Annotated in this window: 49 protein-coding genes; 24 read left to right on the forward strand and 25 right to left on the reverse strand. The window is 73.6% G+C overall.

Features of this window, described 5'->3' with window-relative positions; genetic code table 11:
• From ACIQPQ_RS30300 to ACIQPQ_RS30335, 8 genes are all read right to left on the reverse strand, one after another.
• On the reverse strand, positions 1-852 hold an 852-nt coding region (locus tag ACIQPQ_RS30300), incomplete at its 3' end, for an LUD domain-containing protein (protein ID WP_401310027.1).
• A 31-nt stretch (positions 853-883) separates the two neighbouring features.
• The gene (locus tag ACIQPQ_RS30305; RefSeq protein ID WP_401310030.1) at positions 884-1639 is read right to left on the reverse strand and encodes a (Fe-S)-binding protein; all 756 of its coding nucleotides are present in this window, start codon (positions 1637-1639) and stop codon (positions 884-886) included.
• A 5-nt stretch (positions 1640-1644) separates the two neighbouring features.
• On the reverse strand, positions 1645-2562 hold the full coding sequence (locus ACIQPQ_RS30310) for a carbohydrate ABC transporter permease (RefSeq protein ID WP_401310840.1): 918 nt from the start codon (positions 2560-2562) through the stop codon (positions 1645-1647).
• Between the two features lie 23 nt (positions 2563-2585).
• Entirely contained in the window at positions 2586-3518 is a 933-nt protein-coding gene (locus ACIQPQ_RS30315; protein ID WP_401310033.1) for a carbohydrate ABC transporter permease, read from the reverse strand.
• Positions 3515-4903 (reverse strand): ABC transporter substrate-binding protein, encoded by a 1389-nt coding sequence (locus ACIQPQ_RS30320; protein ID WP_401310036.1) that lies wholly within the window; start codon positions 4901-4903, stop codon positions 3515-3517. Before ACIQPQ_RS30320 ends, ACIQPQ_RS30315 begins: the two co-directional genes overlap by 4 nt.
• An 80-nt stretch (positions 4904-4983) precedes the next feature.
• Positions 4984-6081 carry an enolase C-terminal domain-like protein gene (locus ACIQPQ_RS30325; RefSeq protein ID WP_401310039.1) on the reverse strand — a complete coding sequence of 366 codons (1098 nt, stop codon included), beginning with the start codon at positions 6079-6081 and terminating at the stop codon, positions 4984-4986.
• Between the two features lie 86 nt (positions 6082-6167).
• A complete protein-coding gene (locus ACIQPQ_RS30330) occupies positions 6168-9404 on the reverse strand; it encodes a discoidin domain-containing protein (RefSeq protein ID WP_401310042.1) in 3237 nt (1078 codons plus the stop codon).
• Between the two features lie 563 nt (positions 9405-9967).
• A complete protein-coding gene (locus ACIQPQ_RS30335; protein ID WP_401310044.1) occupies positions 9968-10819 on the reverse strand; it encodes a FadR/GntR family transcriptional regulator in 852 nt (283 codons plus the stop codon).
• 285 nt (positions 10820-11104) lie between these two features.
• Between ACIQPQ_RS30335 and ACIQPQ_RS30340 the strand changes: the two genes are divergently transcribed.
• The 5 genes from ACIQPQ_RS30340 to ACIQPQ_RS30360 all read left to right on the forward strand — a co-directional run bounded on the left by ACIQPQ_RS30340 (position 11105) and on the right by ACIQPQ_RS30360 (position 15117).
• On the forward strand, positions 11105-11950 hold the full coding sequence (locus ACIQPQ_RS30340) for a fumarylacetoacetate hydrolase family protein (protein WP_401310047.1): 846 nt from the start codon (positions 11105-11107) through the stop codon (positions 11948-11950).
• Position 11951: 1 nt separating this feature from the next.
• Positions 11952-12713 (forward strand): SDR family NAD(P)-dependent oxidoreductase, encoded by a 762-nt coding sequence (locus ACIQPQ_RS30345; RefSeq protein WP_401310050.1) that lies wholly within the window; start codon positions 11952-11954, stop codon positions 12711-12713.
• A complete protein-coding gene (locus ACIQPQ_RS30350) occupies positions 12710-13195 on the forward strand; it encodes an L-rhamnose mutarotase (protein WP_401310053.1) in 486 nt (161 codons plus the stop codon). Before ACIQPQ_RS30345 ends, ACIQPQ_RS30350 begins: the two co-directional genes overlap by 4 nt.
• A gap of 99 nt (positions 13196-13294) precedes the next feature.
• Positions 13295-14143 carry an amidohydrolase family protein gene (locus tag ACIQPQ_RS30355; protein WP_401310055.1) on the forward strand — a complete coding sequence of 283 codons (849 nt, stop codon included), beginning with the start codon at positions 13295-13297 and terminating at the stop codon, positions 14141-14143.
• Positions 14140-15117: an aldo/keto reductase gene (locus tag ACIQPQ_RS30360; protein ID WP_401310058.1), complete on the forward strand. Its 978-nt coding sequence runs from the start codon at positions 14140-14142 to the stop codon at positions 15115-15117. Before ACIQPQ_RS30355 ends, ACIQPQ_RS30360 begins: the two co-directional genes overlap by 4 nt.
• Positions 15118-15208: 91 nt before the next feature.
• Here the strand turns inward: ACIQPQ_RS30360 and ACIQPQ_RS30365 are convergent, their stop codons facing one another.
• Complete coding sequence (locus tag ACIQPQ_RS30365; RefSeq protein WP_383771226.1) at positions 15209-16201, reverse strand: LacI family DNA-binding transcriptional regulator; 993 nt, start codon at positions 16199-16201, stop codon at positions 15209-15211.
• Between the two features lie 408 nt (positions 16202-16609).
• Here ACIQPQ_RS30365 and ACIQPQ_RS30370 point away from each other — a divergent pair, with 408 nt between their 5' ends.
• A complete protein-coding gene (locus ACIQPQ_RS30370; protein ID WP_401310061.1) occupies positions 16610-18337 on the forward strand; it encodes a discoidin domain-containing protein in 1728 nt (575 codons plus the stop codon).
• Positions 18338-18460: 123 nt separating this feature from the next.
• Complete coding sequence (locus tag ACIQPQ_RS30375) at positions 18461-19831, forward strand: DUF1996 domain-containing protein (RefSeq protein ID WP_383771221.1); 1371 nt, start codon at positions 18461-18463, stop codon at positions 19829-19831.
• A gap of 93 nt (positions 19832-19924) precedes the next feature.
• Here ACIQPQ_RS30375 and ACIQPQ_RS30380 read toward each other — a convergent pair whose 3' ends face one another.
• Positions 19925-20821, reverse strand: coding sequence for an SDR family oxidoreductase (locus tag ACIQPQ_RS30380; RefSeq protein ID WP_401310064.1), 897 nt, complete (start codon positions 20819-20821; stop codon positions 19925-19927).
• Between the two features lie 137 nt (positions 20822-20958).
• On the opposite strand from ACIQPQ_RS30380, the gene ACIQPQ_RS30385 reads away from it, so the two are divergent.
• Positions 20959-21555, forward strand: coding sequence for a TetR/AcrR family transcriptional regulator (locus ACIQPQ_RS30385; protein ID WP_401310067.1), 597 nt, complete (start codon positions 20959-20961; stop codon positions 21553-21555).
• A gap of 43 nt (positions 21556-21598) precedes the next feature.
• On the opposite strand, the gene ACIQPQ_RS30390 is transcribed toward ACIQPQ_RS30385, so the two are convergent.
• On the reverse strand, positions 21599-22450 hold the full coding sequence (locus ACIQPQ_RS30390; RefSeq protein WP_401310843.1) for a pirin family protein: 852 nt from the start codon (positions 22448-22450) through the stop codon (positions 21599-21601).
• 118 nt (positions 22451-22568) lie between these two features.
• On the opposite strand from ACIQPQ_RS30390, the gene ACIQPQ_RS30395 reads away from it, so the two are divergent.
• Positions 22569-23021: a carboxymuconolactone decarboxylase family protein gene (locus tag ACIQPQ_RS30395; RefSeq protein WP_383771213.1), complete on the forward strand. Its 453-nt coding sequence runs from the start codon at positions 22569-22571 to the stop codon at positions 23019-23021.
• Between the two features lie 212 nt (positions 23022-23233).
• A complete protein-coding gene (locus ACIQPQ_RS30400; RefSeq protein WP_401310070.1) occupies positions 23234-24463 on the forward strand; it encodes a phosphodiester glycosidase family protein in 1230 nt (409 codons plus the stop codon).
• Between the two features lie 36 nt (positions 24464-24499).
• Here ACIQPQ_RS30400 and ACIQPQ_RS30405 read toward each other — a convergent pair whose 3' ends face one another.
• From ACIQPQ_RS30405 to ACIQPQ_RS30425, 5 genes are all read right to left on the reverse strand, one after another.
• Complete coding sequence (locus tag ACIQPQ_RS30405; protein WP_401310073.1) at positions 24500-24694, reverse strand: hypothetical protein; 195 nt, start codon at positions 24692-24694, stop codon at positions 24500-24502.
• Between the two features lie 52 nt (positions 24695-24746).
• Positions 24747-25997, reverse strand: coding sequence for an MFS transporter (locus ACIQPQ_RS30410; RefSeq protein ID WP_401310076.1), 1251 nt, complete (start codon positions 25995-25997; stop codon positions 24747-24749).
• Positions 25994-26536, reverse strand: coding sequence for a VOC family protein (locus ACIQPQ_RS30415; RefSeq protein WP_401310079.1), 543 nt, complete (start codon positions 26534-26536; stop codon positions 25994-25996). The genes ACIQPQ_RS30410 and ACIQPQ_RS30415 overlap by 4 nt, the downstream gene beginning before the upstream one ends.
• A 119-nt stretch (positions 26537-26655) precedes the next feature.
• A complete protein-coding gene (locus tag ACIQPQ_RS30420; protein WP_401310082.1) occupies positions 26656-28215 on the reverse strand; it encodes a GMC oxidoreductase in 1560 nt (519 codons plus the stop codon).
• A 102-nt stretch (positions 28216-28317) separates the two neighbouring features.
• The gene (locus tag ACIQPQ_RS30425; protein WP_401310085.1) at positions 28318-29958 is read right to left on the reverse strand and encodes a PucR family transcriptional regulator; all 1641 of its coding nucleotides are present in this window, start codon (positions 29956-29958) and stop codon (positions 28318-28320) included.
• Positions 29959-30373: 415 nt separating this feature from the next.
• Between ACIQPQ_RS30425 and ACIQPQ_RS30430 the strand changes: the two genes are divergently transcribed.
• Positions 30374-31849, forward strand: coding sequence for an APC family permease (locus tag ACIQPQ_RS30430; protein ID WP_401310088.1), 1476 nt, complete (start codon positions 30374-30376; stop codon positions 31847-31849).
• Positions 31850-32035: 186 nt separating this feature from the next.
• On the opposite strand, the gene ACIQPQ_RS30435 is transcribed toward ACIQPQ_RS30430, so the two are convergent.
• The gene (locus ACIQPQ_RS30435; RefSeq protein WP_401310091.1) at positions 32036-32704 is read right to left on the reverse strand and encodes a helix-turn-helix domain-containing protein; all 669 of its coding nucleotides are present in this window, start codon (positions 32702-32704) and stop codon (positions 32036-32038) included.
• Positions 32705-32818: 114 nt separating this feature from the next.
• Between ACIQPQ_RS30435 and ACIQPQ_RS30440 the strand changes: the two genes are divergently transcribed.
• Complete coding sequence (locus ACIQPQ_RS30440; protein ID WP_401310094.1) at positions 32819-34222, forward strand: MFS transporter; 1404 nt, start codon at positions 32819-32821, stop codon at positions 34220-34222.
• Positions 34223-34432: 210 nt separating this feature from the next.
• Here the strand turns inward: ACIQPQ_RS30440 and hisD are convergent, their stop codons facing one another.
• Positions 34433-35749 carry a histidinol dehydrogenase gene (hisD, locus tag ACIQPQ_RS30445; RefSeq protein ID WP_401310097.1) on the reverse strand — a complete coding sequence of 439 codons (1317 nt, stop codon included), beginning with the start codon at positions 35747-35749 and terminating at the stop codon, positions 34433-34435.
• 300 nt (positions 35750-36049) lie between these two features.
• Between hisD and ACIQPQ_RS30450 the strand changes: the two genes are divergently transcribed.
• Both ACIQPQ_RS30450 and ACIQPQ_RS30455 read left to right on the forward strand, forming a co-directional pair.
• A complete protein-coding gene (locus tag ACIQPQ_RS30450) occupies positions 36050-36775 on the forward strand; it encodes a ThuA domain-containing protein (protein WP_401310100.1) in 726 nt (241 codons plus the stop codon).
• Entirely contained in the window at positions 36772-38559 is a 1788-nt protein-coding gene (locus ACIQPQ_RS30455) for a thiamine pyrophosphate-binding protein (protein ID WP_401310103.1), read from the forward strand. The genes ACIQPQ_RS30450 and ACIQPQ_RS30455 overlap by 4 nt, the downstream gene beginning before the upstream one ends.
• Positions 38560-38643: 84 nt before the next feature.
• Here the strand turns inward: ACIQPQ_RS30455 and ACIQPQ_RS30460 are convergent, their stop codons facing one another.
• The 5 genes from ACIQPQ_RS30460 to ACIQPQ_RS30480 form a co-directional block, all read right to left on the reverse strand.
• The gene (locus ACIQPQ_RS30460; protein WP_401310106.1) at positions 38644-39498 is read right to left on the reverse strand and encodes a phosphatidylinositol-specific phospholipase C/glycerophosphodiester phosphodiesterase family protein; all 855 of its coding nucleotides are present in this window, start codon (positions 39496-39498) and stop codon (positions 38644-38646) included.
• Positions 39499-39762: 264 nt separating this feature from the next.
• Entirely contained in the window at positions 39763-40851 is a 1089-nt protein-coding gene (locus ACIQPQ_RS30465; RefSeq protein WP_401310109.1) for an acyl-CoA dehydrogenase family protein, read from the reverse strand.
• Positions 40848-42029 carry an acyl-CoA dehydrogenase family protein gene (locus tag ACIQPQ_RS30470; protein WP_401310112.1) on the reverse strand — a complete coding sequence of 394 codons (1182 nt, stop codon included), beginning with the start codon at positions 42027-42029 and terminating at the stop codon, positions 40848-40850. Before ACIQPQ_RS30470 ends, ACIQPQ_RS30465 begins: the two co-directional genes overlap by 4 nt.
• Positions 42026-42997 carry an NADPH:quinone oxidoreductase family protein gene (locus tag ACIQPQ_RS30475; protein ID WP_401310115.1) on the reverse strand — a complete coding sequence of 324 codons (972 nt, stop codon included), beginning with the start codon at positions 42995-42997 and terminating at the stop codon, positions 42026-42028. Before ACIQPQ_RS30475 ends, ACIQPQ_RS30470 begins: the two co-directional genes overlap by 4 nt.
• A 155-nt stretch (positions 42998-43152) precedes the next feature.
• Positions 43153-43797: a helix-turn-helix domain-containing protein gene (locus tag ACIQPQ_RS30480; RefSeq protein WP_401310118.1), complete on the reverse strand. Its 645-nt coding sequence runs from the start codon at positions 43795-43797 to the stop codon at positions 43153-43155.
• A 77-nt stretch (positions 43798-43874) separates the two neighbouring features.
• On the opposite strand from ACIQPQ_RS30480, the gene ACIQPQ_RS30485 reads away from it, so the two are divergent.
• The 5 genes from ACIQPQ_RS30485 (at position 43875) to ACIQPQ_RS30505 (ending at position 48772) form a co-directional block, all read left to right on the forward strand.
• Entirely contained in the window at positions 43875-44954 is a 1080-nt protein-coding gene (locus ACIQPQ_RS30485) for an NAD(P)/FAD-dependent oxidoreductase (RefSeq protein WP_401310121.1), read from the forward strand.
• Between the two features lie 49 nt (positions 44955-45003).
• Positions 45004-46542 carry an ATP-dependent DNA ligase gene (locus ACIQPQ_RS30490; RefSeq protein WP_401310124.1) on the forward strand — a complete coding sequence of 513 codons (1539 nt, stop codon included), beginning with the start codon at positions 45004-45006 and terminating at the stop codon, positions 46540-46542.
• The gene (locus tag ACIQPQ_RS30495; RefSeq protein ID WP_401310127.1) at positions 46539-47048 is read left to right on the forward strand and encodes an NUDIX domain-containing protein; all 510 of its coding nucleotides are present in this window, start codon (positions 46539-46541) and stop codon (positions 47046-47048) included. Before ACIQPQ_RS30490 ends, ACIQPQ_RS30495 begins: the two co-directional genes overlap by 4 nt.
• Before the next feature lie 76 nt (positions 47049-47124).
• Positions 47125-48510, forward strand: a complete 1386-nt coding sequence (locus tag ACIQPQ_RS30500) for an NADP-dependent succinic semialdehyde dehydrogenase (RefSeq protein ID WP_401310130.1) — start codon at positions 47125-47127, stop codon at positions 48508-48510.
• A gap of 25 nt (positions 48511-48535) precedes the next feature.
• Positions 48536-48772 carry a DUF6213 family protein gene (locus ACIQPQ_RS30505; protein ID WP_383771181.1) on the forward strand — a complete coding sequence of 79 codons (237 nt, stop codon included), beginning with the start codon at positions 48536-48538 and terminating at the stop codon, positions 48770-48772.
• A 142-nt stretch (positions 48773-48914) separates the two neighbouring features.
• Here the strand turns inward: ACIQPQ_RS30505 and ACIQPQ_RS30510 are convergent, their stop codons facing one another.
• Positions 48915-50144 carry an acyl-CoA dehydrogenase family protein gene (locus ACIQPQ_RS30510; RefSeq protein ID WP_401310134.1) on the reverse strand — a complete coding sequence of 410 codons (1230 nt, stop codon included), beginning with the start codon at positions 50142-50144 and terminating at the stop codon, positions 48915-48917.
• A gap of 165 nt (positions 50145-50309) precedes the next feature.
• Between ACIQPQ_RS30510 and ACIQPQ_RS30515 the strand changes: the two genes are divergently transcribed.
• Entirely contained in the window at positions 50310-50951 is a 642-nt protein-coding gene (locus ACIQPQ_RS30515) for a TetR family transcriptional regulator (RefSeq protein ID WP_383771178.1), read from the forward strand.
• A 75-nt stretch (positions 50952-51026) separates the two neighbouring features.
• Here the strand turns inward: ACIQPQ_RS30515 and def are convergent, their stop codons facing one another.
• Entirely contained in the window at positions 51027-51566 is a 540-nt protein-coding gene (gene def, locus ACIQPQ_RS30520) for a peptide deformylase (protein WP_401310138.1), read from the reverse strand.
• 158 nt (positions 51567-51724) lie between these two features.
• Between def and ACIQPQ_RS30525 the strand changes: the two genes are divergently transcribed.
• The 4 genes from ACIQPQ_RS30525 (at position 51725) to ACIQPQ_RS30540 (ending at position 56052) form a co-directional block, all read left to right on the forward strand.
• A complete protein-coding gene (locus ACIQPQ_RS30525; protein WP_383771173.1) occupies positions 51725-52972 on the forward strand; it encodes a MurT ligase domain-containing protein in 1248 nt (415 codons plus the stop codon).
• A 20-nt stretch (positions 52973-52992) separates the two neighbouring features.
• Positions 52993-53721, forward strand: a complete 729-nt coding sequence (locus tag ACIQPQ_RS30530; protein ID WP_383771170.1) for a type 1 glutamine amidotransferase — start codon at positions 52993-52995, stop codon at positions 53719-53721.
• A gap of 234 nt (positions 53722-53955) precedes the next feature.
• Complete coding sequence (locus ACIQPQ_RS30535) at positions 53956-54981, forward strand: 6-phosphofructokinase (RefSeq protein WP_383771167.1); 1026 nt, start codon at positions 53956-53958, stop codon at positions 54979-54981.
• 120 nt (positions 54982-55101) lie between these two features.
• The gene (locus tag ACIQPQ_RS30540; RefSeq protein WP_383771164.1) at positions 55102-56052 is read left to right on the forward strand and encodes a cytochrome c oxidase assembly protein; all 951 of its coding nucleotides are present in this window, start codon (positions 55102-55104) and stop codon (positions 56050-56052) included.
• Positions 56053-56093: the final 41 nt, after the last annotated feature.

Below are 56093 nucleotides of genomic sequence, written 5' to 3' on the forward strand. Positions count from 1 at the left end.
GGTCCACATGCTGGTGTAGGGGTTCATGCGTTCGGCGGTGGAGGAGCGGGGCAGGGTCTGGAGGAAGACTTCGAGGTCGCGCCAGGTGGGGACGACTTTCTCGATGCCCACCAGCGAGATGAGGGTGTCGGGGAGGGTGAGGCACATGCGTCCGTTGCCCTCGGACTCGACGACGACCATGGTGCCGGTCTCGGCGACCATGAAGTTGGCGCCGGAGATGCCGACTTCGGCGCGCAGGAATTTTTCGCGGAGGTGGAGGCGGGCGGCTTCGGCGAGGTCGGCGGGGTCGTCGGTGAGTCCGGTGGGGGCGGGGCGGCCCCAGGCGGCCATCTCGTGGGTGAAGAGGTCGCGGATCTCGGCGCGGTTGCGGTGGATGGCGGGGACGAGGATGTGGGAGGGGCGGTCGTGGCCGAGCTGGACGATGAGTTCGGCGAGGTCGGTCTCGTAGGCGCGGATGCCGGCGGCTTCGAGGGCTTCGTTGAGGCCGGTCTCCTGGGTGGCCATCGATTTGACCTTCACGACCTCCGACTCCCCTGTGGCCTGCACGAGTTCGGTGACGATCCGGTTGGCTTCCGCGGCGTCCGCCGCCCAGTGCACGGTCCCGCCCGCCGCCGTCACCGCCTCCTCCAACTCGACCAGGTAATGGTCCAGATGACGCAGCGTGCGGTCCTTGATCGCGGCTCCGGCGGCGCGCAACCGGGGCCAGTCGTCGTCGAGTTCGGCGATCGCCTGGGCACGGCGGGCCCGGATGGTGCCGGTCGCGCGGGTCAGGTTGGCCCGCAGGCGGGTGTCACGGGTGGCGTCGGCCGCCGCGCGGGGGAAGGCGGGCATCCCCAGGTAGGTGCTGTTCATCGCAGGGTGTTCCGTCCGGAGGTGCGGGAGGTCAGCGCAGGGGGTTCGCCCGGGTGGAGGCGAGGATCTCCGCGAGGTGGAGCGGGCGCAGGGCGCTGCCCCGGCGGCGCAGCATGCCGTCGAGGTGCAGCAGACAGGAGTTGTCGGCGCCGCACAGCACGCGGGCGCCGGTGGACTCGGCGTTGCGGATCTTGTCGGCGCCCATCGCGGTGGAGACGTCGGGGTTCTTCACCGCGAAGGTCCCGCCGAAGCCGCAGCACTCCTCGGCGCCGGGGAGGTCCACCAGCTCCAGTCCCTCGACGGCGGCCAGCAGACGGCGCGGGCGGTCGCCGAGGCCGAGGACGCGCAGGCCGTGACAGGACGGGTGGTAGGTGACCCGGTGCGGGAACCAGGCGCCGACGTCGGTCACCCCGAGGACGTCCACCAGGAACTCGGTGAACTCGACGACCCGTCCGGCGAGGGAGTCCGCCTGCCGGGCGAGGGTGTCGCCGCGCCCCTCGGCGGCGGCCCGCGCGCCAAGACGCGGGTACTGGTCGCGGATCATCGCCACGCAGGAGCCGGACGGGGCGACGACGTGGTCGTAGCCCTCGAAGGCGCGGGCGGTGCGCAGGGCGAGGGGTTCGGTGGCGCGGCGGTGGCCGGTGTTGTACTGGGCCTGGCCGCAGCAGGTCTGCGCGAACGGGAAGTCGACCTGGACGCCGAGCCGTTCGAGGACGGTGACGGTGGCGACGGCCGTGGCGGGCTGCACGGTCTCGTTGACGCAGGTGGGGAAGAGCGCGACGCGCATGCCGCTCACTCCTTGGTGGACCCGGCGAGCATGCCGGCCACCAGCGTGCGCTGGGAGACCAGGAAGAGCCCCAGGACGGGCAGGATGGCGACGATGATCGCCAGCGCCAGCTCCGGCACCGTGATGTTCAGGCCCGCCCCGGCGACCGGATTGAACGACGGGGTGGAGGTGAGGAGTTGGTTGAGGCCGACCTGGATCGGGAACTGCTCGCTGTTCGGCAGCACGAGGTACGGCAGGAAGAAGTTGTTCCAGTTACCGACGAAGCTGAAGAAGGCGACCAGCCCGATCACCGGCTTGGCCAGCGGCAGCGCGATGCGGGTGAAGAGCTGCCACTCGGTGCAGCCGTCGATGCGGGCGGCGGAGAGCAGGTCGCGGGGCAGGCTGCTGCCGAAGTAGATGTACACGAGGTACACGCCGAACGGGTAGAACGAGAAGGGCAGGATCACCGACCAGACGGTGCCGATCAGATGGAAGCGGTTCAGCTCCAAGAAGACGGGGAGCACCAGCGTGGCCTGCGGCATGATCATGGTGACGAGGGTGATGACCAGCAGCGCCTTGCGGCCGCGGAAGTCGGTGAGGGCGAGGGCGTATCCGGCGGGGACGCTGACGAGCAGCGTGAGCACGAGCGAACCGCCGCTGTAGATCGCCGAGTTGCGCAGCCAGGTGAGCATCGCCCCGTCCTGGAAGGAGAACAGGTGCTGCCAGGCGGCGCCGATCTGGTGGAAGGAGCCGAAGGAGAGCGGGTTGTCCCGCACCACCTCGGCGGCCGTCTTCGACGGGGCAAGCAGCAGCCAGAGCACGGGCAGCACGAAGAACACCAGCAGCGCGGCCAGCAGCACGCCCACCACGAGGAAGGACAGCGCCCGGCCCGGCTGGAGCAACCGCCTCGGGGCCGACGGGGCGGAGACCGGCGGGGCCGACATCTGCGGGGCGGAGGGGGATTGCGTCATTTCTCATCCAACGTGAACAGGTTCGAGCGGGCGACCAGGAGTCCGGCGGCCAGCAGTCCCACGGCCAGCAGGCACACGGAGATGGCGGCGGCGCCGTTGAAGTCGCCCTGCTGGAAGGCGTAGACGTAGGCCAGCTGGTTGGGCGACCAGGTGGGGCTGACCCGGCCGAGGCTGGCGGTCTGGAGCAGTTGGGGTTCCACGAAGAGCTGGGTGCCGGTGGCGAACGCCATGATCGTCATGTAGACGATCCACTGCCGGATCATGGGGATCTGGATGTGCCAGGCAGTGCGCCAGGGGCCCGCGCCGTCCATGCGGGCGGCCTCCAGGACCTCGTCGGGGATGTTGTTGAGGGCGCCGTACATGACGACCATCCAGCCGCCCGCACCGGTCCAGAACGCGATGAGCATCAGGATCAGCGGCAGGTTGCCCGGGGAGAGCACGGCGGCGAAGGTGTGCAGGCCGAGGCTCTTCAGCAGCCAGGACACCGGGCTGACGTCCGGGTCGAGCATGAACAGCCAGACCAGGACGCTGGCCACGCCCGCGAGGGCGCCGGGCAGGTAGTAGAGGAAGCGCAGCAGCGCGGAGGTGCCGGGGCGGACCCGGCTGCGCAGCAGGACGGCGACCAGGACGACCAGCACGACGAGGGTGACCAGCCACAGCAGGAGGTAGACCAGCAGGTGGGTGAAGGCGGGGACGAAACGGTAGTCCTGGGCGACCTTCACGAACTGGTTGAGGCCGGTGAACTGGCCGCGGTCGTTGGTGAGCGCGAGGTAGAACGAGTAGCCGGTGGGGAAGACGCCGAAGGCGAGCAGCAGCAGCGTGTATCCGGCGACGAAGAGCGGTCCCGCGAGGCCCCGGCGCCTCCGCCGCGGCGCGGTGCCGCGGCGGAGGGGGGAGACGGCGGTACGCCCGGTCTCCAGCAGGGTCATCGAGTGGTCACCTTGTATCCCTGGGACTTGGCCTCGTTGGCGATCTCCTGCTGCCAGGCGGGCAGGGTCTCGGTGAGGCTCTTTCCGGCGGTGAGGGCCGGGAGGACGATGCTGGACCAGGCGGTGGCGTCGGAGAAGCGGGTGTTGGACCAGCCCGTCCAGACCGCGTCGGCGGCCTCGCGGAACGCCGGGCCGACGTCACCGGCGAAGTAGCCGCTGTTGGCGGGGTTGGCGAGCCAGGCGTCGGCCGCCTTGGTGTAGGCGGGGTAGGTGGGGGCGCCCGCCTGGTTCTCGTCGGAGGTGGTGAGCCAGGTGACGAGGTCGGTGGAGGCCTTCAGGTTGGCGCTGTGCGAGGAGACCATCCACACGCCGCCGCCCACGTTGCCGGTGGCGACGGTGGACTCGCCCTGCCAGGTCAGCGGGGGCGCGGCGGCGATCTGCTTGGCCGGGGCCTTGAAAGCGGCCTTGAAGAGGTACTGGCCGTACCAGGACGGGCCGTACGCCATCAGGACCTTGTCGCCGCTGTCCTTGGCGAAGCCCTGGCTGAAGAAGCCCTTGGTGGTGACGGCCTTCGCGGAGATCAGGCTGTCCAGGAGCTTCGCGGTGCGGGTGCACTTGGGGTCCTGGAGGTCGGTGCGCAGGGTGTCCGGCTTCACCAGGTCGAAGGCGGGGCACTGGCCGGACCAGAAGTACGACTCGTGGGAGTTGGTGTCGCCGACCGAGCCGACCAGGTAGCCGGGGTGCTCCTTGGCGACGCGCTCACCGAGGGCCTGGTACTCCTCCCAGGTGGTGGGGACCTGGTAGCCCCACTTGTCCATGAGGGACTTGTTGTACCAGAGGACGACCTGGGCGATGTCGTTGCGCAGGCAGTAGGTGTGGCCGTCGAAACGGCAGGGTTCCAGGGAGCCCTTGGCGAAGCCGTCGAGGGTGGCCTGCGGGACGAGCTTGTCGTCGAGGGGCGCGGCGAAGGGGGTGGCGCCGGGCTTGGTGGGCCGGGAGGCCCAGGTGACGTCGGTGGGCGAGCCGAAGACGACGTCGGGCCAGCCGTTGCCGGTGCGGTCGAAGAGCTGCACCTTCGACTGGAGGTAGGTGGAGCCGTCGGCGCCGCCGTCGTAGGTGACGACCTTCATCTTCACGTCCGGGTGGGCCTTCTGGTAGGCCTGCACGGACGGCAGCCGGGTGGAGTCCGCCCACACGGTGATCTGCGCACCGTCCTTCTGCGCGGCGGGCTTGAAGCCGGGCGCGTCGGAGGAGGCGGACTGCGGGCTGGTGTCGGCGCTGGCGCAGCCGGTCAGGACGGCCGCCGCTGCCAGGGAGAGCGCGGCGGCGGCCGTGCGGACGACCGCGCGGCGGCGGGCTGCTCTCGGAGATCCGGAAGACCTCATCGTCTTGCCTTTCTGTTTCTTGCCGGGTTCGGTACGCGCGGGGTGGGGCTCCGCCGGGGGGTGGGGTCGGGGCGCGCGGGTCAGCGCGGCTGCTCGACGAACGGCAGCAGGTCGTCGCCGTAGCCGAGGTCGAGCGGGAGGGCGATGCCGGGTCCGGTGGGGGCGTGGACCAGGCCCTGGTCGTCGACGTGGCGTTCGCGCCGGACGTCGGTCGCGGTCACCAGGGACTCGTAGTAGGTGGTGTTGGAGATCGCCATGCAGAGGTGGTGGTTGGGGATGTCCGAACCGTGGACCTCGGCGCGCAGCCGGTAGGCGTCGGCGAGGTGGGCGGTGCGCATGGCGCCGGTGATGCCGCCCCGCAGGGTGGTGCCGGCCCGGACGCCGAAGGTGGCGGCCCCGGCCCGGATGAAGTCCGCGGAGTTCATGTGGGCGCCGTCGGAGGTCTCGGCGACGAGCAGCGGTATGTCGACGGCCTCGGCGAGCTTCTGGTAGGCGGAGATGCTGAACTCCCGCATCGGCTCCTCGTACCAGAGGTAGTCGGCCTCGGAGAGGGCCCGGCCGAGGCGGATCGCGTCGGGCAGGTCGAACCCGGCGGACCCGTCGTACATGAGGGGGACGTCCGGGCCGACGTGGGCGCGCAGGGCGAGGCAGAGGTCGGCGTCGCGGCGGGCGTCGCCCCAGGCGTGCAGCTTGATGCCGCGGTAGCCGAGGGCGAGGCACTGGTCGGCGACGTCGAGGAACTCGGCGGTGGTGGCGAACGTCGAGGTGGAGGCGTACGCGGGGATCGACTCGCGGAAGCCGCCGAGGAGCCGCCAGACGGGCTGGCCGTGGTAGCGGCCCGCCAGGTCCCACAGGGCGATGTCGATGAGGCCCAGGGTGGGGAGCGGGAGTTCGTGGATGCGGTCCAGCTCCCACACCCGGTGCCACAGCCACTCCCGCTGGAGCGGGTCGGCGCCGAGCAGTTCCTCCCGGAAGACCCCGTCGACCAGTTCGTTGAGGATGGCGAAGGCTCCCGGGCGGGCGAACAGGGCCACGCCTTCGACGCCCTCGTCGGTGCCGAGGTGCAGGACCGCGCCGTCCCCGGCCGGTGCGCTGCCGCTCAGGCCGTCCCGCCACCGGAACGGCGGGCTGGCCGGCGGCACGTGGATCCGGTGCACTGCGACATGGGTGATCTTCATTCCTGGCTTTCCTGGCTTTCGTCTCTGTACGGGGAGCCCGGGGCCGGGGGCGGCGGCCCGGGAGCCGCCGCCGCCCGGGTACGGGGTCAGAATCCGCCGTACGCCCGGATCTCGTAGATGCTGCCGCCGTTCCCGCTGGAACCGGTGACGGTCAGGCGGAGGTGGCGGGCGGTGACGGGGTGGTCGGCGAAGGAGTAGACGGTGGCGGAGGTGGTGTTCTCGGCGGTGTGGTCGTCGAACGTCCGCCAGTTCTCGCCGTCGGTGGAGTACTCCAGGCGGAAGCGGTAGCCGCTCGGCTTCTCGAAGGTGGTGACCACGCTGGACACCTCGGTGTCCGCGCCGAGGTCGACCTGGATCCAGGACGGGTCCGGCAGGCCGAGGCCCTGCGCCCAGCGGGTGGTCGGGTCGCCGTCGAACGCCTTCGCCGGGACGTTGCCCTCGGAGTCGGAGGACGCGGTGGCGGCCTTGCCCAGGGCGAGGTTGTCGTCGGCCGGGGTGGTGACGAGGGCGGCCTCGCTGGGCTCGGAGGCGTTCAGCGCGGCGTCGCGGGCGACGACGGTGAACGAGTACGCGGTCCGCGGGGTGAGGGAGCCGACCCGCAGGGTGGTGGCGTCGGTGACGGCGATCCGCTCGCCGTCGCGGTAGACGACGTAGCTGGTGACGCCGGTGTCGTCGGTGGCGGCGGGCCAGCTGACGTCGACCAGGCCGGGCAGCAGCGGCCGGACCGTCGGCCGGGCCGGGCGCTCGGGCGCGGTGTGGTCGGAGCCGGGGCCGCGCGGGGTGCCGTAGACCTGGAAGTCGGCGATGCTGCCGCCGTTGCCGCTGGAACCGGTGACGGTGAGCCGCACGAAGCGGCCGGGGACCGGGGCGGCGGCGCGGGCGTAGTCGGTCTGCTCGGTGGTGTTCTCGGCGGTGTGGTCCTTGAGGGTGGTCCAGTGCACCTCGTCCGGGGAGACCTCGACGCGGTACTTGTAGCCGCGGTTCTTCTCGAAGGTGGTGATCGAGCCGGTCACGTCGTAGGAGGCGCCGAGGTCGACCTGGATCCAGGACGGGTCGGGCAGGCCGAGGCCCTGGGCCCAGCGGGTGGAGAGGTCGCCGTCGACGGCCTTGGCGGGGACGTTGCCCTCGGAGTCGGAGGACGCGGTGACCGGCTTCTTCAGCGCCAGGTCGGCGCCCTGCGGCTGGGTGACGCGCAGGGCCTTGCCCGGCCGGGACTCGTTGCCCGCGGCGTCGCGGGCGGTGACGGTGAAGGTGTGGGTGCGTCCGGCGGTCAGGCCGGGGATGCGGATCGAGGTGGTGCCGGAGGCGGTGACGAGCTTGCCGTCCTGGTACACGGAGTAGCCGGTGACGGCGGTGTCGTCGGTGGCGGCGGGCCAGCTGAGGTCGACGACGGTCGGGAAGTCGGTGACCGCGGCCGGGGTGCCGGGGGCGGTGGGCGCCCGGCGGTCGGTCGGGGCCGGTGCCGGGTCGAGGTGGCGGTAGGCCTTCTCCAGACCGGCGCGGGCGACGATCGAGGCGGGCAACTGGTCGCAGGAGCCGACGGTGACGTTGCCGCTGACGTCGTTGTTCTTGCTCAGGTACTGGACGCTGAAGTTGGGGTTGGTGGTGAAGTTGCCGGTGGCCCGGTTGTCCTCCGCGTGGTTCATCAGCAGCCACTGGAAGGAGACGTCGCAGAACGCGTTGCCGGTGTTGAGCCAGCGGCGGCTGGCCTCGTCGTGGTAGACGGCACCGTAGGCGTGCTCGGGGACGCCGTGGATGTAGTTGCCGGAGACCCGGCCGCCGGGGTTGTTGCTGAGGGTGTAGACACCGCCGCCGTCGGCCTGCGAGCGCATGATGTCACTGATCTCGTTGTCGGTGACAACGTTGTTCCGGCTGATGGTCGGGGTCTTGGAGACGGGGATGCCCGCGTTGTTCGGGTAGGCGGAGTTGCCGCCCTGGTCGGTGAGGCCCCAGCCCCAGCCGACGGAGATCCCGCTGTAGGGCAGGTCGTGGACCTTGTTGTGGGTGATCACCGTGGAGTCGGTGTAGCCCGCGAGGATCCCGAGGGAGCCGTTGTACTGGTCGGCGACCTGGGTGACGTAGTTGTTGTCGACCCGGGTGTCCTTGGTGATGTCGCGCGGGTCGTCGGGGTGCGCGTCGCCCCACTCGACGCCGCCGATCTGGATGCCGGTGGCGGCGATCTGGCGGAAGACGTTGCCGGTGATGCGCGTGTGCTGGGTGCCGGTGTTCAGGTTGAGGCCGACGGCGCCGAGGTGGGTGAAGGTGTTGTCCAGGAACGAGACGCGGCTGCCGTGGCTGACGTTGACGGCGCCGGGCGTCTTCTTCCAGTGCAGCCGGGTGGAGTCGAAGTCGGGGTTGTCCCTGCCGACCATCCGGAACCCGGCCTGGCCCTCGATGTGGCCCTCGGGGGAGCTGGGGGCGAGCCAGGTGGAGTGGGAGAAGGTGAGGCCGCGGAAGGTGACGTCGGTGACCGGGTGGGCGCGGGTGCCGTCGAGGTCGACCAGGTCCTGCACCACGGGGACCGTCACGTCGGCGGTCTTCATGTCCTCGCCCGGCTGGGGCATGTAGTAGACCTCGCCCGCGCCCTTGTCGAGGTACCACTCCCCCGGACTGTCGAGGAGTTCGCGGGCGTTCTCCAGCCAGGTCGGGTTCTGGATCTCCTGGCCCTGCTGGAGGTGGGCGTTGTCCCAGCACGGCTGCTGCATCGTCATCGCGTTGCCGGAGATGGACTGCACGGGGCAGCGCATCAGCTTCCAGCCCCAGGCGCTGGCGACCTCCAGGTCCGCCGGACGCCGGTAGCCGGTGATGCTGGAGTCGGTGAACGTGTAGCCGGTGGCGGTCTTGCTGAAGCCGGAGGGGTTCTTGCCGCTGCGGGCCCGCGTGGCGAGCTTGCCGTTGACGTACAGCTGGCGGGTGTCGAGGCCGCTCAGCTTCGCCTTGTAGACCTTCTTGTCGGCGTCGGCCGCCGTCCAGCCGGTGACCTGGCGGCCGCCGCTGAGGACGGGGTGCGCGCCGGGCGCGGCCTCGTAGCTGATGCGCTGCCCCGCGCGGCCCGAGTCACGGGCGGTCAGGGCGAACGTACGGCTGAGGCGGTACGTCCCGGACAGGAGCCGGACGCGGGTGTCGCCGCGGACCTTGTCCTTGGCGCCGCGCACGTAGTCACGGGCGTGTTCCAGCGTGCGGAACGGGTGGGCGGCGGTGCCGCGTCCGCTGTCCTTGCCGGTCGGTGAGACGTAGACGTCGAGGCCGGCCGGCTTCGACGTGGCGTGGGCGGGCAGCGCGGTCAGGGGCGCGGAGGCCGCGGCGAGCGCGAGCGCCACCACGAGGGTTCTCCGCAGCGGCGCGGATCTGCCTCGGGAAGCAGGAGGTGCAGACGGAAGAGACACGTGTATCCAATCGCCTGGGGAGGGTGGTCCCGGAGCCGGTCGTCCGCCGGGGTCCGGGGTGTACGGGGTGTGGCGGTGGAGCTGTGGGGTTGTGGGGCTGTGGGCGCCGCGGTGGGGGCTCGGCGGCGTGGGGCCGTCCGGTGCGGGGTCGCACGACGCGGAGTCGTCCGCTGCTGAGTCGTCCGGTGCGGAGTCGTCCGGTGCGGAGTCGTACTGCTCGGGCCGTGCGCCTCCGTGGGGCCGCCCCGCTGGGGGGGGGAGCGCCGTCGGCGGCGGGGCCGGCGGGCGGCCGGTGCGGTGGGCCGCGTGAGGGGCGGCCCAGCCGGAGGGGGTGGCTCCGCGCCCGCCGCACCTGTGCCTTCGGGGCAGGAGGCGTGCCGGGCGGCGGCGGACGCGGAGCCGGTTCGGGGGGCCGGGCCCGAGGGGGTCGGGCCGACGGCCGAGGGGTAGTGAAGGGGTGGCGTACGGACGGGGGCGGCCGTACGCCGGGGGGTCGTGCGTTACGAGGCCGACGTCCGCGGCGGCAGCGAGGTGTCGCCGGTGCCGCTGCCGCTCGCCGGTGGCCGTGGGTCCGCGTCGGGGGCGGGGCGGTCGCCGAGGTTGAACAGCCGGTCTCTGATCTTGCGTTCGAACTGGCTCTGTGTGGTGGCGATGTGGTCCACCATCAGCTGGGCGGCGAGGTCGGCCTCCCCCGCGGCGACCGCCTCGGCGATGGCGAGGTGCTGCCGGGCGGCGACCTCCAGGGAGCCGGGCGCGTCGCCGTGGAAGAGCAGCACGTCGGACTGGGAGGCCAGCCGCCGCACCCCGGCGACGCTGGAGCGGAGGAACACATTGTGGGAGGCGGCGCCCACCGCGTCGTGGAAGGCCTCGTCGGCCCGCGCGAAGGCATGGCCGTCGTGCTCCGTGGCCGCCGTCAGGGAGGTCCTGGCGCCCTCCCGGATGGTGCGGACCTCGATCGGCGTGGCGAGGGAGGCGGCCCGGCGGGCCGTCTCGGACTCGATGACCGAGCGGTAGTCCAGCAGCATCAGCACGTCCTCCATGCTGGTCGGCCGGAAGTGCGCCAGCTGGTCGTCGACCAGGCCGCCGGTCGCCTCCGCGACGAAGATGCCCGCGCCGCGCCGCACGCTGAGCCGGCCGATCGCCGCCAGGACCTTGACCGCCTCGCGGGTGACGTTGCGGGACGCGCCCAGGATCTCGGCGAGTCCGGCCTCGGTCGGCAGCCGGTCACCGGGGCGCAGGTTCTGCTCGGCGATGTGGTTGAGCAACTGCTCGGCCACCAGCTCGTACCCCGGTCGGTAGGGGCGCGCTCCGTCGTCGGCCCCCGCGTCGGCCCCCTGTGCAGAATCGGCCACGGTGTTCCCCCTCCTGCTGCTCGGATTAATCAGGTTCATCGACAGCGGCCACTATGACATCCGTGTTACGCGTTGGGTAGATGGTGAACAAAAAAGATTCATCACGATGTCAACACCGCACAGAAATAGGACAAACAGCCATCTAGTCCCGTCTCTTGCGCCGGAAGGATCACATCCTTAAGGTCCTCAACGACAGATGAAGCAGATCCTTTCGTGGCGATCAGGCCGCGCGTCGGCCGCCACGATCCATCTGATCCAGCCATCCACCCGTGGAAGGAACCCCCTATGAGACTGGCCCGGCACGGCACGCCAGGAGCCGAGACCCCGCTGATATCCGGCCCCGACGGCGTCTGGCGGGACCTGCGCCCCGTGGTGGACGACCTCACCCCCGCCGCCCTCGCCGCGGCCCCGGCGTCCGGCTGGGCGGGGATCGACCTCGACGCGCTGCCCGTCGTGGAGCGGCCGGGCCGCTTCGGACCGCCGCTCGCCGGCATCGGGAAGATCGTGTGCGTCGGCCTCAACTACCGGCAGCACGCGGCGGAGACCGGCGCCACCGTCCCCGACGAACCCATCGTCTTCATGAAGGCCCCCGACACCGTGGTGGGCCCCGACGACCGCGTCCTCATCCCGCGCGGCTCGGTGAAGACCGACTACGAGGTCGAACTCGCCGTCGTCATCGGCCGCGAGGCCCGCTACCTGCCCGACACGGCCGCCGCGGCGGCCTGCGTGGCGGGCTACGCCATCAGCAACGACGTCTCCGAGCGGGAGTTCCAGCTGGAGCGCGGCGGCCAGTGGGACAAGGGCAAGAACTGCGAGACGTTCAACCCGCTCGGCCCCTGGCTGCTCACCGCGGACGAGGTGCCCGACCCCCAGGCGCTCGGGCTGCGGCTGTCCGTGAACGGCGAGCCGCGCCAGAGCGGCCACACCTCCGACATGGTCTTCGGCGTCTTCGAACTGGTGCGGTACCTGAGCCGGTTCATGGTGCTGCGGCCGGGAGACGTCATCAACACCGGGACCCCGGCGGGCGTCGCCCTCGGTCTGCCCGGCACCCCCTACCTGCGCGCGGGAGACGTCGTGGACGTCGAGATCGACGGCCTGGGCCGTCAGCGCCAGACCTTCGAGGAGGCCTGAGATGGGCGCGTTCGACGGGCTGCGGGCCCTGGTCACCGGCGGCGCCTCGGGCATCGGCCTCGCCACCGCACGGCTGCTCGCCGCCGAGGGCGCCCGGGTCGCCGTGCTCGACCTCGCGGCCGAGGCCCCGGCCGGGTTCCCGGACGGCTTCGTGTACGTCCGCGCCGACATCGGCGACGACCCGTCGGTGGTGGCCGCCGTGGACGGGGCGGTCGCCGCGCTCGGCGGGCTGGACGTCCTGGTCAACAACGCCGGGATCGGGGCCCAGGGCGGCATCGAGGACAACGCCGACGAGGAGTGGCGCCGGGTGCTCGACGTGAACGTCGTCGGACTGGTACGGGTCACCCGCCGCGCGCTGCCCGCGCTGCGTGCCTCCGCGCACGGCGCCGTCGTCAACGTCGGCTCCATCGCCGCGACCGCCGGTCTGCCGCAGCGCGCGCTGTACTCGGCCGGGAAGGGCGCGGTCGTCGCGCTGACCCGGGCCATGGCGGCGGACCTGCTGCCGGACGGCGTCCGGGTCAACGCGGTCAACCCCGGTACCGCCGACACCCCGTGGGTCGGGCGGCTCCTGGACCGGGCGGCCGACCCGTCCGCCGAGTACGCGGCACTGGCGGCCCGTCAGCCGCACGGCCGGCTCGTCGCCGCGGACGAGGTCGCCGCCGCGATCGCCTACCTCGCCTCCCCCTCCGCCGCCTCCACCACCGGCACCTGCCTCGCCGTGGACGGCGGCATGGACGGACTGCGGCTGCGGAGGGAGGGATGAGCGACGTGAACGGCGGCATCGGCGCGGGCCAGACCGGCGGAACGGGCGCGGACGAGAACGGTCCGCACCCGGCCGAAGCCGTGGCCGACGGCGGGGACGCCGTGCCCGACGGCGCGGACGCCGCTCCCGGTGCGGCCCCGGCCCTCCCCGCGCGGCCCGTCGAGCGGCGGGCCGCCGTCATCCGGCTGCGGCCGGAGAAGGAGGCCGCGTACCTGGCGCTGCACGCCGACGCCTGGCCGGGGGTCCTGGACGCGCTGCGCCGGGCCCACATCGGCAACTACTCGATCTTCCTCCGCGACGGCCTGCTGTTCAGCTACCTCGAATACTCGGGGAGCGACTGGGCCGCCGACAGCGCGGCGATCGCCGCCGATCCGGTGTCCCGGGCCTGGTGGGCGCTGACCGACCCCTGCCAGCAGCCGCTGGACAGCGCGGCGCCGGGGGAAGGCTGGGCTCCGGCCCGCGAGGTCTTCCACCTCCCCTGAGCCGACCGCCCGCGCCACGACCGCTCCCCCGCCCCGCCCCGACCGTCCTCCGCCAGCAGCCCGCCCGTCCCCGGGCGACCACCCCTCCGAGGAGGCCCCGTGCGTATCGACGCCCACCACCACCTGTGGGACCTCGCGGTCCGCGACCAGCCCTGGACCCACGGCCTGCCCGCCCTGCACCGGACGTTCCGCGCCGACGACCTGCGGCCCCTGCTGGCGCGGCACGCGATCGACGCGACCGTCGTCGTGCAGACCACGGCCGGGCCCGAGGAGACCCCGGACCTGCTGGCCCTGGCCGCCGCCGACCCGCAGGTGGCGGCCGTGGTCGGCTGGACGGATCTGACCGACCCGGCCGTGGCCGACCGGCTGGCCGCGCTGGGCGAGGGGCCGGGCGGGGCGGCGCTGGCCGGAATCCGGCACGGCGTCCAGGACGAACCGGACCCCGACTGGACGGACCGCCCGGAGGTGCGTCGCGGCCTGCGGGCGGTCGGCGCGGCCGGGCTCGCCTACGATCTGGTCGTCCGGCCCGACCAACTGCCCGCCGCTGTACGGCTCGTGCGGGACCTGCCCGAGGTGCGCCTCGTCCTGGACCACGCCGGGAACCCGGTCCCGGGCGACGGCGGCCTCACCGTCTGGAGTCCGCTGATGACCGAGCTGGCCGCCTGTCCGAACGTCGCCGTGAAACTCTCCGGCCTCGTCACCCGTCCCGGCGCCCACGGCCCCGGCACCGACCCCGCCCGCGTGCTGCGGCCCTACGCCGACCTCCTGCTGTCGGCGTTCGGCCCCGCACGCCTGATGTTCGGCTCGGACTGGCCGGTGTGCCTGCTGGCCGCCGGGTACGACGAGGTGGTCGCCCTGGCCGAGGCGCTGACCGGGCCGCTCTCCGCCGGGGAGCGCGCCGAGGTCTTCGGCGGTACCGCCGCCCGCTGGTACGGGATCGCCGCGTGAGCGCCGCCCGCCTCGGCCGCACCGGGGTCCGGATCAGCCCGCTGGGCTTCGGCGCCGCCCCGCTCGGCAACCTGTACACCGCGCTGGACGACGAGCCGGCCCGCGCCACGGTCGACGCGGCCTGGGCGGCGGGGGTGCGCTACTTCGACACCGCGCCGCACTACGGCCTCGGCCTCTCCGAACGCCGCCTCGGCGCCGCCCTCGCCGACCGCCCGCGGGACGCGTTCACCGTCTCCACCAAGGTCGGCCGCCTCCTGGAACCGAACCCGGCCCCCACCGGCTCGGACCTGGCCACGGGCGGCTTCGCCGTGCCCGACACCCTCGTCCGGCGGCTCGACTACTCGCGCGACGGCGTGCTGCGCAGCCTGGAGAGCAGCCTGGACCGCCTCGGCCTGGACCGGGTCGACGTCGTCTACGTCCACGATCCCGACGACCACCTCGACACCGCCCTGCGCGAGGCGCTGCCCGCCCTCGCGGACCTGCGCGACCAGGGTGTCGTGGGCGCGGTGGGCGTGGGCACGAACGCGGTCGCGCCGCTGCTGCGGGTGGTGGCAGAGGCCGACGTGGACGCCGTGATGATGGCCGGGCGGTGGACCCTGCTGGACCGCACGGCCGCGCCGCTGCTGGACCTGTGCGCCGCGCGCGGGGTGTCGCTGGTGGCCGCCGCGCCCTTCAACTCCGGCCTGCTCAGCCGCCCCCACCCGCCCGCCGACGCCACCTTCGACTACGGCCGCGCCCCGGAGGCCGTCCTGCGGCGGGCGCGCCTGCTCGCCGAGGCCGCCGTCCGGCACGGCACCGTCCTGCCGCACGCCGCCCTGCGCTTCCCGCTGCGCAGCCTGGTGGTGGCGGGCGTCGTCGCGGGCTTCCGCCACCCCGACGAGGTGACCGCGGCGGCCCGCTGGATCGCCACCGACCTGCCCGAGGCCGCCTGGCCCGACCTCGACGCGGCGGCGGACGCCGCGCGGGAGCCGTAGCGGACGGAGGCGCTGGGGCAGGGGCCGTGACGGACAGGTGATCCGTGCGGGAGCCGTCACGGCCGGGGCCCGGTGCCGATCCCCGGCGGGTTCAGGCCGACTCCCGGACCACCAGTTCGTTCGGCATGATCACCGGGTCGGCGGGGCCGCCCTCTATGAGGCCGAGCAGGAGGCGGACCGTGGCGGTGGCCTGGTCGGCCATGGGGCTGCGGACCGAGGTGAGCGCCGGGGTGGTGTAGGCGGCGGCCTCGATGTCGTCGAAGCCGACCACGGCCACGTCGTCGGGGACGCGGCGCCCCTGCTGGTGCAGGGTGCGCAGGGCTCCGATCGCCATCAGGTCGTTCGCCGCGAACACGGCGTCCACCGCCGGGTCGTCCTCCAGGAGCTGCCGCATGGCGTCCGCGCCGGAGACCCGGGTGAAGTCGCCGAGCGCGACGATCGACCGGCGGCCCGTGTCCCGCAGCGTGTCCCGGTAGCCCGCCAGCCGCTCACGGCACTCGTACAGCTCCAGCGGGCCGGTCACGGTCGCGATCCGGCGGCGGCCCTGGCGCAGGAGGTGGTCGACGGCGAGGCGGGCGCCGCCCTCGTTGTCGAGGGCCACGTACGGCAGTTCGGGGGCGGCGGTGCGGTTGAGGGAGACGACGGGCAGCCCGGTCCGGGCGAGCGCGGCGGGCAGCGGGTCGGTGCCGTGCAGCGCCACGAGCATCACCCCGTCGACGTGCCCGCCCGCGATGTACCGCTCCACCCCGGCCCGGCTGCGGTCGGACTCGGCGAGCATCAGCACGACCCGCTTGCCCGCCCCCTCCAGCACCCGGCTGGCGGCGCGCACCACGGTGGCGAACAGCGGGTCGTCGGAGGTGACGCCCTGGGGCGGGTCGGAGACGACCACGGCGACGGCGTCCGTCCGGCGGGTCACCAGGTTGCGGGCGGCGGCGTTGGGGACGTAGTTGAGTTCGCGGACGGCGCGCAGGACGACGTCCCGGATCTCCGGGGCCACCGTCGACTCGCCGTTGATGACACGGGAGACGCTCGACTTGGAGACGCCCGCGCGCGCGGCGACCACCTCCAGCGTGGGCCGCTTCACCGCGGTCCGCCCGGCCCGCCGGCCCGGCCGTCCCCGCCGGGAGCGCCGCCGCCACCGCCGTGGCCCGCGCCGCCGCGCGCGGGAGAGGTGTCCGGGGAACGTTTTCTCACCGGCGGTCCTCCGGTCCGGTCGCGGGACATTGACAGCAGAGTAACCGCACAGAGCCTGCGGGAGGGCGGCGAGAAATCCTCGGCGGCTCTCCCGCAACCGGTTCCGGACGTCTGCGCACGTCATACCGGGGAACCGTTCCCCGAGCCGTCCCCGCCGTGCGTCGTTCGTGTTTCTCCAAGGTGAACAAGAGCCTTGACAGTCCCCTCGGACCCGCCCATCCTCCGTGAGGGAGCGCTCCCTCACTCCTCCCGCGCCGAGCCTCCCTGTCCCCCCGCCCCCGTTCAGGAGGAGCAGCCCGTGCATCCCCTCGTCCGTCGCCTCGGCTTACTGTTCGCCGTGGCGGCCACCCTGCTCACGTTCGTCGCGCTGCCGGCACCCCCCGCCCAGGCGGCGGAGGTGCTGCTCTCCCAGGGCAGGCCCGTGACCGCGTCGAGCACCGAGGCCCCGTTCAGCCCGCAGGGCGCCGTGGACGGCGATCCCGGCACCCGTTGGTCCAGCGGCTTCGCCGACCCGCAGTGGATCCAGGTCGACCTCGGCTCCGCCCGGTCGATCAGCCGCGTCACCCTCAACTGGGAAGCGGCGTACGGCAAGTCGTTCCGTATCCAGGTGTCGAACGACGCCGCGAACTGGACCACCGTCCACGAGACCGCGACCGGCACCGGCGGGGTCCAGAACCTGACCGTCTCCGGCACCGGCCGCTACGTCCGGCTGACCGGCACCGTGCGCGGCACCCAGTACGGCTACTCGCTGTGGGAGTTCCAGGTCTTCGGCTCCGACGGCGCGGGCCCCGGCCCGGGTCCGGGCACCGACACCCTGCTGTCCTACGGCCGGACCGGCGCGGCCTCGTCCGCGCAGCACGACGGCAACTGCTGGGAGTGCACCCCGGCCCGCGCGTTCGACCGTGACCCCGCCTCGCGCTGGGCCACCGCCACCGACACGGGCTGGACCGACCCCGGCTGGATCTCCGTCGACCTGGGCGCCACCGCGCAGATCCACAAGGTCGTCCTCCAGTGGGACCCGGCGTACGCCAAGTCCTTCCAGATCCAGGTCTCCTCGAACGGCACCGACTGGACCCCGATCTACTCCACCACCACCGGTGCCGGTTTCAAGCAGACCCTGACCGTCTCGGGCACCGGCCGTCACGTCCGCATGTACGGCACCGAGCGCGGCACGCCGTACGGCTACTCCCTGTGGGAGTTCCAGGTCTGGGGCACCGGGGGCGCGCCGATCCCGGCGCCGCCGCTGCCGCCGGACCCGGCGGACCCGCCGCGGCTGGTGTGGAGCGACGAGTTCGACGGCGCCGCGGGCAACCGTCCCGACGCCTCGAAGTGGCGGGCGGACCCGGGCACGGGCCCGAACAACGAGCTGGAGTACTACACCGACAACCGCAACGCCGCCCTCGACGGCGCCGGTCACCTGGTGATGGAGGCCCGCAAGGAGGCCACCGCGGGCAGCGCCTGCCCGCGCGACCCGCTGAGCGGCAGCACCACCTGCCAGTACACGTCGGCCCGGATGAACACCGGTGCCACCTTCCAGTTCACGTACGGCCGGGTCGAGGCCCGCATCAAGGTGCCCAAGGGCAACGGCCTGTGGCCCGCGTTCTGGATGATGGGTGCCGACTTCCTCACCGGGCGGCCGTGGCCGTACAACGGCGAGGTCGACATCATGGAGGTCCTCGGCAAGGACGTGAAGACCTCGTACTCGACCGTCCACGCGCCCGCCTACAACGGCGGCGGCGGCATCGGCTCGCCCTACCGGCTGCCCGGTGACGCCGACTTCTCCGACGACTACCACACCTGGTCCGCGGACTGGAACAGCAAGGGGATCGTCTACCGCCTGGACGGGCGGGTCGTCTTCACCCTCGACAAGGAGCAGGTGGAGCAGACCCGCGGACCGTGGATCTTCGACCACCCGCACTACATGATCCTCAACCTCGCCGTCGGCGGGGACTGGCCGGGTCCGACGGACGCGAGCACCCCGTTCCCGGCGCGGATGCTCGTCGACTACGTACGCGTCTACCAGTAGCCGCCCGCAGTGGGCCGCGCGCCCACGAGCGCACCACCCCGGCACCAACCGGTTCGACCGGGTCGCCGCCGTGCCCGGCGGCGGCCCGGCCACCCCATCCCCACTGTGAGGAACCGACAACCGATGCGCAGACACCCTCTCTCCCTGTACACCTTGCTGACCGGCGCGCTGGCGGTGATCCTGGCCGCCGCGCTGAGCCTCACCGTCACGGCCGAGTCCGCCCGCGCCGCCACCACCACGGTGCGCGCCGAGTCGTACGCGGCGCAGTCCGGCGTGGTCCTGGAGGCCACCGCGGACACCGGCGGCGGGCAGAACGCCGCCTACCTCGCCAACGGCGACTGGCTGCGGTTCGACAACGTCGACCTCGGTCCGGCCGGCCGCCTGACCCTCTCCGCCCGCGTCGCCTCCGACGGCGGCACCGGCTCGCTGGAGCTGCGGACCGGGAGCCTGACCGGCCCGCTGCTCGGCGTCATCCAGCTCGCCCCGACCGGCGGCTGGCAGACCTGGGTGACCCGCTCCACCGACGTCACCACCCACCCCACCGGCGCCCAGACGGTGTTCGCCGTGCTGCGCAGCGCCTCGCCCGACAACTTCGCCAACCTCAACTGGCTGTCGTTCACCGGCGCGGGCGGCGACACCGGCGCCGGCTGGGTCCCGGTCGACCAGGCGAAGTGGAACGCGCAGCTGGCCCAGTTCCGGGCGATGACCCCGGCTCCGGTGCCCGCGGACAACGTGCGCGTCCCGGAGTTCAACGCCACCTGCACCTACAGCCACTCCAAGCCGGACGACCCGATCGTCTTCCCGGGGCTGGCCGGCGCCTCGCACATGCACAGCTTCTTCGGCAACAAGGGCACCGACGCCTTCACCACCACGCAGAGCCTGCTCGGCAACACGGCGACGAGCTGCACCCCCGCCAAGGACCTGTCCGCGTACTGGATCCCGACCCTGTACGACCGGGGCGCGGCGGTCGAGCCCGAGGGCATGATCGTGTACTACGGCTCCCGGCTGCCGGACACCACCGCGACGGTGCCCTTCCCGCAGGGCTTCCGGATGATCTCCGGTGACGCCCGGTCGCAGGTGGCCACCCCGGCGGGCTCGCCGAACCAGTTCTGGTGCGCGGGCGCGGGCGGTGAGATCGGCCGCAGCGCCGACGGCAACTGGCCGATCTGCGCGCCGACCGCCAAGCTCACCTACCAGCTGGTGTTCCCGGACTGCTGGGACGGCAAGAACCTCGACAGCCCGGACCACAAGTCGCACGTGGCGTTCACCTACGACGGCAAGTGCAGCGGCGCCTACCCGGTCGCCATCCCGAACGTGTCCTTCGTCTTCACCTACCCGACGACGGGCGCTTCCGGGGCCCTGTCGCTGGCCTCGGGCATGGCCTCGTCGATCCACGGCGACTTCTTCAACGCCTGGGACAACGACGCGCTCGGGCACCGGGTGAAGGACTGCATCATCCAGCGCGCCAAGTGCAACTCCGCCGGGACCTTCTGATCCGGCGGGCGCGCTGACGAACGGGTGAGCGCGCCGACGGGGGACGGCACCGCACCAGAGGTGGCCGCCGCTCACCGACCCGGTGGGCGGCGGTCACTTCACGGCGTAGGCGCCGCCGTCGATGTCGTCGAGCAGGGTGGGGCCGGTGGGCTCCCAGCCGAGCAGGGTCCGGGTCGCGTCGGAGGAGGCGGCCAGGTCGAGGGCGAAGAAGGTGCCGATCCACCCGAAGTGGCCGGCGACGTCGGCGGGCGGGATCGAGGCGACGGGCAGGTCCCAGGCACGGCCGATGGCCTCCGCGATGGCGCGGGTGGGGACGCCTTCCTCGGCGACCGCGTGCAGCTTGGCGCCGGGCGTGGCCTTGTCGAGGCCGAGCCGGACCATGCGGGCCGCGTCGTCGACGTGCACCGCGGCCCAGCGGTGGGTGCCGTCGCCGGGGTAGCCGGAGACGCCGGTACGGCGGGCCACCTCGGCGATGATCGAGATGAAGCCGTGGTCGCCAGTGCCGTGCACGGTCGGCGCGAAGCGCAGGCTCACGGTGCGCACGCCGCGGTCGGTGAACTCCAGGGCGAGGTTCTCGCTGCCGCCGCGCGGGGCGTCGGGGCCGTGGAACGGCGACGGGTCGCTCTCCAGCGCGGGACGGCCCTGGACCAGTCCGGCCACGCCGGAGGCGAGCAGGAACGGGCGGTCGCTGCCGGTGAGGGTCTCCCCGAGGGCCTGGACGGCGGCCCGCTCGGCGGCGGCGGTCCCGGCGGGGTCGGACCAGTCGTGCTTGTTGGCGAGGTGGACGACCGCGTCGGCGGCGTCGGCGCCGTCGCGCAGGGTGTCGAGGTCGTCGAGGTCGCCGCGCCGGACGAGGGCGCCGCGCGCCTCCAGGGCGGCGGCCGAGGTGTCGGAGCGGGCGAGGCCGGTGACCTCGTGCCCGTGGTCCAGCAGTTCCCCGACAACGGCGCGGCCGATCCAGCCGGAGGCTCCGGTGACGAATACACGCATGACATGACTCCTTCGGCGACGGGACGCGCGGCGGGTGCCGCCGGGGCCGCCCCGTCTGGTGATGTCTGTGACTGACGTCAGCCACAGACATCACTGTAGACCTGGATGTCAGTTCCTGTCATCCCTAGAATCGGACCATGACACGTTGGGCACCGGGCACTCCGGAACGGCTCCAGGAGGCCGCGCTCGCCCTGTTCGCCGATCGCGGCTACGAACAGACGACCGCCGCGGACATCGCACGCTCCGTCGGCGTGACCGAGCGGACCTTCTTCCGGCACTTCAGCGACAAGCGCGAGGTCCTCTTCGAAGGGCAGCGGCAGCTGACGGAGGCGTTCGTCTCGGGCGCCACGTCGGCGCCCCCGGACACGCCGCCGCTGGAGATCGTCGCGGGCGCGCTGCGGGCGGCGGCCGCGGTCTTCCCCGACGGGCGCAGGCCCTACGCCCGTGCCCGGCAGGCCGTCATCGAGCGGAACCCGGCGCTCCAGGAACGCGAGCTGCACAAGCTCGCCGGGCTCGCCGCGACCCTCACCGAGTCGCTCCGGGCCCGGGGCGTCGCCCCGCTGACGGCCGCGCTGGCCGCCCAGTCGGGGATCACGGTGTTCGGCCTGGCGTTCACCCAGTGGATCGCCGAGGGCGAGGAGCGCTCGTTCGAGGCCGTCACGGAGCACACTCTGACGGAACTGCTCACCCTGACCGCAGGCGCTGCCGGGGCGGCACGGCGGGACGAGGGCTGACCCCCCCCCGGCCGCCCCCAGCCCCCGCCGGAGGGGTGGCGGCTCAGCGCGGGTTGCCGCGCGGCTTCAGCGCGACGGGCGGGAGCACGGGGGCGGGCAGCGGGTCGCCGTCGTAGCCGCGGACCGCGCCGAACCGTCGGCCCTCGGCCCAGTCCGCGCGGGCCCGCGCGATCTCCTCGGTCGTGCGGGCGACGAAGTTCCACCACATCACGATCTCCTCCTCGAACGGCGGGCCGCCGAGCAGGACCGTCCGGGCCGGTGCGGCGGTGTCGTTGGTGAGGGTGACGGTGCCGGACCCGGCCGCCAGGAAACCGAGTTGGGCGGGGCGCAGCGGTGTACCGGCGAAGCCGACCTCGCCCGCGTCGACCAACAGGCCGTGCTCGTGGGCGGGTTCGACGGCGAGCGTGACGTGCGCACCGGGCTCCAGGAGGATCTCGGCGCCGAGGAGCGGGGTGAACGTCGGTACGGGCGAGGTCGATCCGGCGAGCGAGCCGAGGAAGACGCGGATCTCGGCGCCGTCCGTCCGGACCGGCTCCGGCACGTGGTGGCGGAAGTCGGGCGGGGTGTCGCGGTGGGCGTCGGGCAGCGCCACCCAGAGCTGGACGCCGTGCAGGAGGGTGGTGCGCGGGGTGGAGACCTCGGAGTGGCTGATGCCGTGGCCGCCGGTCATCAGGTTCAGTTCGCCGGGGCGGACCAGGGCGTGGCTGCCGAGGCTGTCGCGGTGCTCGATCTCGCCGCTGAACAGCCAGCTCACGGTCTGGAGTCCGGTGTGCGGGTGCGGGGCGACGTCCATGCCGCCGGACACGGCGACGTCGTCGGGGCCGTAGTGGTCGGCGAAGCACCAGGCGCCGATCAGGGAGCGGGTACGCTGCGGCAGCGTCCTGCGCACCGTCATCGCCCGGGGTCCGCCGAGCGGCACGTCGCGCGGGGTGAGGATCTCGACCTTGCTCACTGTGGGCCACCTCTCGTCCGTCCCGGTCCCACCCTGGACCAAGAATGTTTTATATTCAACTATGACGCGACGGATCTTCATCGACAAGCAGAGCCCCGACGCCTACCAGGCCCTGGTGAGGACCTCCGAGGCGGTGCGCGCGACGGCCGCCGCCGCCGGGCTCGACCGCACCGTCGTGGAACTCGTCGATCTGCGGGTCTCGCAGCTCAACGGCTGCGCCTACTGCCTCGACCTGCACACGAGGGCCGCCCTGCGCGGCGGTGAGACGACTCGGCGGCTCGGCGTGCTGGCCGCCTGGCGGGACACCGCGCTGTTCACACCGGTGGAGCGCGCCGCCCTGGCCCTGGCGGAGGCCACCACCCACCCGGCCGAGGCCGACGCCCAGGAGACCGCGTACGCCGAGGCTCGCGCGGTCCTGACCGACGACCAGATCTCGGCGGTGATCTGGGTCGCGATCACCATCAACGCCTTCAACCGCGTCTCCGTCCTGAGCAAACACCCCGTACGCGGCTGACGGACCGCCCCGCCTCGGGCCCGCCCCGCCTCGGGCCCGCCGCGCCGCAGGCCTGCTCCCGGCCCGGCGTGCGGCGGGGCGCGCGTCCTGAGCCGAGGGCGCCCGCGCTCCCCCGTCACCCGTTCTCGTGGTGTTCACGCCCGTCCGCCCGGCACCCGCGCCCCGATGCCGTAAGAAGGTGGCGTCCACGCCGGTCCGGGGACGGGGAGTCCGTGACACCTGGTCAGAAGCCTTTACGCGTAAGCCGGTCGGGGTCCGCCCTGCTGACGGTCCTGGTCTCGCTGGCCGCGACGCTCCTCGCCGGGGCGGGCCCGGCCGGGGCCGCCGACGGGACGCCCGTCGCCCCCGGCGTCACCTACCGGGAGTACGACCTGCGCGCCGCCGCGGGCACCACCCACGTCCACCTGCTCACCGTCGACCTGTCCCGCCCGCGTGTCCGGCTCGGGCTGCTGCACCCCGGGAAGGTCGCCGCCCGCGCGACCGTGTCCCGGCTCGCCGCGCGGCAGGGCGCCGTCGCGGCGGTCAACGGCGACTTCTTCCACATCAGCGAGGCCCAGCACCCGGGCGTCGCCGTGACCGGCGCGAGCGTCGGCCCGGCGGTCGCGGACGGCACGGCGCTCAAGGCGGCCGTGCCGCGGGGGCAGCGGTTCGGGCCCGCGCTGCCGCCGGGCACGGCCACCGACGCCGTGCTCGGCGTGGGCGAGGACGGCCGGGCCCGCCTCGACCGGCTGACCCTCACCGGCACGGTCTCCGTCCCCGGCCGCCGCCTGCCGCTGGGCGGGCTCAACCAGTACGCGCTGCCCGAGAACGCGATCGGCGCGTTCACCTCCGGCTGGGGCGAGGCCTCGCGGCAGCGCGCCACCTGCGGCACCGACACCGACCGGGCGGCCCCCTGCGTCACCCGGACCTACGAGGTGACGGTGCGCCGGGGCCGCGTGGTGTCCGGTGCCCGCACGCCGGGCGCCGGGCCGATCCCGCCGGACACCACCGTCCTGGTCGGCCGGGAGACGGGCGCGGCCCGGCTGCGCGAACTGGCGGTGGGGACGGCGGTGACGGTGCGGTACGGGCTGGCCCCCGCGTCGGGACGCGCCCTGCGGTTCGCCCTCGGCGGGCATCCGCTGCTGACCGGCGGCCGTCCGCTGCCGGGCCTGGACACCCGGACCTCGGCGGTGCGCACCGCCGTGGGGATCGCGGATGACGGACGGCGGGTGCTGCTGCTCGCGGTGGACGGGGCGCCCGCCCACCGCCGGGGCCTGACGGTCGCCGAGGTCGCCGCCGAACTGCTCGCCCGCGGCGCGAGCGAGGGCTTCGGGCTGGACGGCGGCGGCTCCTCGACGCTGGTGGCGCGGGCACCGGGCGCGAGCGGGGTGTCGGTGCGCAACCATCCGTCCGACGGGGCGGAGCGGGCGGTGGCCAACGGGGTCGGGGTGTTCAGCCGCTGACCGGCGGCCCGGCGGGCGGCCCGGCGACCCGGCGGCTCAGGGGCGGAGGCTGCCGACGATGTCGGCGGTGGCCGTGAACGCTTCGTGGAGGGTGGGGGCCAGGCTCGTCCCGGCCAGGAAGAAGCCGAACAGCAGACAGATCAGGGCGTGCGAGACCTTCAGCCCGCCGCCCCGCACGAAGATCACGACCAGGATCAGCAGCAACAGCACCACGGAAATCGAGAGGGCCACGCCCGCCTCCTCCACCCGGGCCGCGGATGACCGTTCACGCGGCATTCGGCCGTCAGTGTGGCGTAGGTGCCGGTTCGTCCGGGTGACCGACCCGTGGGCCGAACGAGTGGTGTCCGGCCGCCGCCGTCGCCCGCCGGGTCAGCGGCACGACCGCCACCAGCGCCAGGAGGACGGCGGCGAGTCCCGCGCGCAGGCCGAGGAGCTGGGCGAGGGCGCCCACGACCGGCGGGGCGAGGAGGAAGCCGCCGTATCCGAGGGCCGCGACGCGGGCGATGGCGTGTTCCGGGGTGGTGTCCGGCAGGCGGGCGGCCGTGGCGTAGGCGAGGGGGGAGACGAGGGAGACGCCGAGACCGGCGAGGGCGAAGCCGGTGATCGTGACGGCGGGCAGCGGGGTGAGGAGGGCGAGCGCCAGACCCGCGGTGGCGAGCGCCGAGCAGACCGTGAGGAGGTGGTGCGGGGCGTGGCGGGAGCGCAGCCGGTCGCCCGCGAAGCGGCCCAGGGAGAGGGTGGTGGCGAAGGCGCCGAAGGCGGCGGCCCCGGCCGCCGGGCCGGTGTGCAGGTCGTGGACGAGGTAGCGCGCCGACCAGTCCGTCAGGGAGCCCTCGGCGACGGAACCGCAGAACGCGGTCAGGCCGGTGAGGAGCAGCAGGGCGGACGCCGGTCGCCGTCGGCGGGGACGGGCGGGGCCGGGTGGGCCGGAGCGGGCCGCCGGGAGGGGACCGGGTGAGGGGCCGGGCGGTGGGCGGGCGTGGTCGTCGGGGCGGAGGGCGGGGCAGGCGGCGAGGGCGAGGAGCGCGCCGACGGCGGCGGTGACGGCGAACTGGGTGCCGTACGGCGTTCCGGCGCGGGTGAGGGCGACCGTGACGAGGGCGGCGGCAAGACCGGCCGCGCTGAACAGGCCCTGGAGCCGGGAGATGAGCGGGCGGCCGGTGTGCCGTTCGAGGAGGGCGGCCTGGGTGGTCTGGGCGACGTCGAGGCCGCCGTTGCCCGCGCCGAACAGGGCGAGGGCGGCGCAGAGTTGCCAGGGGGCGGTGGCGCGGGCGAGGGGGATCAAGGCCGCCGCGAGGACGAGGGCGAAGAGGAGGGTGGTGCGGGGTGATCCGTGCCGCCGGATCAGGCGGGCGCTGAGCTGGAAGGCCGCCACCGCCCCGACCGCCATGAACAGCAGGGCGCGGCCCAGTTCGGCGTGCGAGAGGTCCAGGCGGGCGGCGACGGCCGGGGTGCGGGCGGCGAAGGTGCCGAGGAGACCGCCGTTGACGGTGAAGCAGACGGCGACGGCGCAGACCGGCCCGCGGGGGCTCACTGCCACTGTCCGGCCGGGGGTGCCATGCGGGCACCGGCCAGGCCGCGGTAGAACGAGCCGTCGGGGCAGGAGGTGATCTCCATCTGGAGGCCCCAGGGGGTGGTGAAGTAGAACCAGCGCTGGCCCTTGACGGGGGCGTCGGCGGTGACGTCGTTGGGGCCCTCCATCAGGGTCACCCCGGGGACAGTGGCGAGGTAGGCGTAGGCGGCGTCGGGGTCGTCGACGTAGAGGGCGAGGTGGTGCCCGCCCGCGTCGCTGTTGCGGGGCCGGACGGTGGTGCGGCGGGGGGCGGTGTACGTGAAGAGTTCGAGGTTGAGGCGGCCGAGGCGGACCATGGCGAGCGTGCACTCGGCGCGGGGGTGGACGTCGAGGCGGCGGGTCATGCCGTCGCCGTCGGGGTCCGCGAACGGGCCGTCGCGGAAGACGAGTTCGCCGCCGACGTGGTCGGTGAAGAAGGCGACGGCCTCGTCGAGGTCGGGGACGGTGAAGGCGATGTGGTCCACCGAGCGGAGGGTGGGGATGCCGTGCGGCGCGTTCATGACGGTCCTGGAGGTGAGGAGAGACGGCCGGGGGGCCGCGAAGGGCGGGAGTCCGGGAGGGAAAGAAGTCCGGGCGGGGCGGGAGGTCCTGGAGAGGCCGGAGTCAGGGGGGCCGGGGGTCAGGCGGTGACGTGGCCCGCGTCGGCGACGCGCAGGGCGAGGGCGGCGACGGTGAGGGCCGGGTTGACGGCCGCGGAGGACGGGAAGACCGACGAGTCGACGATCCAGAGGTTGTCCACCTCGTGCGCGCGGCCGTACGGGTCGACGACGCTGTGCGCCGGGTCGGTGCCCATGCGGGCGGTGCCGCACTGGTGCGAGGAGGCCTCGATGCCGAGCAGCTGGGTGAGCGCGACGGGGTAACCCGCCTTGCGGGAGGCGGCCTTCATCCGGGAGACCAGTTCGCGGTGGGAGGAGAGGTTGGTGGGGGTGCGGGCCACGCGCAGGGTGTCGTCGGGGCCGAGGGTGACACGGTTCTCCGGCAGGGGCACGTCCTCGGTCTGGAGGAACAGGTCGAGGGTGCGGTGGGTGACCGCGTCGAGGATGCGTTTGGGCACCATGCGGCGGGCGTTCTTGACGCTGGCCCCCTGGAGTTTGCCGAGTCCCTGGACGTTGCCGAGGGGGTGGCGGTTGTCGGGGCCGGGCCGGTACCAGTCGTTGACGCCGATGGTCTTCTGGAACACCGAGGTGTTGGTGCGGCGCGGGTCGACGGCGAGGAAGAACGACGTCACGTGCGTCATGTAGTTGCGGCCGACCTGGTCGGAGCCGTTGGCGAGGCCGCCGGGGTGCCGTCCGCCCGCCGAACGCAGCAGCAGGGCCGCGGTGTTGGCGGCGCCGGCCGCCACGACGAAGCGGCCCGCCCTGATCCGCAGCGGTGCGCCGTCGCGGACCGCGTGCGCGGTCGTGACACGGCGTCCGGCGCCGTCGGTGTCCAGCCGGACCACCTCGGTGCGGGTCAGCAGCCGCACCGTCGGCGACTCCAGCGCGGGCCGTACGGCGGCCACGTCGGCGTCGCCCTTGGCGTCGACCATGCACGGGAAGGCGTCGCAGGTCGCGCACCACAGGCACGCGCCGCCGGGCCGGTAGTCGATGGCCGTCGGCAGGCTGAACGGGGTGAGGCCCTGGGCGCGCAGGTCCTCCGCGTACCGGGCGACCGTGTCGTCGTGCGGGACGGCCGGGAAGGGGAAGTCCGTGGAGCGCCAGGGGTCGGTCGGGTCCTCGCCCTTGAGGCCGTGCACCCAGAAGATCTCCTCGGCGCGGGCGTAGTACGGCTCCAGGTCCGCGTAGGCGAGCGGCCAGGCCGGGGAGAGTCCGTCGGGGTGGTCGACGTCGCCGAAGTCGTGCTCGCGGAAACGCGGCAGGGTCGCGCCGTACATCTTCGTGCTGCCGCCCACGTAGTGGTAGTTGCCCGGGGTGAATCCGCGTCCGGTGCGGGCCTCGTACCAGGTCGGCGAGTTCTTGTAGCGGCCCTCGATCTGCACGGAACGGGGATTCCAGTTGGCGATCTCGCGGGGCAGGAAGTCGCCCATCTCGATGATGAGGACGCGGGCCCCCGATTCCCTGAGCGCGTAGGCGAAGGTGCCGCCGCCCATGCCCGATCCGATCACGGCGATGTCGCATTCGATGTCCGCGGCGGGGTTCTTGACGACGGACGGTTCGGTGGGCCCGAAGACGTCGTTCATGGTGTGCTCCTCATTCGTGGGAGCGACCGGCGGCTCCCTCGCCCACGCTAGGTCGCGGAAGGCCGCCGGGACGGCGCACAGCCTGTGCAATTCCGGGGCGGGCTATTTCCCGTTCTGTGCAGCGCGTGCGGCATCGCGCGCGGGGTCGCGGCCGTCGGTCTGGTCGAGGAGGTCTTTTCCCCGGAGCGCGAACAGCAGGTCCTGGCGGACGGAATTGTCCTCGACGGTGCGGCCGAGGAGGGTGTCGATGCGGTCGAGCCGGTAGTAGAGGGTGCGGCGCTGGATGAAGAGCTGTTCGGCGGTCTGGGACTTGTTGCCGTCGTTCTCCAAAAAGGCGCGCAGGGTCGGCAGGAGGGGGTGGGCGGAGCCCGCGTCGTGGCGCAGGACGGGGCCGAGTTCGTCCTCGACGTAGTTGGCGAGTTCGGGCCCCTGGGCGAGGGAGACCAGCAGGCGCAGCACGCCCAGGTCGTCGAAGCGGACGACCTGGCGTCCGGTGCGGGAGGCGGCGACGGAGGCGGCGCTGCGGGCCTGGCGCAGCGCGGTCGGCAGGTCGCGGGGCGGGCAGGGGCGGCTGAGGCCGGCGCAGACGGCCTCGCGGGTCAGGCGGCCGTGGACGGCGGGCTCGTCCTGCGGGCGGGCGAGGCCCGCGACGGCGACGACGTCCTCGCCGACCTCGGCGATCACCGCCGGGACGGTGAGGGCGTCGCAGGCGGCGGCGATCCGTTCCCGCTGCTCACCGGCGGGCGCGCTCTTCGCGCCGTACGCGACGACGAGGGAGCGGCCCCGGAGGTCCTTGCCGAGGCGCAGGGCGCGGGTGATGAAGGAGTCGCCGGAGAGGTCGCCGAGCAGGAGCCGGTTGACCAGGGCGTTCTCCCGGTGGGCGGCCTGCGCCTTGACCTCGCGGGCGCTGAGCACGCTGACGGCGATGGCCTCGGCGGTGCGGTCGATGGCGTGCCGGTCGACGTTGTGGAGGACGTCGGTGTCGTGGACGACGTGCAGCCAGCCCCAGGGCTCGCCGCGGATGACGACGGCGCGGCGGGTGCACTGGGCGGTGTGGCCGACGGCCCGCCCGTCGGGGGTGACGAGCGCGGCGGAGGTGAGGGTGACGGCGGCGGCGTCGCCGCTGTGCAGGACACGGCTGTGGGTGTCCCAGGCGCTGACGGCGATGTCGGAGACGTCGGTGCCCGCGGCGTAGGCGACGACGCGGCGGGAGGAGTCCTCCAGGATGACCGGCCAGGCGATCTCCTCGGCGAGCGCCTGGGCGAAGGCGACGTTGTCCCGGCCGGCGAGGAGCAGCCGCATGACGGTCTCGTTGAGCCGCTCGTACGCGGTGAGTTCGACGATGCGCTGGTCGACGAGGCGTTCGTGGACCTGGGCGGAGACCTCCACGAACGGCAGTTCGCCGTCGAGGCCCACGAGGGGGAACCCGAGCCGGGCCGCCTCCTCGACGAGGGGCCGCGGCATGGTGGTGTAGGCCCGGCCGCTGAGTTCGAGGATGAGGACGGCGGCGCCCGCCGCGGCGATGTCACGGACGTAGGCGCGCTGCGCGTCGGCGGTGTGGGCGATGCCCAGTCCGGCGGTGAGGAGGAGTTCGCCGCCGGTGAGGAAGCGGGCGATGTCCGGGATCTCCACGGGGTGGACCCAGCGGACGCCGCGGTGGAGCTGCGCCTCGCCCGCGTACACCGTGACCGGGACGCGGGAGAAGACCTCCAGCGAGAGAGCGCCTTCCACCGTGAGAGACACCGTGCACCTTTCCGTCTGCGCACCCTGTGCACCGGATCGACGAACGCTTGCACACTGCGAGTCTAACTCCGGCTCCTGTGCGCCGACCATACTCGGTGAATACCGCGGGAGATCAAGAGCGGCGGGAAAGTGAATTCTCTTTCCGGCGCTCCGAGTTCGCCACGTTCCCCGTTTCCGCGGGCCGATCGGCCGATTCCGTCGCGGCCTTCGGAACCGTTTTTCCCTTTCCCCGCGGTCCGGGCCCGGCGGTCCCCTCCGGTTCGCCGCCCACCCCCCACGCTCCCACCCGCTACCGTTCTATGAGAAGGAGCGTCCCGTGTCATCACCACGATCGTCCGGAAGAGATCCGGGAAAGACGTCCGAGGACGACGCGCATCTGAAGAGCCTCGGTTACGAGCAGAAATTCCATCGCGGAGTGAGTCTCTGGTCGAACTTCGCGCTCGGATTCCTCTACCTGTCGCCGTTGGTCGGTGTCATCGCGCTGTTCGGGCAGGGGCTGTCGACCGCCGGGCCGCCCGTGGTCTGGTGGATCGTCATCGCCGCGGGCGGGCAGTTCCTGGTGTCGCTGGTGTTCGGCGAGGTGGTCGCGCAGTACCCCATCGCGGGCGGCCTCTACCAGTGGGCGCGGCGGCTGTGGAGCGGCCCGTACGCGTGGATGCTGTCGTGGATCTACATCGCCGGTGTGATCATCGGCATCACCACCACGGCGATGTTCAGCGCGGACTTCGTCGCCGCCCTGCTGCACAACTCGGCGGACGCGGTGTCGACACCGGGCGAGAAATTCCTGATCGCGATCGTGGTGACGGTGGTGGCGCTGGTCCTCAACGCCACCGGCAGCCGCACGCTGGCGCGCATCGCCCGGGTGGGGCTGGCGGCGGAACTGGCGGGCATCATCCTGTACGGCCTGTATCTGCTGGCCTTCGAGCGGCACAACTCGGTGTCGGTCTTCTTCGACACCATGGGCACGGGCGGCACGGGCGGCTACGCGAGTCCGTTCCTGGCGTCGGCGCTCGTCGGTCTGCTGCTCTTCTACGGCTTCGAGGCGTGCGGTGAGGTCGCCGAGGAGACACCGGACCCGGGGCGGTCCATCCCGCGCTCGATGCAGATGACGGTCCTGATCGGCGGGGCGGCGGCGCTGTTCTCGTTCGCCGGGTACGTGCTGGCCGCCCCCGACCTGCGGGCCATCGTGGACGGGGAGGTCGCCAACCCGGTCATCGCGATCCTGCGGGACTCCACCGGGTCGGTCGGCACCAACCTGTTCCTGCTCATCGCGCTCACCTCGTTCCTGGCCTGCGTGATGGGGCAGCAGGCCGCGGCGAGCCGGCTGATCTTCTCCTTCGCCCGCGACCGGATGTTCCCGCGCGCCGCCTGGTTCTCCAAGGTGTCCTCGCGGACCCACGTCCCGGTGAACGCCCTGATCACCGCGAACGTCCTGCCGCTGGTGATCTACGGGTTCATCTACTACTCCCCCGACGCGCTGTTCCGCATCGCCTCGTTCCAGATGCTCGCCGGGTACTTCGCCTTCCAGATGGTCGTGCTGGCGTCGATCCGGGCGCGGTCGCGGGGCTGGCAGCCCGCCGGACGGTTCTCCCTGGGCCGGGCCGGATGGCCGGTGTCGCTGGCCGCGCTCGCCTACGGCGTCTTCGCGATGGTCATGCTGGCCAAGCCGTCCGGGGACGCGGACCTCGCCTTCTACGACCGCTGGATCTCCCTCATCGGGTTCCTGGTCGTGGCGCTCGTCGGCCTCGTCTACATGCTGGTCGCCAAGCCCTACCGCGCCTCGGACGCGCCGGAGGGCGACGCCGTCGAGATGGCGGCCCGCATCCGGGCGCAGGCGTCCCCGCCGGGCCGGGTGAGCCCCCCGGAGCCGACACCGGCCGCGGAGGCCTGAGGGTTGCGGAGGCCTGAGAACTGCGGAGGCCCGGAGGTACGGGCCCTCCTCGCGGGCCCGGCGCACCGGCCGTGACGTGTCCGCACCGCTCCCCCTGAACGGGGGCGGTGCGGACTCGCCGCGTGCCGGACGGGGCGCGGGCGCGGACAGGGCCGGGGCGGAACGGGGCTCAGGTCCGGTCGGGGCTCAGGTCCGGTCGGGGGTCCGGTCGGGGCGGGTCGGGGCCGTGCGGATCACGGGCTGGTCGCCGCGCGGACCGTACAGGTGGAGGATCTCGACGGCCTCGTCGTGCGCGGGGCCGAACCAGTGCGGCTCGCGGGTGTCGAACTCGGCGACCTCGCCGGGACGCAGCACGGTCTCGGCCGCCCCGAGGACGAGCCGCAGCTCGCCCGCGAGGACGTACAGCCACTCGTAGCCCTCGTGGGTGACCGGTTTGGGCTCGCGCGGGGAGAGGACCTGCTTGAACACCTGGACCCGGCCGGGGTAGCGGGTGAGCGGGACGAGGACGCTGCCGTCGCCCCGGCGCAGGGGCGTGAGGTGGACCCGGGGGTCTCCGCTGGCGGGGGCGGCGACCAGCTGGTCGAGGGCGACGCGGTGGGCGCGCGCGAGGGGGATGAGCAGGTCGAGGGTGGGGCGGCGGTGGCCCGTCTCCAGGCGGGAGAGCGTGCTCACCGACAGGCCGGTCGTCTCGGCGAGTGCCTCCAGGGTGAGGCCGCGGTCCCGGCGCAGGGCGCGCAGCCGGGGCCCGATGCCGTCGAGGATCTCCCGTACGTCCGTGTCCGTGCCGCCCACGCCCGTGGGGGCGTCCGTGTGCGGGGCGCCGCTGTCCGTGGCGTCCGTGCCTGTCGCGTCCATGGCTCCATTTTGCGGGGTCCGCAAAAGCGCTGGGCGGGGGCCTGTCGGCGGGCCGAGCCTGACGGGGCCGGGCCTTCCCCGCGCCACGTCCCCGTGCCGAGAGGCGGATCATCCATGACCACGACGCGTTCCCTCGCCGCTCCCGCGCCTCCCCCGGTGCTGAGTCCGCGTCGGCGGTGGGCGGTGCTGGGCGTCTGCTGTCTGAGCCTGTTCCTGGTGGGGCTCGACACCACCGTGGTGAACGTGGGCCTGCCCGCGATCGGGCGCGGACTGGACACGGGCACCCGCGGCCTGGAGTGGACGGTCAACGCCTACACCCTGGTGATGGCGAGCCTGCTGATCTCCTCCGGCGCGCTGGCCGACCGGTTCGGCCGCCGCCGGGTGTTCCGGACCGGGCTCACCGTGTTCGGGGTGTCCTCGCTGGTGTGCGCCGCCGCGCCGTCGGTGGGCGTGCTGGTCGCGGCGCGCGCCGTGCAGGGGGTCGGCGCCTCGATGCTGAGTCCGGTGGCGCTCGCGATCGTCGTGAACGCCATGCCCGATCCGCGGGAGCGGGCGCGGGCCATCGGGGTGTGGGCGTCGGTGTTCGGGCTCAGCATGGCCGCGGGGCCCGTCGCGGGCGGCGCCCTGGTGGACGGCCTCGGCTGGCGGGCGGTGTTCTGGATCAACGCGCCGGTGGTGCTGCTCGCCCTCGCGCTGAGCGCCGTCTTCGTGCCGGAGTCGCGGGCGGCGCGGCCCCGGCGGCCCGACCTGCCCGGCCAGGCCCTGCTGACCCTGGTGGTGGCGTCGTCCGTCGGCGCGCTCGTCGAGGGGCCCTACGTCGGCTGGACGGCACCGTTCACGCTGGGCGCCTACGCGGTGTGCGGGGCGGCGGCCGTCGCGTTCGTGGCCGTGGAGCGGCGGCGGGCGGAGCCGCTGATCGACCCGCGGCTGTTCGCGCGGCCCGCCTTCGTCACCGTGGTACTGGGCGCGGTGGCCGTCTTCGTCGCCCTCAACGTGACGCTGCTGATGAACACGCTGTACCTCCAGGACACGCGGGGCTGGACGGCGCTGGACGCCGGGCTGGCGGCGCTGCCGATGGCGGCCGGGGCGGCGCTGTGCGCCCCGCTCGCAGGCCGCCTCGTCGCGCGGAGCGGGCCGGGCCTGCCCCTGGTCCTCGCGGCGAGCGCCTTCACGGCGGGCGGACTCTGCCTGGTCCGCCTCGGCCCCGACACCGGCGTCGCGCTCCTCCTGGCGGCCCACCTGCTGATCGGCACCGGCTTCGGCTTCGCCAACGCCCCGCTGACCACCACGGCGGTCGACACCCTCCCGCCCGACCGGGCCGGCGTCGCCGGGGCGATCACCTCGACGGCCCGCCAGCTCGGCGCCGCCCTCGGCATCGCCGCGGCGGGCGTCCTGCTCGCCGGCACCACCCCCGCCCACCTGCCCCGGGCCACCCACCCCGGCTGGCTCCTGGTCACCGGATGCGGCCTGTTCCTCCTGGTGGTGGCCCGAGCCGGGACGCGGACGGGGAGGCGTTGACGTGTCCGCGCCCCGGCCGGGTGGCACGCGGCGACTGAACCCACGCCGACACGCACCGGTCCGGGGGCGCCTGGCGGGGGCGGGGCCCGGCCCTGAGAGACCACGCTGACGGACGCGGGGAGAGCAGCCGCCCCTGCTTCCCGCTCGGGCCGGGCCACGCCCGCACGCAGCGCCCCGCTCATCGCCCCGCTCGGCCCGGCGCGGCGCCCCTCACAGGCGGGTCGACGCGCAAGGGTCCCAGGGCAGGGTGGCGTTGCCGTGGCGGGCGGCCCGGAGGTCGCCGGAGCGGGCGTGGCCCTCGAAGTGCTCCAGGCGGGAGAGGCGGGCGCACGCCTCGCCGAGGGCGGCGCTGCTGGCCGGGTCGCGGACCTCCTGGTAGGTGACCGTCTTGAGGAACTTGCCGACCCAGAGGCCGCCGGAGTAGCGGGCGGCGCCGAGGGTGGGCAGGACGTGGTTGGTGCCGATGACCTTGTCGCCGTAGGGCACGCAGGTCTGTTCGCCGAGGAAGAGGGCGCCGTAGTCGTGCATCTCGGTGAGGGCGCGGCGGGGGTCCTCGGTGAGGATCTGGACGTGCTCGGAGGCGAAGGTGTCGGCGAGCCGGTAGGCCTCGGTGAGGTCGTCCACCAGGTGGACCTGGCCGTGGTCGCGCCAGGCGGGGGCGGCCACGGCGGCGGTCGGCAGTCCCGGCAGCAGTGCCTCGACGTGCCGCAGGACGGCCCGGCCGACGCTCTCCGAGGTGGTGATCAGCACGCACGGGGAGTCGGGGCCGTGTTCGGCCTGGCTGAGGAGGTCGACGGCGATCGTGAAGGGGTCGGCGGAGGCGTCCGCGACGACGAGGGTCTCGGTGGGGCCCGCGAACAGGTCGATGCCGACCTCCCCGTAGAGCTGGCGCTTGGCCTCGGCGACGTACGCGTTGCCGGGGCCGGTGAGGAGGTGGACGGGGTCGACGGTCTCGGTGCCGAGGGCGAGGGCGGCGACGGCCTGGACGCCGCCGAGGACGTAGATCTCGTCGGCGCCCGCGAGGTGCATGGCGGCGACGCTGACCGGTGGCGGCGCGCCCTCGCTGGGGGGTGTGGTCGCGGCGACGCGCGCCACCCCGGCCACCTTGGCGGTGAGGACCGTCATGTGGGCGGAGGCGGTCAGCGGGTAGCGCCCGCCGGGCACGTAGGCGCCGGACGCGTGGACGGGGAGGTGGCGCTGGCCGAGGAAGACGCCGGGCAGGGTCTCGGTCTCGAACTCGCGCAGGGAGGCGAGCTGGGCCTCGGCGAACCGGCGTACCTGGGTCTGCGCGAAGCGGAGGTCGTCCAGGACGGTGTCGGGGACCCCGGCGACGACGGCGCGGACCTCGTCGGGCGAGAGGCGGAACGACGTCGGGGACCAGCGGTCGAAGAACTCCGAGTGGCGTCGCACCGCGTCGTCGCCGTGCCGGCGGACGTCGGCGATGACCGCGGCCACGGTGTCCGTGACCTCGGGGCTGCTGGTCCGGCGGCCGACGGGACCGGCGGCTGCCTTCAGTACATGCGACATGGACGAGAACTCCTCGGATACGGGCGGCGCCGGAGCGGCCGGGGTGCCGCGGGCCGCGGCCGTGTCCCAGCGTGCGCGGCGCCCGGCCGGGGAGGTAGGCACAGTGTGTGCAGCGTTCCGGGGATGTGGTGCACAGGGTGGGTTCCGCCCCCGGGGCCGGGCGCGTCGGCCACAGACCGTGCAGCGGCCGGTGGACGGTTGCACAGGTCGTGTCTTCCGGCGTCCCGCGCCCCGCTCCTAGATTTCGGGGCCCGGACGGGCACCGTCCCGTCGCCGGGGCCGACCGCGAAGGAGCTGCTGATGACGAGGGTCCTCCATCTGTACGGCGGCTGGCCGGGGCACTCCCCCTACGAGGTCGCCGCCTGGACACGCGGGCTCCTGGACGAGCTGGGGTGCGACGTCGAGGAGACACAGGACGTGTTCCGGCTCGACGGCGACCTCACCGGCTACGACCTCGTCGTGCTGGCCTGGAACAACGCGCTGACGACGGAGGGTCTGTCGGAGGCGCAGGAGCGGGGCCTGCTCACGGCGGTCGAGGCGGGGACGGGGCTGGCGGCCTGGCACGGCGCGGGCGCCGCGTTCCGGTCGAGCCTGCGCTACCACCTGCTGCTGGGCGGCGACTTCGTGGCGCACCCGGCGGGCGAGGGGTTTCCCGAGCCGTACACGGTGACCGTCACCGACCCGGAGCACCCGGTGACCCGCGGAGTGCGCGACTTCGAGGTGGCGTCCGAGCAGTACTACATGCACGTCGACCCCAACAACCACGTCCTGGCCGAGACGGTGTTCGGCGGCCGTCCGTGGCCCTGGCTGGCGGGACACCGCTGTCCCGTCGCCTGGGTGCGGCGGTGGGGGCGGGGCCGGGTGTTCTACCACTCGATCGGCCACGCCCCCGGCGACCTCGCCGGGGCCGACGTCCGCCGGTTGACCCGGCAGGGGCTGCGGTACGCGGCCCGCGCCGGGACCCGGGCCGGGACCGGAGATCCCAGAGATCCCAGAGATCCCAGAAAGCAAGGAGAAGGCTCATGACCCACCTGACAGGCGGCCAGGTCGTCGCCCGGCTGCTCAAGCAGTACGGCGTCGAGTACGTGGCGGGCATCCCGGGACACGGCATCTGGTCGTTCACGGACGCGCTGCTGGACCCGGAGTCCGCGATCCCGTTCGTCCAGGTGTTCCACGAGCAGAGCGCCGTGCACCTGGCCGACGGCTACTACCGGGTGGCGGGACGGCCGATGGCGGCCACCGCCTCGATCGGCGCCGGGGCGGCCAACACGGTCCTGGGGCTGGCGACCGCCTACAGCGACTCCACCTCGGTGCTGGTGATCACCGGCGGGCCGCCCACCCACATGCGCGGGCACGGCCTGCTCCAGGAGCTGGAGCGGTACACCGACAACGACTTCCCGAAGGTGGCCGAGGCGGTGTCGAAGCGGCACTGGGTGGCGACGCGGGTGGAGGAGCTGCCGTTCATCATGCACCGGGCGTTCAGCACGATGCTGACCGGCCGTCCGGGTCCGGCGCACGTGGAGATCCCGATGGACGTGCAGGCGGAGGCCGCGGACGTGGCCCTGCACGACCTGACCCGGCGGCTGCCGGTGGGCAGGCCGCAGCCGGACCCGGTGGCGGTGGAGCGGGCCGCGGTGCTCCTCGCGGGCGCCGAGCGGCCGGTGCTCGTGGTGGGCGGCGGCGCGATCACCGCCGAGGCCGCCGACGACGTGCTGCGGCTGGCGGAGAAGTGGTCGGTGCCGGTGGTGACGACGTGGAACGGCAAGGGCGCCTTCCCCGAGGACCACGACCTGTTCGCCGGGAGCATCGGGCAGACGGGGACACCGGTCGGCAACACGATCGCCGCCTCCGCCGACGTGGTGGTCTCGGTGGGCTGCCGGTTCACCGACTGGTCGGCGTCGAGCTACGCGCAGGGCGTCACCTTCTCCATCCCGTCGGCGAAGCTCGTCCAGATCGACATCGACCCGCACGAGATCGGCAAGAACTACCCGGCCGAGGTGGGCATCGTCGCCGACGCGCAGCCCGCGGTGGCCGCGCTGTGTGCCGCGCTGCCCGAGCGGCGGCCCGAACGCGGCGCCTATCTGGGGCAGTTGGCGCGGCTGCGGGAGGAGTGGGAGGAGAAGCTGGCCGGTCGGCGCGACTCCGACCGCTTCCCGTTCACCTCGCAACGCCCGCTCGGGGCGCTGCGCGCGGTGATGGACCGGGACGGCATCGTCGTGGCGGGGTCGGGCAACACGCAGGGGGCGGTGAAGCAGACGTTCCCGGTGTACGAGCCGCGGACCCATCTGACGTCCGGCGGGTTCTCGTCGATGGGGTGGGCGGTCCCGGCCGCGATGGGCGCCAAACTGGCCGCGCCGCACCGGCAGGTGGCGTGCGTGGTCGGGGACGGCGACTTCCTGATGACGGCGCAGGAGATCGGGATCTGCGTCACCCACGAGATCCCGGTGGTGTTCGTCGTGCAGAACAACGCGGGCTTCATGTCGATCCGGGGCGGTCAGCGCAAGCAGACGAGCCGGCACATCGGCACCGAGTTCAACCGGCCCGACGGCAGTCCGTACAGCCCCGACTTCAAGGCGCTGGGGCGGGCGTTCGGCCTGGACTCCTACCGGGTGGACGATCCGGCGGACCTGGAGAAGACGTACCGCAGGGCGTTCGACTCGGGGGCGCCCGCGCTGATCGAGGTGCCCACCGACCGGGACGCGGCCGGGCCGTGGGTGCCGGGCTGGTGGGACTTCCCCGTCCCGGCCTACATCGAGGACGAGCGGCAGGACGAGTACCGGGCGCTGCGGGCGAAGGAGCAGCACCTGTAGGCCTTGTCCGCAGGGACGCCCCCGCGAGGGCCGCGCCGGTGGGTCTCCGTCGGCGCGGCGCGGCCCTCGGGCGGCTCCGGTGTCCTATCCGCGTGCGTCGAGGAAGGCTTCCAAGCCCGCGAGGTCGTCGGTGTTGAGGTGGTCGACCCCGGCGTCGAGGAGCGCGGACCAGAGGGCGTCGCGGGCGGGGCCCGGCGTGTCGGGGGTGGCCCAGAAGCGGACCCGCTGGCCCCGGCCGTGGGCGGTGCGCACGAGGGTACGGAGCTTCTGCCGCTCGACGTCGGGGAAGGCGCCGGTGCCCTGCCAGGTGAAGTGCAGCGTCCAGTTGTCGCTGATGAGGGAGGCGAAGGAGGCGTCGGTGGTGCCGAGGTCGGCGAGGCGGCCGTCGTAGAAGGCGTGGCGGACGGTCTGCGCCTGGAGCGGGACGCGGGCCGCGCGGTCGCCGGAGACGACGGCGGTGACGGGGCCGCGCCGCACCCGGCCGTGGTCGTAGGTGGTGAACAGGTGCCGGTGGCGGCGGAGTTGGCGGTCCAGTGCCGCGTAGGTGGCGGCGCCCTCGGTCTTGAGGTCGACGAGGAGCTGGAGCGGGAGGGGCGAACCCCGATACACGGAGCCGTGGTTGCGGCGGACGCGGTCGGCGAGCGGGGCGAGGTAGAGGGACTCCAGGGTGCGGGCCGGGTCGAGGTCCACCGGGTCGTGGGCGACGAGGAGTTCGCCGTCGACGAGGAAGACGTCGGCCTCGACGCTGCCGAAGCGGTGGTCGAGGGCGTCGAGCAGCGGGCGGGGGTGCGCGTAGTCGTTGTGGGCGTGGGCCTGCCGCAGCGGGCGGACGCCGTGCCTGGTCCCGGCGGCCAGGGCGGTGCCCGCGGGCAGGGCGACCGCGCCCGCGAGGGCGGCTACGGCGGTGGTGAGGGCTCTGCGACGGGTGGTGAGGGCCATGTCTGCCTCCGTGGGGGATGCCGGGGGGTGCGCGGGGGTGCCAGGGGGGACGCGCGGGCCCGGCCGGGGCGGGGTCTCCGGGCGGAACGCCGGGGAACCGCCGGGACGGGCCGCTGCGAGTATGGCGTCCGGGCGCGCCCAAGAGGGCGGTACGGGGCAGGAGTTGGCCGATCGTCCGGCGCGTGTTCACCGGGCGCGCGAAAAAGCCCGCCCCTGGTGGGGCGGGCTCTCCCGGCGGGTCTCGCGGCCGTGACGGCCGGTGGGTCAGGGGGCGGGCAGGTCGATCAGTTCGGCCAGGGACTGCCGGTGGGCGCCCGCGGTGCCGAAGGCGAGGGAGTCGGCCTTGGCGCGCTTGAGGCGGAGGTGGACCGGGTGCTCCCAGGTCATGCCGATGCCGCCGTGCAGCTGGAGCGCCTCCTCGGCGGCCCGGACCGCGACGGGCCCGGCGCAGGCCTGGGCGACGGCGACCGCCACCCCGGTGTCCTCGTCGCGGGCGAGCGCGTCGGCGGCGTTGCGGGCGGCGGCGCGCAGGCCGACGACGTCGAGCCAGAGCTGGGCCAGCCGGTGCTTGACGGCCTGGAAGCCGCCGACCGGCCGGTTGAACTGGTGCCGTTCCTTCAGATAGCGGACGGTCTCGGTCAACGCCCAGTCGGCCAGGCCGAGTTGTTCGGAGGCGAGCAGCCCCGCCCCGGTGAGCAGCGCCCGGTGGACGGCGGGCCCGGCCGCGCCGATCCGGCGGCCCGCGGCGCCCGCGAGGGCGACCTCGGCGACCGGCCGGGTGAGGTCGAGGGAGACCCGCGGGGTGACCGTCACGGCGGGGTCGGCCCGGTCGACGGCGTGCAGCCCGCCGTCGTCGCCGGGCACCAGCAGCACGTCCGCCACGACCGCGTCCGCCACGGCGGTCACCGTCCCGTGCAGCGCGCCCGCCTCGGCCCGTACGGCGGTGAAGGGGGCGCCCGGCGCGGTGTGCAGGCCGACGGCGAGGACGGCGACGGTCCGGCCGGAGGCGAGCCGGGTCAGCAACTCCCCGTCGCCGCAGGCGCGGACGGCCTCGGTGGCGACGACGGCGCTCGTCAGGTACGGCACGGGCGCGACCGCGCGACCGAGTTCCTCCAGGACGACGGCGGCCTCCCGGTGGGTGGCACCGGCGCCGCCGTACTCCTCCGGCACGAGCAGCCCGGCCAGGCCCATGCCGTCGGTGAGCGCCTTCCAGGCGGCGGGGTCGTGCGGGGTGTCCGACTCGGTGCGGGCGAGGACCCCGGCGTGGTCGCAGTGGTCGGCGAGCAGGTCGCGGACGGCGGCGCGCAGGGCCTCTTCCTCCTCCGAGTGGAGCAGGTCGGGCGTGGTGCTCATCGGGCGAGGTCCTTCCAGGGGACGTCCTTGTCGGTGCGCGGCTCGCCGGGCAGGCCGAGGACGCGTTCGGCGACGATGTTCAGCAGGATCTCGCTGGTGCCGCCCTCGATGCTGTTGCCCTTGGAGCGGAGGTAGCGGTATCCGGCCTCGCGCCCGGTGAAGTCGACGAGTTCGGGGCGGCGCATGGTCCAGTCGTCGTACGCCAGGCCTTCCTCGCCGAGGAGTTCGACCTCCAGGCCGCTGATCTCCTGGTTGAGGCGGGCGAAGGACAGCTTCATCCCGGCGCCCTCGGGTCCGGGCTGGCCCTGGGCGAGCTGCTGCCGCAGGCGTTCACCGGTGAGGCGGGCGACCTCGGCCTCCACCCACAGGGTGAGCAGCCGCTGGTGGAGGTCGTGGGTGCGCAGTTCGGGGCGCTCGCGCCAGGTGCGGGCGGCGGGGCCGATCATGCCGCCCTCGCGGGGCAGCCGCATGCCGCCGATGGCGACGCGCTCGTTGTTGAGGGTGGTCTGCGCGACCCGCCAGCCGTCACCGACCTCGCCCAGGCGGTGGCTGTCGGGGATGCGGACGCCGGTGAGGAACACCTCGTTGAACTCGGCCTCGCCGGTGATCTGGCGCAGCGGACGGACCTCGACACCGGGGTCGGTCATGTCGCAGACGAAGTAGGTGATGCCCCGGTGCTTGGGCGCGTCGGGGTCGGTGCGGGCGATGAGGATGGCCCAGCGGGCGAGATGGGCGCTGGAGGTCCACACCTTCTGCCCGTCGACGACCCACGTGTCGCCCTCGCGGACGGCGCGGGTGCCGAGCGCGGCCAGGTCGGACCCGGCGCCGGGTTCGCTGAAGAGCTGGCACCACACCTCCTCGCCGGTCCACAGGGGCCGCAGGAAGCGCCGCTTCTGCTCCTCGGTGCCGTACTGGAGGACGGTCGGGGCGGCCATGCCGAGGCCGATGCCGATCCGCCGGGGGTCGTTGTCGGGGGCGCCCGCGGCGGCCAGTTCGGCGTCCACGACGGGCTGGAGGGAGCGCGGCGCGCCCAGGCCGCCGAGTCCTTCGGGGAAGTGCACCCAGGCGAGTCCGGCGTCGAACCGGGCCCGCAGGAAGTCGAGCCGCCCGGTGTCGGCGACCGGGTGCGCGGCGAGCAACTCGGCGGTACGGCGGCGGAGTTCGGTGGCGTCGGTCATGCGGCGGCCTCGTCCCCGGGGACGACGGCGACCCGGCCGGTGGTGACCCCGTCGGCGACGCGCTGCACGGCCGCGGCGGCCTCGGACAGCGGGACGCGCTCGCTCACCAGGGGCTTGACGGCGCCGCGGGCGGCGAGGTCGGTGAGCTGCTCGTGGCAGTGCTGGACCAGCTCGGGGTTCTTGGTGTTGTACAGGCCCCAATGGAGGCCGAGGATCGCGTAGTTCTTGACCAGGGCGTGGTTGAGGGCGGGGGCGGGGATGGTGCCGCTCGCGAAGCCCACGACGACGATCCGGCCCTCGAAGGCGACGACCTTGGTGGACTGGGTGAACGCCTCGCCGCCGACCGGGTCGTAGACGACGTCGGCGCCGCGCCCGCCGGTGGCCTCCTTCACGGCGGCGATCACGTCCTCGGCGCGCCGGTCGATCACGACGTCGCAGCCCAGTCCGCGGGCGACGGCCGCCTTGTCGGCGCCGCCGACCACGCCGATCACGGTGGCCCCGGCCGCCTTGCCGAGCTGCACGGCCGCGCTGCCGACCCCGCCCGCCGCCGCGTGCACGAGGAGGGTCTCGCCCGCCTCCAGCCGGGCCCGGCGGTGCAGGCCGAACCAGCCGGTCTGGTAGCCGATGTGCAGGGCGGCGGCCTCGGCGTCGTCCAGGGCGTCGGGCGCGGGCAGCAGGGCCGCCGCGTCGGCGACCGCGTACGTGGCGAAACCGCCGTACGGGAGGGCGGGGTTGGCGATGACGCGGCGGCCGTCCTCGGTCTCGCCGCAGATCTCCAGACCGGGGGTGAAGGGCAGCGGGGGCCGCACCTGGTAGTGGCCGCGGATCATCAGCGCGTCGGGGAAGTTGATGTTCGCCGCGCGCACCCGCAGCAGGACCCGGCCGTCGCCGGGCACCGGCCGCTCGGTCTCCGCGAGCCGCATCACCTCGCTCGGCTCGCCGTTCTCGTGCACCTGCCATGCCTGCATGCGGAGCCTCCACGGGACTGCGTCGTCGGACCGGGTCGATCGCATACTAAGCGGTCGCTTGCCGATCAGGGAACCCGCCCCGACGCCCGGCCCGCGGCACACCCGCCACCCGACGCCCCGCCCGCCCGGCCCACCCGGCGCGCCCGGTCACCCCGTCACGAAGACCTGGGCCGCGCCCGTACGTGCATCCGCTCCCCCTGCGGTCCGAACAGGCTGAGGAACTCCACCGGCCCCTCCCCCGTCGACCCGAACCAGTGCGGGGTGCGGGTGTCGAACTCGGCCGCCTCGCCCGGCCCGAGCACCACGTCGTGGTCCCCCAGCACCAGCCGCAGCCGCCCGGACAGCACGTAGAGCCACTCGTAGCCCTCGTGGACGCGCGGCTCGGGTTCGAGGCTGCGGCGGGGCTCCAGCACCTTGAACGCCTGTAGCCCGCCCGGCTGCCGGGTGAGCGGCCAGTGCGTCCGGCCGTAGCGCACGATCGGCTCGGACCGCACCCGGGGATCGCGCACCGCCGGGGCACCCACCAGCTCGTCCAGGGCCACCCCGTGGGCCCGCGCGAGCGGCAGCAGCAGCTCCAGACTGGGCCTGCGCAGGCCGGACTCCAGCCGGGAGAGCGTGCTCACCGAGATGCCGGTCGCCGCGGAGAGCCCGGCGAGCGTGGCCCCGCGCTCCTTGCGGATACGCCGCAGCCGCGGACCGACCTCCCCGAGCACCCGGTCCGTGTCGTCGGCGCCGTCGCCGTCCCCGTCGGCAGCGCCGTCGCCGCCGTGGCCGTTCTTGCGCAGGTCGTCGTCGCTCATACGATTCATTGCAGTTTCGGCAAACACGTTTGTCAAGAGCGGAAGGCTGGGCGACGGTCGTGGTGGAGGTGGTCACCATGACCGAGAACAACCGGACCGCACCGGCCCCCGCCCGGACCCCGGACGGCGAGACCTACGAGGTGGTCGTGATCGGCGGCGGCGCCGCGGGCCTGTCCGCCGCCCTGGTGCTGGGGCGGGCCCGGCGCCGCACCCTGGTCGTCGACGCGGGCGAGCCGCGCAACGCGCCCGCCGCCCACATGCAGGGCTATCTGACGCGGGACGGCATGTCCCCCGCCGACTTCCTCGCGGCCGGGCGGGAGGAGATCGCCCGCTACGGCGTCGAACTGGTCCGGGACCGGGCGACGACCGCCACCCGCGCCACCGCTCCAGGCCCCGACCACAGCACCGGCGCCCGGCCCGCCGGGGGCTTCGCCGTCACCCTGGCGGGCGGCAGCACCGTGTACGCCCGGCACCTGGTCGTCGCGACCGGCCTCAAGGACGAGCTGCCCCCGGTGCCCGGAGTGGCGGAGCGGTTCGGGCGGGACGTGCTGCACTGCCCGTACTGCCACGGCTGGGAGGTCCGCGACCAGGCGTTCGGGGTGCTGGCCACCAGCCCGCTGAGCGTGCACCAGGCGCTGATGGTCACCCAGTGGTCGAAGGACGTGACCCTCTTCCTCCACCAGGTCGCGGAGGCCGAGCTGAGCGACGACGACCTGCGGCGGCTCGCCGCGGCGGACGTGCGGGTGGTGCCCGGCGAGGTCGCCGGACTGGAGGTGGAGGACGACCGTCTGACCGGCGTACGGCTGGCCGACGGCAGCACCCACGCCCGCGAGGCGCTGTTCGTCGCGCCGCGCGCGGTGCCGGCGACCGACCTGCTGTCCGGGCTGGGCGCGGAGATGACCGAGACCCCGTTCGGCACCTACCCGGTGGTCGACCCGCGTGGACTGACCTCGGTGCCCGGCCTGTGGGCGGCGGGCAACGCCTCCGGCTTCGCCGAACAGGTGATCAACGCGGCCAGCCGCGGCTACCGGGCCGGAGCGACGATCAACGGCGAGCTGCTGATGGCAGACCTCGACGCGCGGGTCGCGGGGGCCGCTCAGGTGTCGGGGGTCGCGCGGGACGCCGCCCCGCCCGCGGACGCTCCCGTACGGGGCTGAGGCGGCGCGCGCGGGTGTGCTCGGCGCCCGCCCGTTGCACCATGGCTGCATGCTGCTGACCCGGCTCGCCGACGTGTCCCGGGAGGTCGCCGCCACGTCGGCGCGCTCCCACAAGATCGAGCTGCTCGCCGAGCTGTTCCGGGACGCGGACGCCGACGACGTCCCGATCGTCATCCCGTACCTGGCCGGGCGGCTCCCGCAGGGGCGGATCGGCGTCGGCTGGAAGGTGCTGAGCAGTCCCGTCGCCCCGGCCGCCGCGCCCACCCTCACCGTGCGCGCGGTGGACGCGCTCCTCACCGACCTGGCGAAGGTGGCGGGCCCCGGCTCGCAGGCCGAGCGCGCCCGGCTGGTCGGGGAGCTGATGGGCGCCGCCACCGAAGACGAGCAGCGCTTCCTGTTCGGCCTGCTCACCGGCGAGGTCCGGCAGGGCGCCCTGGACGCGCTGGCGGTGGAGGGGCTCGCGGGCGCCACCGGGGCGCCCGCGCCGGACGTGCGGCGGGCGGTGATGCTGGCGGGGTCGCTCCAGACGGTCGCGCGGGCGCTGCTCGCCGACGGCCCGGCCGCGCTGGAGCGGTTCCGGCTCACCGTGGGCCGCCCGGTCCAGCCGATGCTGGCGCAGAGCGCGCCCTCGGTCGGCGAGGCGGTGGGGAAGCTCGGCGCGTGCGCGGTGGAGGAGAAGCTCGACGGCATCCGCGTACAGGTCCACCGGGACGGCGACACGGTGCGCGTGCACACCCGCACCCTCGACGACATCACCGACCGGCTCCCCGAACTGACGTCCGCCGCGCTGGAGTTGGCGGGCGAGCGGTTCATCCTGGACGGCGAGGTGATCGCGTTCGGCGCGGACGGGCGGCCGCGCTCGTTCCAGGAGACGGCGTCGCGGGTCGGCTCGCGGGTGGACGTGGCGACGGCCGCGGCGGCGGTGCCGGTCTCCCCGGTCTTCTTCGACGTGCTGTCGGTGGACGGCCGCGACCTGCTGGACCTGCCGTTCGCCGAGCGGCACGCGGAGCTGGCCCGGCTTGTACCCGAGCCGATGCGGGTCCGGCGCACCCTGGTCGACGGCCCCGACGGCGTCCCCGCGGCCGAGGAGTTCCTGCGGGAGACCCTGGCGCGCGGCCACGAGGGCGTCGTGGTGAAGGCGCTGGACGCGCCGTACAACGCGGGACGGCGCGGGGCGTCCTGGGTGAAGGTCAAGCCCGTGCACACCCTCGACCTGGTGGTGCTGGCCGCCGAGTGGGGGCACGGCAGGCGCACCGGGAAGCTGTCCAACCTGCACCTGGGCGCCCGCACCGCCGACGGCGGCTTCGCGATGCTCGGCAAGACCTTCAAGGGCATGACCGACGCGATGCTGACCTGGCAGACCGGGCACCTGCGCGGCCTCGCCGTGCGGGAGGAACGCTGGGGCGTCATCGTACGGCCCGAACTCGTCGTCGAGATCGCCTACGACGGCCTCCAGCGCTCCACCCGCTACCCGGCCGGCGTCACCCTGCGGTTCGCCCGCGTGCTGCGCTACCGGGAGGACAAACGCCCGGCGGAGGCGGACACCGTGGAGACCCTGCTCGCCGCGCACCCGGAGGTACGGCCGTGACCGGCGACACCACCGCCGAGGGGACGGCGGGACGGCCCGCCCGGCGCGGCAAGCGCAGCGCGGGACTGCTGCTGTTCCGCCGCATCCCGGACGGCGTGGAGGTGCTGCTCGGGCACATGGGCGGCCCATTCTTCGCGCGGAAGGACGCCGGGGCCTGGGGCATCCCCAAGGGCGAGTACGAGCCCGGCGAGACGGCGTGGGAGGCGGCCCTGCGCGAGTTCGAGGAGGAGCTGGGGCTGGCGCCGCCGGACGGGGAGGCCGTACCGCTCGGCGAGGTCACGCAGGCGAACGGCAAGGTCGTGACGGCGTGGGCCGTCGAGGCCGACCTCGACCCGGCGGGCGTCGTGCCCGGCACCTTCCGCATGGAGTGGCCGCCCCGGTCGGGCCGGGTCGAGGAGTTCCCCGAACTGGACCGGGTCGCCTGGTTCACCCCGGAGCGGGCCCGCGCGGTGATCGTCACGGCGCAGGCCGCGTTTCTGGACCGGCTCACCGAGCACTTGTCCTGAGCGGACGCGTACGCGTTGCGGCCCCGCGCCCGGCGCGCGAAGGTCGAAGCACAGCCAGCACTCCAGGAGGTCGGTCATGCCCATCGCGACGGTGAACCCGGCGAACGGCGAGACGCTCAAGACGTACGAGGCGATGGACGCGGAGGAACTGGAGCGGCGGCTCCAGCTCGCCGAGGCCACGTTCCGCACGTACCGTACGTCGGCCTTCGCCGACCGGGCCCGCGCGCTGCAGCGGGCCGCCGACCTGCTCGACGAGGACGGCCCCGAGATCGGCCGGGTGATGACCACAGAGATGGGCAAGCCGGTGAAGCAGGCCCGCGCGGAGGCCGCCAAGTGCGCCAAGGCGATGCGCTGGTACGCGGCGAACGCCGAACGCCTCCTCGCCGACGAGACCCCGGACCGGGCCGACGTGGCGGACTCCGGCGGCTCGCGCGCGCTGGTCCGCTACCGCCCGCTCGGGCCGGTGCTCGCGGTGATGCCGTGGAACTTCCCTCTGTGGCAGGTGATCCGGTTCGCCGCGCCCGCGCTGATGGCGGGCAACGTGGGCCTCCTCAAGCACGCCTCGAACGTGCCGCAGACGGCCCTCTACCTGGAGGACCTCTTCCACCGGGCCGGGTTCACCGAGGGCACCTTCCAGACGCTGCTGATCGGCTCCGGCGCGGTGGACGAACTGCTGCGCGACGACCGGATCAAGGCCGCCACCCTCACCGGCAGCGAGCCCGCAGGCCGCGCCGTGGCCGCCACCGCCGGACAGATGGTCAAGAAGACGGTCCTCGAACTGGGCGGCAGCGACCCGTACATCGTGATGCCGTCGGCGGACGTCGAGCGGGCCGCCGAGGTCGCGGTCACCGCGCGCGTGCAGAACAACGGCCAGTCCTGCATCGCCGCCAAGCGGTTCATCGTCCACACCGACGTCTACGACCGCTTCGCGGAACTCTTCACCGCGGGCATGCGCGCGCTGCGCGTCGGCGACCCGCTGGACGAGGGCACCGACGTCGGGCCGCTCGCCACCGAGCAGGGCCGGGCCGACCTGGAGGAACTCGTCGACGACGCCCGGCGCGGGGGCGCGGCCGTGCTGTGCGGCGGCGAGCGGCCCGACGGACCCGGCTGGTACTACCCGCCGACCGTCCTCGCCGACGTCACGCGCGAGACCCGCATCCACCGCGAGGAGGCGTTCGGGCCGGTCGCCACGCTGTACCGGGCCGCCGACCTCGACGAGGCGATCCTCATCGCCAACGACTGCCCGTTCGGCCTGAGTTCCAACGTCTGGACGCGCGACGAGGCCGAGACCGACCGGTTCGTCCGGGATCTGGAGGCGGGCGGGGTGTTCGTCAACGGCATGACGGCCTCCCATCCGGCGTTCCCGTTCGGCGGGGTCAAGCGGTCCGGATACGGCCGTGAGCTGTCCGGGCACGGAATCCGCGAGTTCTGCAACATCACCACGGTTTGGCACGGTGCGTGACGGGGGCGCGGCTACGATCCCCGGTGTGAACCGCGAAGTGACCCTCCCCCTGATCGTCGACGACCGCGGAACCCTCCAGGTGACCGCGGCCGACGTGAGCAAGTTGCTGCGCACGCTGGGCGCGCGGTGGCTGCACCTCGTCGAGGCCGGGGCGGAGGGGCTCGACGAGGACACCGTCGCCGCGCTGACCATCGAACTGGCCAAGCTGGCGGACCGCATCGACGTGGCCTGCATCGCACACAGCAGCGGGGGCGCGTCCTAGGGGCGGGCGCGGCCCCGTCGCCTTCGAAAGAGACGACGCGGACATCCCCCCAGGGGCGCGGGGAACTGCGCGACCGGCCACGACGCACCCGCACCCGACCACGCACCCCCTCGCCCACCCGCACCCCCGTCCCGCCCCGGTGCTACCGGATCGGTACTCCCGCCAGTGTCCTGGCGATGACGAGCCGCTGGATCTCGCTCGTCCCCTCGAAGATCGTGTAGATCGCGCTGTCCCGGTGCATCCGCTCCACCGGGTACTCGCGGGTGTACCCGTTCCCCCCGAGTATCTGGATCGCCTGCGCCGTCACCTGCTTCGCCGTCTCGCTGGCGAACAGCTTCGACATGGACCCCTCCGCCGCGGTGAACGGCCTGCCGTTGACGGCCATCCAGGACGCCCGCCACACCAGCAGCCGAGCCGCGTCGATCCGGGTGCGCATGTCCGCGAGCTGGAAGGCGACGCCCTGGTTGTCGACGATCGGGCGGCCGAACTGCTCGCGCGTCACGGCGTAGTCGAGGGCGACCTCGTACGCCGCGCGCGCGGTGCCGACGGCCATCGCGCCGACCGCCGGGCGGGACGCCTCGAAGGTGGCCATCGCGGCGTTCTTCACCTGCTCGCCCCCGGCCCTGGCGGCGCGCTCGCGGGCGCGGGCGAGGCGCTCGTCGAGCTTGTCCTTGCCGCCGAGCAGGCAGGACCCCGGCACCCGCACCCGGTCGAGGACGACCTCGGCGGTGTGCGAGGCGCGGATGCCGTGCTTCTTGAACTTCTGGCCCTGGCTGAGGCCCTTCGTGCCGGGCGGCACGATGAAGGAGGCGTGGCCCTTGGAGCCCAGTTCGGGATCGACGACGGCGACGACGACGTGGACGTTGGCGATGCCGCCGTTGGTCGCCCAGGTCTTGGTGCCGTCGAGGACCCACTCGTCCTTCGCCTCGTCGTACACGGCGCGGGTGCGCATCGAGGCGACGTCGGAGCCCGCGTCGGGCTCGGAGGAGCAGAACGCGGCGACCTTCACGTCGGCCGCGTCGCCGTACATCTGCGGGATCCAGGTGCCGATCTGCTCCTCGGTGCCGTTGGCGAGGACGCCGACGGCGGCGAGGCCGGTGCCGACGATGGACAGGGCGATGCCCGCGTCGCCCCAGAAGAGTTCCTCCATAGCCATCGGGATGCCGAGGCCGGTGGGGTCGAAGTACTGCTGGGCGTAGAAGTCGAGGGAGTAGATGCCGACCTTGGCGGCCTCCTGGATGACCGGCCAGGGAGTCTCCTCACGCTCGTCCCATTCGGCGGCGGCGGGGCGGATCACGTCGGCGGCGAAGCCGTGCAGCCAGTCCCGCACCTCCTTCTGTTCGTCGTTGAGCTCCATGGTGAACTCGGCCATGTCCCCTCCAGGGCGGTGCATGTTACTTGCGGTAACCCGAGTCTGTTACTGGTCGGTAGGAAAAGTCAACTCTTGAGGCAGGGCCGGGAACCCGTTCGATACGGGGCCACCGTCAGGTGTTAGTTTGCGCAGGCGTCACCGAATCAGCACGGGTGGGGAGAGCACATGGACACCACGCAGCGGACCGAGCAGCAGAGGTCCGCCGACCGCCGACGGCGCGAGCTGCTGGAGGCCGCGGACCGGGTGGTGCTGCGCGACGGCCCCCAGGCCTCCATGAACGCGATCGCCGCCGAGGCGGGCATCACCAAGCCCATCCTCTACCGCCACTTCGGCGACAAGGGCGGCCTGTACTCGGCGCTCGCCAAGCGGCACACGGACGCCCTCCTCAACTCGCTGCGGGCCGCCCTGGACGCCCCGGCCGAACGGCGTGAGCGCGTCGAGGCCACCCTCGACACCTACCTGGCGGCGATCGAGGCCCGCCCGCAGGTGTACCGCTTCCTGATGCATCCGTCGGAGGGCTCCCCCGGTGACCAGGGGTTCGACGTCGGCAAGCACAGCGCGCCCGTGCTGCGCAGGATGGGGGAGGAACTGGCCCAGGTCATCGAGGACCGGGTGGACCTCGGTCCGGGCAGTCAGCAGCTCGCCCGCGTCTGGGGCCACGGCATCGTCGGCATGATGCACGCGGCCGGGGACTGGTGGCTCGGCGAACGGCCCTGCACCCGCGCGGAACTGGTGCGCGGCCTGGCCGACCTCCTGTGGGGCCGCCTCGCGGCGGCGGGCGACAAGGTCGGCGGCCCCGGCTTCTGACGACGGCCGACACCGGGACGGCCACCGTGACGCCGTACGCCACGGGCGGCACCGTACGCCGGGGCCTCCCGGCACTCAGCGGCTCCAGGCGGCCTTGGCGACCTGGCGGGTGAGGCGACGGCGGCGCCAGCCGGTGACGCGGTCCGCGTAGACCGTGCCGTCCAGGTGGTCGCACTCGTGCTGGAGGCAGCGCGCGAAGAAGCCGGTTCCCTCCACGGTGACCGGCTCCCCGGTCAGGGTCACGCCCGCGACCACCGCCTCGTCGTACCGTTCCGTGCCCGCCTCCAGGCCGGGCAGGGAGAGGCAGCCCTCGGGGCCGCGCAGCAGCAGGCCGTCCGCCCGCACCAGGCGCGGGTTGACCACGTGGCCGAGGTGGCGGACGTCCTCGTCGTCGGGGCAGTCGTAGACGAACACCCGCAGGTCCTCGCCGACCTGGTTGGCCGCCAGGCCCACCCCGCGGGCGGCGTACATCGTGGCGAACAGGTCGTCGACGAGCCGGGCGAGCGCGGGACCGAAGTCGGTGACCTCCCGGCAGGGCCGCCGCAGGACCTCGTCGCCGAGCAGGGTGAGGGGCCGGACGCGCCCGTGGGCGCCCGGGATGGAGCCGTGTCGCATGGCGGCAAGGGTACGGTCCTTTCTGACACGCGCATGCCGCACGCGGCGTGGGGGCGGTCCGGGATTCGGGTGTGCGATTGGATCTCGATAGGCTGACCACCTACCACGTTGCCGTCAGGCTTCAGGCGCGGCGCGTACGCAAGGAGGATCGAGAACTGATGGCAGGCAACTCAGGCAACTCGGACCCGCTCACGCCGCGGGCCAAGATCGCCGTGACCGCCGGCAAGGCGGTCGCCGCGGCCTCCCGCGCCGCGGGGCGGGGCAGCGGCTCCGTGATCGGCGGCAAGGTCGCGCTGCGGCTCGACCCCGACCTCCTCGCGCGCCTCGCCCAGAACCTGGACGTCGTCCTCGTCTCGGCGACCAACGGCAAGACCACCACCACCCGGCTGATCGCCGAGGCCCTGCGCGCCGCGGGCCCGGTCGTCTCGAACGCGCTGGGCGCCAACATGCCGGCCGGGATCACCTCGGCGCTGGCGGGCGGCTCGGACGCGCGGTACGGCGTCATCGAGGTCGACGAGAAGTACCTCGCCGGGGTGGCCCGCGACACCGACCCCAAGTGCATCGCGCTGCTGAACCTCTCCCGCGACCAGCTGGACCGGGCCGCCGAGACCCGCATGCTCGCGGAGAACTGGCGGGAGGGGCTGGCCGGTTCGAAGGCGGTCGTCGTCGCCAACGCCGACGACCCGCTGGTGGTGTGGGCCGCGTCCTCCTCCCCGAACGTGATCTGGGTCGCCGCCGGACAGATGTGGAAGGACGACGCCTGGTCCTGCCCGTCCTGCGGCGGTGTGATGCAGCGGCCCGGCGACGACTGGTTCTGCGGCGAGTGCGGATTCCGCCGCCCGACGCCGAGCTGGGCGCTGTCCGGCGACCACGTCCTCGACCCGCACGGCTCCGCCTGGCCGATCCACCTCCAGCTGCCCGGCCGCGCCAACAAGGCCAACGCCGCCTCCTCCGCCGCCGTGGCCGCCGTCTTCGGGGTGCCCCCGCAGGTCGCGCTGGAGCGGATGTACCAGGTGCAGGCCGTCGCCGGACGCTACGACGTGGTCCAGTTCATGCAGCGCGACCTGCGGCTGCTGCTGGCGAAGAACCCGGCCGGCTGGCTGGAGACGTTCAGCCTGATCGACCCGCCGCCGACCCCGGTCATCCTCTCGGTGAACGCGCGCGGCGCCGACGGCACCGACACCTCCTGGCTGTGGGACGTCGACTACACCCGGCTCACCGGCCACCCGATCTTCGTCGTCGGCGACCGCAAGCTGGACCTCGCGGTCCGCCTGGAGGTGGCCAACCAGCACTTCCAGGTCTGCGACACCGTCGACCAGGCCGTGCAGGCGGCGCCGCCCGGCCGGATCGAGGTCATCGCGAACTACACCGCCTTCCAGGACCTGCGCCGCCGCGTCGGCAACTGAGCACGAGGGACGATCACTTGATGAGCGACAACAACCTCCGCGTCGTCTGGGTCTACCCCGACCTGCTGAGCACCTACGGCGACCAGGGCAATGTCCTGGTCGTCGAGCGCCGCGCCCGGCAGCGCGGTCTCGACGTGGCCCGGCTGGACGTCCGCAGCGACCAGCCGATCCCGACCTCCGGCGACATCTACCTGATCGGCGGCGGCGAGGACCGTCCGCAGCGGCTCGCGGCCGAGCGGCTGCGCCGCGACGGGCACCTCTACCAGGCGGTGCAGAACGGCGCGATCGTGTTCGCCGTGTGCGCCGGGTACCAGATCCTGGGCCACGAGTTCGTCAACGACCAGGGCCAGCGCCAGCCCGGCCTCGGCCTGCTGGACGTCACCACCACCCGCGGCGAGGGCGAGCGCTGCGTCGGCGACGTCCTCGCCGACATCGACCCGCGGCTCGGCCTGCCCCAGCTGACCGGGTTCGAGAACCACCAGGGCATCACCCACCTCGGCCCGACCGCCCGCCCGCTGGCCCGGGTCCAGATCGGCAAGGGCAACGGCACCGGCGACGGCACCGAGGGCGCCTACAACGACACCGTGTTCGGCACGTACATGCACGGGCCGGTGCTGGCCCGCAACCCGCTCATCGCGGACCTGCTGCTCAAGCTGGCGCTGGACGTGAACGCGCTGCCGCCGACCGACGACCGCTGGTACGAGGCGCTGCGCAACGAGCGGATCGCCAGCGCCCAGCAGCCCGCCTGACACCTCCCGGCCGTGCCGGGTCCACCGGCCCGACACCCCCGGCGACCGCCCGGTGATCGCCCGGCGACCTGTGCGGACGCAGCCCGTCTGTGGGTACGTCCGCACAGGTGAGCAGGCGCGTCCAGCAGGCGGACGCGTTCTTCGGCCCGGCCCCCTCCTGCCGCTAGGGTGGCGGGGATCGAGCCGGACAACGTGGTCCGGAACCGGCCCACGTTGGAGAAGGTTGTTCGGGCTATGCGCATTGGTGTCCTCACGTCCGGCGGCGACTGCCCCGGCCTGAACGCCGTCATCCGGTCCGTCGTGCACCGTGCCGTCGTCGACCACGGCGACGAGGTCATCGGCTTCCGGGACGGCTGGAAGGGCCTCCTGGAGTGCGACTACCTCAAGCTCGACCTCGACGCGGTGGGCGGCATCCTCGCCCGCGGCGGCACCATCCTCGGCTCGTCCCGTGTCCAGCCCTCGCATCTGCGGGACGGCGTGGAGCGGGCCCGGGGCCACGTCCAGGAACTCGGCCTGGACGCCATCATCCCGATCGGCGGCGAGGGCACGCTCAAGGCGGCCCGGCTGATGGCCGACAGCGGACTGCCGGTGGTCGGCGTGCCGAAGACCATCGACAACGACATCGCGGTCACCGACGTGACCTTCGGCTTCGACACGGCCGTCGGCGTGGCCACCGAGGCGCTGGACCGGCTGAAGACCACCGCCGAGTCCCACCAGCGGGTCCTGGTCGTCGAGGTGATGGGACGGCACACCGGCTGGATAGCGCTGCACTCCGGCATGGCGGCGGGCGCCCACGCCATCGTCGTCCCGGAGCGGCCGTTCGACATCGAGGAGCTGTCCCGGCGGGTGGGTGAACGGTTCGCGGCGGGCAAGCGGTTCGCGATCGTCGTCGCCGCGGAGGGCGCCAAGCCCGCGCCGGGCACCATGGCCTTCGACGAGGGCGCCAAGGACGTCTACGGGCACGAGCGGTTCGCCGGGATCGCCCGCCAGCTCTCCATCGAGCTGGAGGGCCGCCTCGGCAAGGAGGCCCGCCCGGTCATCCTCGGCCACGTCCAGCGCGGCGGCACGCCCACCGCGTACGACCGCGTCCTCGCCACCCGCTTCGGCTGGCACGCCGTGGAGGCCGTCCACCGGGGCGAGTTCGGGATGATGACCGCGCTGCGCGGCACCGAGATCGTCATGGTGTCGCTGGCGGAGGCCGTCGAGACGCTCAAGACGGTCCCGGACGACCGCTTCGCCGAGGCGGAGTGCGTGCTGTAGACCACACCGTCGGCACCCACCCGTCGGCGGTCCCGCCCCCGGTCGCAGGAGCGGCCGGGGGCGGTTCTAGTCTGGGGGCGGCAGGAAACGCGCAACCCCCCACGAATCAGGAGCCGGCGGATGGATCACAGCGGGCACGGCATGACGGCGGATCTGCCGCCGTTCACGCTGGGGCGGGGTCTCGAATGGTCCACGGACCCGTTCTTCCTCGTCGCCTGTCTCGTCGGACTCGGGCTGTACGCCTGGGGTGTGCTGCGGCTGCGGCGGCGCGGGGACGCCTGGCCGGTGGGGCGGACGGTGGCCTTCGTCGCCGGTGTCCTGACGATCCTGCTGGTGATGTGCACCGGGCTGAACGACTACGGCATGGTCATGTTCAGCGTGCACATGGTGCAGCACATGGTGATCAGCATGCTGTCGCCGATCCTGCTCCTGCTGGGCGCGCCGATCACCCTCGCGCTGCGCGCGCTGCCGCCCGCGGGCCGGGGCCGCAAGGGCCCGCGCGAGGTGCTGCTGATGCTGCTGCACAGCCGTTACCTGCGCATCGTGACGCATCCGGCGTTCACCATCCCGCTGTTCATCGCGAGCCTGTATGCCCTCTATTTCACGCCGCTCTTCGACTTCCTGATGGGCTCCAGGACCGGGCACATCGCGATGATGGTGCACTTCCTCGCCGTCGGCGTGGTCTTCTTCTGGCCGATCATGGGCGTCGACCCGGGCCCGAACCGGCCCGGCTATCTGATGCGGATGCTGGAGCTGTTCGCCGGGATGCCGTTCCACGCGTTCTTCGGGATCGCGCTGATGATGGCGTCCGAGCCGATGGTGAAGACGTTCGAGAACCCGCCCGGCTCGCTCGGCATCGACGCGCTCTCCGACCAGAACGCGGCGGGCGGCATCGCCTGGGCGTTCAGCGAGATCCCGTCGGTGCTGGTGCTGATCGCCCTGCTCTTCCAGTGGTACGGCTCCGAGCAGCGGCAGGCCAAGCGCCAGGACCGGGCCGCCGACCGCGACGGCGACAAGGAGCTGGAGGCGTACAACGCCTATCTGGCCTCGCTCAACGCGCGCCAGGGCTGATCCCGCGGAAGCAGGGCACCATGGAGGGGACGCGCCCGGCG

The organism is Streptomyces sp. NPDC091281 (assembly GCF_044757425.1).
Taxonomy (GTDB): Bacteria; Actinomycetota; Actinomycetes; order Streptomycetales; family Streptomycetaceae; genus Streptomyces.

Bases quoted from the DNA above. Each gene is read 5' to 3' on its own strand.
- ACIQPQ_RS30380 (WP_401310064.1), bottom strand. From the start codon at position 20,821: ATGCGTGTATTCGTCACCGGAGCCTCCGGCTGGATCGGCCGCGCCGTT.
- def (WP_401310138.1), bottom strand. From the start codon at position 51,566: ATGCGACACGGCTCCATCCCGGGCGCCCACGGGCGCGTCCGGCCCCTC.
- ACIQPQ_RS30465 (WP_401310109.1), bottom strand. From the start codon at position 40,851: ATGAGCACCACGCCCGACCTGCTCCACTCGGAGGAGGAAGAGGCCCTG.
- ACIQPQ_RS30385 (WP_401310067.1), top strand. From the start codon at position 20,959: ATGACACGTTGGGCACCGGGCACTCCGGAACGGCTCCAGGAGGCCGCG.
- ACIQPQ_RS30450 (WP_401310100.1), top strand. From the start codon at position 36,050: ATGACGAGGGTCCTCCATCTGTACGGCGGCTGGCCGGGGCACTCCCCC.
- ACIQPQ_RS30395 (WP_383771213.1), top strand. From the start codon at position 22,569: ATGACGCGACGGATCTTCATCGACAAGCAGAGCCCCGACGCCTACCAG.
- ACIQPQ_RS30315 (WP_401310033.1), bottom strand. From the start codon at position 3,518: ATGACCCTGCTGGAGACCGGGCGTACCGCCGTCTCCCCCCTCCGCCGC.
- ACIQPQ_RS30310 (WP_401310840.1), bottom strand. From the start codon at position 2,562: ATGTCGGCCCCGCCGGTCTCCGCCCCGTCGGCCCCGAGGCGGTTGCTC.
- ACIQPQ_RS30475 (WP_401310115.1), bottom strand. From the start codon at position 42,997: ATGCAGGCATGGCAGGTGCACGAGAACGGCGAGCCGAGCGAGGTGATG.
- ACIQPQ_RS30305 (WP_401310030.1), bottom strand. From the start codon at position 1,639: ATGCGCGTCGCGCTCTTCCCCACCTGCGTCAACGAGACCGTGCAGCCC.
- ACIQPQ_RS30480 (WP_401310118.1), bottom strand. From the start codon at position 43,797: ATGAGCGACGACGACCTGCGCAAGAACGGCCACGGCGGCGACGGCGCT.
- ACIQPQ_RS30535 (WP_383771167.1), top strand. From the start codon at position 53,956: ATGCGCATTGGTGTCCTCACGTCCGGCGGCGACTGCCCCGGCCTGAAC.
- ACIQPQ_RS30340 (WP_401310047.1), top strand. From the start codon at position 11,105: ATGAGACTGGCCCGGCACGGCACGCCAGGAGCCGAGACCCCGCTGATA.
- ACIQPQ_RS30320 (WP_401310036.1), bottom strand. From the start codon at position 4,903: ATGAGGTCTTCCGGATCTCCGAGAGCAGCCCGCCGCCGCGCGGTCGTC.
- ACIQPQ_RS30375 (WP_383771221.1), top strand. From the start codon at position 18,461: ATGCGCAGACACCCTCTCTCCCTGTACACCTTGCTGACCGGCGCGCTG.
- ACIQPQ_RS30455 (WP_401310103.1), top strand. From the start codon at position 36,772: ATGACCCACCTGACAGGCGGCCAGGTCGTCGCCCGGCTGCTCAAGCAG.
- ACIQPQ_RS30350 (WP_401310053.1), top strand. From the start codon at position 12,710: ATGAGCGACGTGAACGGCGGCATCGGCGCGGGCCAGACCGGCGGAACG.
- ACIQPQ_RS30485 (WP_401310121.1), top strand. From the start codon at position 43,875: ATGACCGAGAACAACCGGACCGCACCGGCCCCCGCCCGGACCCCGGAC.
- ACIQPQ_RS30325 (WP_401310039.1), bottom strand. From the start codon at position 6,081: ATGAAGATCACCCATGTCGCAGTGCACCGGATCCACGTGCCGCCGGCC.
- ACIQPQ_RS30510 (WP_401310134.1), bottom strand. From the start codon at position 50,144: ATGGCCGAGTTCACCATGGAGCTCAACGACGAACAGAAGGAGGTGCGG.
- ACIQPQ_RS30460 (WP_401310106.1), bottom strand. From the start codon at position 39,498: ATGGCCCTCACCACCCGTCGCAGAGCCCTCACCACCGCCGTAGCCGCC.
- ACIQPQ_RS30390 (WP_401310843.1), bottom strand. From the start codon at position 22,450: ATGACGGTGCGCAGGACGCTGCCGCAGCGTACCCGCTCCCTGATCGGC.
- ACIQPQ_RS30470 (WP_401310112.1), bottom strand. From the start codon at position 42,029: ATGACCGACGCCACCGAACTCCGCCGCCGTACCGCCGAGTTGCTCGCC.
- ACIQPQ_RS30500 (WP_401310130.1), top strand. From the start codon at position 47,125: ATGCCCATCGCGACGGTGAACCCGGCGAACGGCGAGACGCTCAAGACG.
- ACIQPQ_RS30440 (WP_401310094.1), top strand. From the start codon at position 32,819: ATGACCACGACGCGTTCCCTCGCCGCTCCCGCGCCTCCCCCGGTGCTG.
- ACIQPQ_RS30490 (WP_401310124.1), top strand. From the start codon at position 45,004: ATGCTGCTGACCCGGCTCGCCGACGTGTCCCGGGAGGTCGCCGCCACG.
- ACIQPQ_RS30515 (WP_383771178.1), top strand. From the start codon at position 50,310: ATGGACACCACGCAGCGGACCGAGCAGCAGAGGTCCGCCGACCGCCGA.
- ACIQPQ_RS30415 (WP_401310079.1), bottom strand. From the start codon at position 26,536: ATGAACGCGCCGCACGGCATCCCCACCCTCCGCTCGGTGGACCACATC.
- ACIQPQ_RS30420 (WP_401310082.1), bottom strand. From the start codon at position 28,215: ATGAACGACGTCTTCGGGCCCACCGAACCGTCCGTCGTCAAGAACCCC.
- ACIQPQ_RS30540 (WP_383771164.1), top strand. From the start codon at position 55,102: ATGGATCACAGCGGGCACGGCATGACGGCGGATCTGCCGCCGTTCACG.
- ACIQPQ_RS30525 (WP_383771173.1), top strand. From the start codon at position 51,725: ATGGCAGGCAACTCAGGCAACTCGGACCCGCTCACGCCGCGGGCCAAG.
- ACIQPQ_RS30345 (WP_401310050.1), top strand. From the start codon at position 11,952: ATGGGCGCGTTCGACGGGCTGCGGGCCCTGGTCACCGGCGGCGCCTCG.
- hisD (WP_401310097.1), bottom strand. From the start codon at position 35,749: ATGTCGCATGTACTGAAGGCAGCCGCCGGTCCCGTCGGCCGCCGGACC.
- ACIQPQ_RS30435 (WP_401310091.1), bottom strand. From the start codon at position 32,704: ATGGACGCGACAGGCACGGACGCCACGGACAGCGGCGCCCCGCACACG.
- ACIQPQ_RS30530 (WP_383771170.1), top strand. From the start codon at position 52,993: ATGAGCGACAACAACCTCCGCGTCGTCTGGGTCTACCCCGACCTGCTG.